The sequence below is a fragment of the Streptomyces sp. NPDC055254 genome (genome assembly GCF_053606025.1).
The window spans coordinates 1-55,455 of record NZ_JBSGQV010000039.1; the positions used below are offsets into that span (position 1 = coordinate 1).

Annotated in this window: 53 protein-coding genes; 29 read left to right on the top strand and 24 right to left on the bottom strand. The window is 72.5% G+C overall.

Going from position 1 to position 55,455, the window contains the following annotated elements; all coding sequences use genetic code 11:
• The first annotated feature begins 183 nt into the window (after positions 1-183).
• Positions 184-1,596 carry a DNA repair protein RadA gene (gene radA, locus ACWFQ8_RS27300; protein ID WP_453788931.1) on the top strand — a complete coding sequence of 471 codons (1,413 nt, stop codon included), beginning with the start codon at positions 184-186 and terminating at the stop codon, positions 1,594-1,596.
• 372 nt (positions 1,597-1,968) lie between these two features.
• Positions 1,969-3,093 (top strand): DNA integrity scanning diadenylate cyclase DisA, encoded by a 1,125-nt coding sequence (disA, locus tag ACWFQ8_RS27305; RefSeq protein ID WP_453788932.1) that lies wholly within the window; start codon positions 1,969-1,971, stop codon positions 3,091-3,093.
• A gap of 116 nt (positions 3,094-3,209) precedes the next feature.
• Here the strand turns inward: disA and ACWFQ8_RS27310 are convergent, their stop codons facing one another.
• Positions 3,210-3,953, bottom strand: coding sequence for a hypothetical protein (locus ACWFQ8_RS27310; RefSeq protein ID WP_453788933.1), 744 nt, complete (start codon positions 3,951-3,953; stop codon positions 3,210-3,212).
• A gap of 224 nt (positions 3,954-4,177) precedes the next feature.
• Here ACWFQ8_RS27310 and ACWFQ8_RS27315 point away from each other — a divergent pair, with 224 nt between their 5' ends.
• The 7 genes from ACWFQ8_RS27315 (at position 4,178) to ACWFQ8_RS27345 (ending at position 10,748) form a co-directional block, all read left to right on the top strand.
• Positions 4,178-4,786, top strand: coding sequence for a phosphatase PAP2 family protein (locus tag ACWFQ8_RS27315; RefSeq protein WP_453788934.1), 609 nt, complete (start codon positions 4,178-4,180; stop codon positions 4,784-4,786).
• Positions 4,787-4,814: 28 nt separating this feature from the next.
• On the top strand, positions 4,815-5,792 hold the full coding sequence (locus ACWFQ8_RS27320; protein WP_453788935.1) for an A/G-specific adenine glycosylase: 978 nt from the start codon (positions 4,815-4,817) through the stop codon (positions 5,790-5,792).
• A gap of 227 nt (positions 5,793-6,019) precedes the next feature.
• Complete coding sequence (locus tag ACWFQ8_RS27325; protein WP_069920779.1) at positions 6,020-6,580, top strand: SigE family RNA polymerase sigma factor; 561 nt, start codon at positions 6,020-6,022, stop codon at positions 6,578-6,580.
• A gap of 65 nt (positions 6,581-6,645) precedes the next feature.
• Positions 6,646-7,323 (top strand): hypothetical protein, encoded by a 678-nt coding sequence (locus ACWFQ8_RS27330; protein ID WP_453788936.1) that lies wholly within the window; start codon positions 6,646-6,648, stop codon positions 7,321-7,323.
• A gap of 31 nt (positions 7,324-7,354) precedes the next feature.
• A complete protein-coding gene (gene cseB, locus ACWFQ8_RS27335; protein ID WP_453788937.1) occupies positions 7,355-8,062 on the top strand; it encodes a two-component system response regulator CseB in 708 nt (235 codons plus the stop codon).
• Positions 8,059-9,369 carry a two-component system sensor histidine kinase CseC gene (cseC, locus tag ACWFQ8_RS27340; protein WP_453788938.1) on the top strand — a complete coding sequence of 437 codons (1,311 nt, stop codon included), beginning with the start codon at positions 8,059-8,061 and terminating at the stop codon, positions 9,367-9,369. Before cseB ends, cseC begins: the two co-directional genes overlap by 4 nt.
• A 161-nt stretch (positions 9,370-9,530) precedes the next feature.
• Positions 9,531-10,748, top strand: a complete 1,218-nt coding sequence (locus ACWFQ8_RS27345; protein ID WP_453788939.1) for a LamG-like jellyroll fold domain-containing protein — start codon at positions 9,531-9,533, stop codon at positions 10,746-10,748.
• A 74-nt stretch (positions 10,749-10,822) separates the two neighbouring features.
• Here the strand turns inward: ACWFQ8_RS27345 and ACWFQ8_RS27350 are convergent, their stop codons facing one another.
• A complete protein-coding gene (locus tag ACWFQ8_RS27350) occupies positions 10,823-11,431 on the bottom strand; it encodes a M23 family metallopeptidase (RefSeq protein WP_453788940.1) in 609 nt (202 codons plus the stop codon).
• 426 nt (positions 11,432-11,857) lie between these two features.
• Positions 11,858-14,383, bottom strand: coding sequence for an ATP-dependent Clp protease ATP-binding subunit (locus tag ACWFQ8_RS27355; protein ID WP_453788941.1), 2,526 nt, complete (start codon positions 14,381-14,383; stop codon positions 11,858-11,860).
• Between the two features lie 464 nt (positions 14,384-14,847).
• Between ACWFQ8_RS27355 and ACWFQ8_RS27360 the strand changes: the two genes are divergently transcribed.
• The gene (locus tag ACWFQ8_RS27360) at positions 14,848-15,423 is read left to right on the top strand and encodes an SCO3374 family protein (protein ID WP_453788942.1); all 576 of its coding nucleotides are present in this window, start codon (positions 14,848-14,850) and stop codon (positions 15,421-15,423) included.
• On the opposite strand, the gene ACWFQ8_RS27365 is transcribed toward ACWFQ8_RS27360, so the two are convergent.
• From ACWFQ8_RS27365 to ACWFQ8_RS27395, 7 genes are all read right to left on the bottom strand, one after another.
• The gene (locus ACWFQ8_RS27365; RefSeq protein WP_384544650.1) at positions 15,402-15,743 is read right to left on the bottom strand and encodes a histone-like nucleoid-structuring protein Lsr2; all 342 of its coding nucleotides are present in this window, start codon (positions 15,741-15,743) and stop codon (positions 15,402-15,404) included. The two genes, ACWFQ8_RS27360 and ACWFQ8_RS27365, sit on opposite strands and share 22 nt — an antisense overlap.
• Positions 15,744-15,907: 164 nt before the next feature.
• On the bottom strand, positions 15,908-16,438 hold the full coding sequence (locus tag ACWFQ8_RS27370; RefSeq protein ID WP_453788943.1) for an amino-acid N-acetyltransferase: 531 nt from the start codon (positions 16,436-16,438) through the stop codon (positions 15,908-15,910).
• Positions 16,439-16,449: 11 nt separating this feature from the next.
• A complete protein-coding gene (locus tag ACWFQ8_RS27375) occupies positions 16,450-16,902 on the bottom strand; it encodes a BlaI/MecI/CopY family transcriptional regulator (protein WP_453788944.1) in 453 nt (150 codons plus the stop codon).
• Between the two features lie 120 nt (positions 16,903-17,022).
• Positions 17,023-17,187, bottom strand: a complete 165-nt coding sequence (locus tag ACWFQ8_RS27380; RefSeq protein WP_453788945.1) for a hypothetical protein — start codon at positions 17,185-17,187, stop codon at positions 17,023-17,025.
• A 13-nt stretch (positions 17,188-17,200) separates the two neighbouring features.
• A complete protein-coding gene (locus tag ACWFQ8_RS27385) occupies positions 17,201-17,866 on the bottom strand; it encodes a hypothetical protein (RefSeq protein ID WP_453788946.1) in 666 nt (221 codons plus the stop codon).
• Between the two features lie 66 nt (positions 17,867-17,932).
• Complete coding sequence (locus ACWFQ8_RS27390) at positions 17,933-18,121, bottom strand: DUF397 domain-containing protein (protein WP_453788947.1); 189 nt, start codon at positions 18,119-18,121, stop codon at positions 17,933-17,935.
• 166 nt (positions 18,122-18,287) lie between these two features.
• Positions 18,288-19,409, bottom strand: coding sequence for a threonine aldolase family protein (locus tag ACWFQ8_RS27395; protein ID WP_453788948.1), 1,122 nt, complete (start codon positions 19,407-19,409; stop codon positions 18,288-18,290).
• 98 nt (positions 19,410-19,507) lie between these two features.
• Between ACWFQ8_RS27395 and ACWFQ8_RS27400 the strand changes: the two genes are divergently transcribed.
• The 6 genes from ACWFQ8_RS27400 to ACWFQ8_RS27425 all read left to right on the top strand — a co-directional run bounded on the left by ACWFQ8_RS27400 (position 19,508) and on the right by ACWFQ8_RS27425 (position 27,391).
• Entirely contained in the window at positions 19,508-20,437 is a 930-nt protein-coding gene (locus ACWFQ8_RS27400; protein ID WP_453788949.1) for a Rossmann-like and DUF2520 domain-containing protein, read from the top strand.
• Positions 20,434-21,426, top strand: coding sequence for a pantoate--beta-alanine ligase (gene panC, locus ACWFQ8_RS27405; protein WP_453788950.1), 993 nt, complete (start codon positions 20,434-20,436; stop codon positions 21,424-21,426). Before ACWFQ8_RS27400 ends, panC begins: the two co-directional genes overlap by 4 nt.
• Entirely contained in the window at positions 21,423-23,174 is a 1,752-nt protein-coding gene (locus ACWFQ8_RS27410; RefSeq protein WP_453788951.1) for an L-aspartate oxidase, read from the top strand. The genes panC and ACWFQ8_RS27410 overlap by 4 nt, the downstream gene beginning before the upstream one ends.
• A 2-nt stretch (positions 23,175-23,176) precedes the next feature.
• A complete protein-coding gene (nadC, locus tag ACWFQ8_RS27415) occupies positions 23,177-24,145 on the top strand; it encodes a carboxylating nicotinate-nucleotide diphosphorylase (RefSeq protein WP_453788952.1) in 969 nt (322 codons plus the stop codon).
• A gap of 3 nt (positions 24,146-24,148) precedes the next feature.
• Positions 24,149-24,958, top strand: coding sequence for a type III pantothenate kinase (locus ACWFQ8_RS27420; protein WP_453788953.1), 810 nt, complete (start codon positions 24,149-24,151; stop codon positions 24,956-24,958).
• 876 nt (positions 24,959-25,834) lie between these two features.
• Positions 25,835-27,391 carry a M28 family metallopeptidase gene (locus tag ACWFQ8_RS27425; protein WP_453788954.1) on the top strand — a complete coding sequence of 519 codons (1,557 nt, stop codon included), beginning with the start codon at positions 25,835-25,837 and terminating at the stop codon, positions 27,389-27,391.
• 146 nt (positions 27,392-27,537) lie between these two features.
• Here ACWFQ8_RS27425 and ACWFQ8_RS27430 read toward each other — a convergent pair whose 3' ends face one another.
• A complete protein-coding gene (locus ACWFQ8_RS27430; RefSeq protein WP_453788986.1) occupies positions 27,538-28,467 on the bottom strand; it encodes an SAM-dependent methyltransferase in 930 nt (309 codons plus the stop codon).
• 209 nt (positions 28,468-28,676) lie between these two features.
• On the opposite strand from ACWFQ8_RS27430, the gene ACWFQ8_RS27435 reads away from it, so the two are divergent.
• Both ACWFQ8_RS27435 and ACWFQ8_RS27440 read left to right on the top strand, forming a co-directional pair.
• Positions 28,677-29,879, top strand: coding sequence for a sensor histidine kinase (locus ACWFQ8_RS27435; RefSeq protein ID WP_453788955.1), 1,203 nt, complete (start codon positions 28,677-28,679; stop codon positions 29,877-29,879).
• A gap of 17 nt (positions 29,880-29,896) precedes the next feature.
• A complete protein-coding gene (locus tag ACWFQ8_RS27440) occupies positions 29,897-30,571 on the top strand; it encodes a response regulator (protein ID WP_453788956.1) in 675 nt (224 codons plus the stop codon).
• Between the two features lie 79 nt (positions 30,572-30,650).
• Here the strand turns inward: ACWFQ8_RS27440 and ACWFQ8_RS27445 are convergent, their stop codons facing one another.
• Positions 30,651-32,021 carry a PH domain-containing protein gene (locus tag ACWFQ8_RS27445; RefSeq protein WP_453788957.1) on the bottom strand — a complete coding sequence of 457 codons (1,371 nt, stop codon included), beginning with the start codon at positions 32,019-32,021 and terminating at the stop codon, positions 30,651-30,653.
• Positions 32,018-32,509 (bottom strand): PH domain-containing protein, encoded by a 492-nt coding sequence (locus ACWFQ8_RS27450; RefSeq protein WP_453788958.1) that lies wholly within the window; start codon positions 32,507-32,509, stop codon positions 32,018-32,020. The genes ACWFQ8_RS27445 and ACWFQ8_RS27450 overlap by 4 nt, the downstream gene beginning before the upstream one ends.
• A gap of 107 nt (positions 32,510-32,616) precedes the next feature.
• Here ACWFQ8_RS27450 and ACWFQ8_RS27455 point away from each other — a divergent pair, with 107 nt between their 5' ends.
• Positions 32,617-33,759 (top strand): NADH-quinone oxidoreductase subunit D, encoded by a 1,143-nt coding sequence (locus ACWFQ8_RS27455; RefSeq protein WP_453788959.1) that lies wholly within the window; start codon positions 32,617-32,619, stop codon positions 33,757-33,759.
• 86 nt (positions 33,760-33,845) lie between these two features.
• Complete coding sequence (locus tag ACWFQ8_RS27460; RefSeq protein ID WP_453788960.1) at positions 33,846-34,061, top strand: hypothetical protein; 216 nt, start codon at positions 33,846-33,848, stop codon at positions 34,059-34,061.
• Between the two features lie 167 nt (positions 34,062-34,228).
• Here the strand turns inward: ACWFQ8_RS27460 and ACWFQ8_RS27465 are convergent, their stop codons facing one another.
• The 4 genes from ACWFQ8_RS27465 to ACWFQ8_RS27480 form a co-directional block, all read right to left on the bottom strand.
• Positions 34,229-35,281 (bottom strand): hypothetical protein, encoded by a 1,053-nt coding sequence (locus tag ACWFQ8_RS27465; RefSeq protein ID WP_453788961.1) that lies wholly within the window; start codon positions 35,279-35,281, stop codon positions 34,229-34,231.
• A gap of 97 nt (positions 35,282-35,378) precedes the next feature.
• On the bottom strand, positions 35,379-36,365 hold the full coding sequence (locus ACWFQ8_RS27470) for a glycine betaine ABC transporter substrate-binding protein (RefSeq protein ID WP_453788962.1): 987 nt from the start codon (positions 36,363-36,365) through the stop codon (positions 35,379-35,381).
• A gap of 46 nt (positions 36,366-36,411) precedes the next feature.
• On the bottom strand, positions 36,412-37,083 hold the full coding sequence (locus ACWFQ8_RS27475; RefSeq protein WP_453788987.1) for an ABC transporter permease: 672 nt from the start codon (positions 37,081-37,083) through the stop codon (positions 36,412-36,414).
• A 2-nt stretch (positions 37,084-37,085) separates the two neighbouring features.
• Entirely contained in the window at positions 37,086-37,775 is a 690-nt protein-coding gene (locus tag ACWFQ8_RS27480) for an ABC transporter permease (protein ID WP_453788963.1), read from the bottom strand.
• Positions 37,776-37,937: 162 nt separating this feature from the next.
• Here ACWFQ8_RS27480 and ACWFQ8_RS27485 point away from each other — a divergent pair, with 162 nt between their 5' ends.
• On the top strand, positions 37,938-38,990 hold the full coding sequence (locus ACWFQ8_RS27485; protein ID WP_453788964.1) for an ABC transporter ATP-binding protein: 1,053 nt from the start codon (positions 37,938-37,940) through the stop codon (positions 38,988-38,990).
• A gap of 56 nt (positions 38,991-39,046) precedes the next feature.
• Here ACWFQ8_RS27485 and ACWFQ8_RS27490 read toward each other — a convergent pair whose 3' ends face one another.
• A complete protein-coding gene (locus ACWFQ8_RS27490) occupies positions 39,047-40,156 on the bottom strand; it encodes an alpha/beta hydrolase (protein ID WP_453788965.1) in 1,110 nt (369 codons plus the stop codon).
• Positions 40,157-40,308: 152 nt separating this feature from the next.
• On the opposite strand from ACWFQ8_RS27490, the gene ACWFQ8_RS27495 reads away from it, so the two are divergent.
• The 6 genes from ACWFQ8_RS27495 to ACWFQ8_RS27520 all read left to right on the top strand — a co-directional run bounded on the left by ACWFQ8_RS27495 (position 40,309) and on the right by ACWFQ8_RS27520 (position 45,261).
• On the top strand, positions 40,309-42,159 hold the full coding sequence (locus ACWFQ8_RS27495; RefSeq protein WP_453788966.1) for a phosphatidylglycerol lysyltransferase domain-containing protein: 1,851 nt from the start codon (positions 40,309-40,311) through the stop codon (positions 42,157-42,159).
• A 114-nt stretch (positions 42,160-42,273) separates the two neighbouring features.
• The gene (gene folP / locus ACWFQ8_RS27500) at positions 42,274-43,146 is read left to right on the top strand and encodes a dihydropteroate synthase (RefSeq protein WP_453788967.1); all 873 of its coding nucleotides are present in this window, start codon (positions 42,274-42,276) and stop codon (positions 43,144-43,146) included.
• 91 nt (positions 43,147-43,237) lie between these two features.
• Positions 43,238-43,624, top strand: coding sequence for a nuclear transport factor 2 family protein (locus tag ACWFQ8_RS27505; protein WP_453788988.1), 387 nt, complete (start codon positions 43,238-43,240; stop codon positions 43,622-43,624).
• A gap of 130 nt (positions 43,625-43,754) precedes the next feature.
• On the top strand, positions 43,755-44,114 hold the full coding sequence (folB, locus tag ACWFQ8_RS27510; RefSeq protein WP_030010912.1) for a dihydroneopterin aldolase: 360 nt from the start codon (positions 43,755-43,757) through the stop codon (positions 44,112-44,114).
• The gene (folK, locus tag ACWFQ8_RS27515; RefSeq protein ID WP_453788968.1) at positions 44,111-44,719 is read left to right on the top strand and encodes a 2-amino-4-hydroxy-6-hydroxymethyldihydropteridine diphosphokinase; all 609 of its coding nucleotides are present in this window, start codon (positions 44,111-44,113) and stop codon (positions 44,717-44,719) included. The genes folB and folK overlap by 4 nt, the downstream gene beginning before the upstream one ends.
• 53 nt (positions 44,720-44,772) lie before the next feature.
• Complete coding sequence (locus ACWFQ8_RS27520) at positions 44,773-45,261, top strand: DUF3180 domain-containing protein (protein WP_453788969.1); 489 nt, start codon at positions 44,773-44,775, stop codon at positions 45,259-45,261.
• Between the two features lie 83 nt (positions 45,262-45,344).
• On the opposite strand, the gene folE is transcribed toward ACWFQ8_RS27520, so the two are convergent.
• The 6 genes from folE to dacB all read right to left on the bottom strand — a co-directional run bounded on the left by folE (position 45,345) and on the right by dacB (position 52,926).
• On the bottom strand, positions 45,345-45,953 hold the full coding sequence (gene folE, locus ACWFQ8_RS27525; protein ID WP_453788970.1) for a GTP cyclohydrolase I FolE: 609 nt from the start codon (positions 45,951-45,953) through the stop codon (positions 45,345-45,347).
• 106 nt (positions 45,954-46,059) lie between these two features.
• Entirely contained in the window at positions 46,060-48,090 is a 2,031-nt protein-coding gene (ftsH, locus tag ACWFQ8_RS27530) for an ATP-dependent zinc metalloprotease FtsH (protein WP_453788971.1), read from the bottom strand.
• 220 nt (positions 48,091-48,310) lie between these two features.
• Positions 48,311-48,871 carry a hypoxanthine phosphoribosyltransferase gene (gene hpt, locus ACWFQ8_RS27535; RefSeq protein WP_037794157.1) on the bottom strand — a complete coding sequence of 187 codons (561 nt, stop codon included), beginning with the start codon at positions 48,869-48,871 and terminating at the stop codon, positions 48,311-48,313.
• 65 nt (positions 48,872-48,936) lie between these two features.
• Entirely contained in the window at positions 48,937-49,962 is a 1,026-nt protein-coding gene (tilS, locus tag ACWFQ8_RS27540) for a tRNA lysidine(34) synthetase TilS (protein ID WP_453788972.1), read from the bottom strand.
• A gap of 289 nt (positions 49,963-50,251) precedes the next feature.
• Positions 50,252-51,394 carry a zinc-dependent metalloprotease gene (locus tag ACWFQ8_RS27545; RefSeq protein WP_453788973.1) on the bottom strand — a complete coding sequence of 381 codons (1,143 nt, stop codon included), beginning with the start codon at positions 51,392-51,394 and terminating at the stop codon, positions 50,252-50,254.
• A gap of 80 nt (positions 51,395-51,474) precedes the next feature.
• Positions 51,475-52,926 carry a D-alanyl-D-alanine carboxypeptidase/D-alanyl-D-alanine endopeptidase gene (gene dacB, locus ACWFQ8_RS27550; protein ID WP_453788974.1) on the bottom strand — a complete coding sequence of 484 codons (1,452 nt, stop codon included), beginning with the start codon at positions 52,924-52,926 and terminating at the stop codon, positions 51,475-51,477.
• A 163-nt stretch (positions 52,927-53,089) separates the two neighbouring features.
• Between dacB and ACWFQ8_RS27555 the strand changes: the two genes are divergently transcribed.
• Both ACWFQ8_RS27555 and ACWFQ8_RS27560 read left to right on the top strand, forming a co-directional pair.
• Positions 53,090-53,584 (top strand): inorganic diphosphatase, encoded by a 495-nt coding sequence (locus tag ACWFQ8_RS27555; RefSeq protein ID WP_008742522.1) that lies wholly within the window; start codon positions 53,090-53,092, stop codon positions 53,582-53,584.
• Positions 53,585-53,750: 166 nt separating this feature from the next.
• Complete coding sequence (locus tag ACWFQ8_RS27560) at positions 53,751-55,391, top strand: threonine/serine ThrE exporter family protein (protein WP_453788975.1); 1,641 nt, start codon at positions 53,751-53,753, stop codon at positions 55,389-55,391.
• The last annotated feature ends 64 nt before the right edge of the window (positions 55,392-55,455 follow it).

Consider the following 55,455-nt stretch of genomic DNA (forward strand, 5'->3'; position numbering starts at 1 on the left):
GGCCGGCGCCGCCCGTCGTTGCCCCCGGCGCGCTCGGCCCGGCGCGGCCCGCGCGGCCAAGCGCGGCCAGGTCGGCGCGGTCGGCGCGGCGGGCCGTCTTACGGGCGGCGGGGCCGCGCCCGTACTCGCGCGCGGGTCGGGGCTGTGGGCGGGTTGTCAGTGGGGGCGGTTACCGTGGGCGGCATGGCTGCCCGTACTGCTCGTTCATCCGCCAAGGACCGGCCGTCCTACCGCTGTACCGAGTGCGGCTGGACGACCGCGAAGTGGCTCGGGCGCTGTCCCGAGTGCCAGGCGTGGGGCACCGTCGAGGAGATGGGCGCGCCCGCCGTACGGACCACCGCGGCCGGCCGGGTCTCGACCGCCGCCGTGCCGATCGCCCAGGTCGACGGGCGGACGGCGACCGCCCGCAGCACCGGCGTCGACGAGCTGGACCGGGTGCTCGGCGGCGGGCTCGTGCCCGGCGCCGTGGTGCTGCTCGCCGGAGAGCCCGGCGTCGGGAAGTCGACGCTGCTGCTGGACGTCGCGGCAAAGGCGGCCAGCGACGAACACCGCACCCTGTACGTGACGGGCGAGGAGTCCGCGAGCCAGGTGCGGTTGCGGGCCGACCGGATCAACGCCCTCAGCGACCACCTGTACCTCGCGGCCGAGACCGACCTCTCGGCGGTGCTGGGCCACCTGGACGCCGTGAAACCCTCCCTCCTCGTCCTGGACTCCGTACAGACGGTGGCCTCCCCCGAGATCGACGGCGCGCCCGGCGGCATGGCGCAGGTGCGCGAGGTGGCCGGGGCCCTGATCCGGGCCTCGAAGGAGCGGGGGATGTCCACCCTGCTGGTGGGCCACGTGACCAAGGACGGGGCCATCGCCGGCCCCCGGCTGTTGGAGCACCTCGTCGACGTGGTGCTGAGCTTCGAGGGCGACCGGCACGCCCGGCTGCGGCTGGTGCGCGGCGTCAAGAACCGGTACGGGGCCACCGACGAGGTGGGCTGCTTCGAACTGCACGACGAGGGGATCACGGGTCTGGCCGACCCGAGCGGGCTGTTCCTGACGCGGCGCGCCGAGGCCGTGCCCGGCACCTGCCTGACGGTGACCCTGGAGGGCAAGCGCCCCCTGGTCGCGGAGGTGCAGGCGCTGACCGTGGACTCCCAGATCCCCTCCCCCCGGCGGACCACGTCGGGGCTGGAGACCTCCCGGGTCTCGATGATGCTGGCGGTGCTGGAACAGCGCGGGCGGATCACCGCGCTCGGCAAGCGGGACATCTACAGCGCCACCGTGGGCGGGGTGAAGCTCACCGAGCCGGCCGCCGACCTGGCGATCGCGCTCGCGCTGGCCTCCGCCGCCAGTGACGTGCCGCTGCCGAAGAACCTCGTCGCGATCGGGGAGGTCGGCCTGGCCGGGGAGGTGCGGCGGGTGACCGGCGTACAGCGGCGGCTCGCCGAGGCGCACCGGCTCGGCTTCACGCACGCGCTGGTGCCGTCGGATCCGGGCAAGGTGCCGGCGGGCATGAAGGTGATCGAGGTGGCGGACATGGGCGACGCGCTCCGGGTGCTGCCGCGCGGGCGGTCGCGGACGCCGGCGAAGGAGCGGGCCGCCGAGTAGGTTTCCGGGTCCGCCCGCGCGTGACCCGGCAGGCCCGCCCGGCCGCGGTCCCGCACATCGCGGTCCCGCACATCCGCCCGGGGTCCCGGTCCCGCACATCCGCCCGGGGTCCCGGTCCCGCACGCCCGAGGTCCCGGTCCCGCCGCCACTGCCACTGCCGCCGTCCCAAGATCACCCGCCCACGCCGCAGTGACGTATCGGCAGGACGCGCCGCTGGTCAGGCGCCCGTAAGGCCCTCCGCGCGGGCGTACCTGGCCAAGCCACGGCGGGGCCGCAGCGCGCGCCGGTAGACTTCTGGATGGTCCGCCCGGCCCTTCGCACGTCCTCGTGCCCGTGGCGCGGGGCGGCGCAACCCGCGACCGGAGGAGTGCAGTGGCAGCCAAGGACGGGGCAGCGGCATCCGGCAAGTCGGGTGCCGCCTCCAAGCAGGAGGCCATGATGCGCGCCTCGCTGAGCGCGGTCGCGCCTGGTCAGCCGCTGCGTGACGGCCTGGAGCGGATCGTCCGGGGCAACACCGGCGGGCTCATCGTCCTCGGTATGGACAAGTCCGTCGACGCCATGTGCACCGGCGGTTTCGTCCTGGACGTGGAGTTCACCGCGACCCGGCTGCGCGAGCTGTGCAAGCTCGACGGCGCGCTCATCCTCGACAAGGACATCACGAAGATCCTGCGGGCCGGCGTGCAGCTCGTGCCGGACGCGTCGATCCCCACGGAGGAGACCGGTACGCGGCACCGCACCGCCGACCGCGTCTCGAAGCAGTGCGGATTCCCGGTCGTGTCGGTGTCCCAGTCGATGCGGCTGATCGCCCTGTACGTGGACGGGGAGCGGCGGGTCCTGGAGGAGTCCGGGGCGATCCTGTCGCGGGCGAACCAGGCGCTGGCCACGCTGGAGCGGTACAAGCTGCGCCTCGACGAGGTCGCGGGCACCCTGTCGGCGCTGGAGATCGAGGACCTGGTGACGGTCCGCGACGTGACGGCGGTCGCGCAGCGGCTGGAAATGGTTCGCCGGATCGCGACCGAGATCGCGGAGTACGTGATCGAACTGGGCACGGACGGGCGGCTGCTGTCGCTGCAGCTGGACGAGCTGACGGTGGGGATCGAGCAGGAGCGCGAGCTGGTCATCCGGGACTACGTGCCGGAGCCGACGGCGAAGCGTTCCCGCACGGTGGACGAGGCCCTGTCCGAGCTGGACGCGCTGACGCACCCGGAGCTGCTGGAACTGGCGATCGTGGCGAAGGCGCTCGGGTACACCGGCTCGCCGGAGACCCTCGACTCGGCCGTGTCGCCGCGGGGTTACCGCCTGCTGGCGAAGGTGCCGAGGCTGCCCGGGGCCATCATCGAGCGGCTCGTGGAGCACTTCGGCGGCCTGCAGAAGCTGCTCGCCGCCGGCGTGGACGACCTGCAGACCGTGGACGGCGTGGGCGAGGCGCGTGCGCGCAGCGTCCGTGAGGGCCTGTCCCGCCTGGCGGAGTCCTCCATCCTGGAGCGGTACGTCTAGCCCGCGGCGGCGCCCGCCGGTTCTCCGACCTGCGCGCTGGTTCTCCGATGTGCCCGCCGGTTCTCCGACCTGCGCGCCGCCGGCGGAGGCAGGGCCCCCGGCAGCGGCGCCGCACGCTAGTCCTGCTTGAGGACGAACGAGGTGCGTGCCACCGGCATGCCCGGGGACTTGACCTCGACCACGTACGTGTCCGGGCCCGCCGAGCCGGCCGGGGGCGTCTGGCACTGGTCGGGCGCGCTGAACCTGCGGTCCCACTCCAGGGACTGCTTCGTCTCGCTCTGCGCCCCGACGCGGAAGAAGGCGTTGCCCGCGCCCGCGGGGCAGTCCGCCGAGGACCACACGGCCTTGGTGCCGGCCGCCTGAAGGATGGTCAGGACCGCCTGCTTCGGGCCGAGATCGACCTTGCAGGTGGTGCCGGAGATATTGCGGGCGATCAGTTCGAGCCGGGGCTTCTCGTTCGCCTCGTACTCGTTCTTCACGCTCTTGACCTCCCACTGCAGCGCACTCGGCGCGCACGTGGGAAGGGCCGAGTCCGCCGGGACCTGGGCCGGACCCCCACCGCCGGAACCGCCCGCGCCCGCGCCGCCCGCGCCGGAACCGGAACCCGCGCCGGGCTCGCCGTTCTTGCCCGTACCGGCCGAGCCGCCGCCCTCGGACCCGGTGGATCCGCCGCCGCCCGACTCCGGACGCCCGCCCGGGGCCTGACTGATCGCCGGACCGGTGCCCGGCGGTCCGGGGGTGATCGCGGTGACGGGGTCGGGTCCACCCTGGCCCTTGCCGTTCGTACTCGACTTCCCCCCGCCGGAACTGACGGTCCATACGGCGAGGAGCGCGAGGAGCGCGACAACGGACGCCAGCACAGCCCTCCGTCGCCAGTAGATGGAGGAGGGGAGCGGCCCGACCGGATTGCGCAGAGATCCCACGAACGGAACTTTACGAGAGTTCGCGGCCCGATCCGCGCCCCACATGCCGCACAGCGGGCTCGATTTGCCGATGATCATCCTGCTGCCGTGGACGAAGGCGTCCAGAATCGGCCAAGCCCCGGGCCACAGAGGCTAATCATCCTTAAGTACTGTCGGTGACCATGAACAGCTCGGACCTCTATCGCGACGTCACCTCCTACGCCCACTCCGCACCCTCCTGGGTGCAGTCCGCGTCCGAGGTGTGGACGGAGTACGGGCTCCTCGTCTTCGGCGCGCTCTTCCTCGCGGTCTGGTGGCGCTCGCGCAGCCGCCGCGATCCGCGCACCGTCGCCCTCGCCGTCCTCGCGCCGCTGGTCACGGCCCTCGCCTACGTCGTGTCCGAGGCCGTGAAGTCCACCGTGGACCAGGACCGGCCCTGCCGCGCCGTCGCAGGCGCGGCCGTCTCCCTGATCGAGTGCCCCGCCTACGGCGACTGGTCGTTCCCCAGCAACCACTCGGCCATAGCCGGCGCCGCCGCCGTCGCGCTGGCCCTGGCCGTGCGGCGCCTCGCGCTGCTCACCGTGCCGCTCGCGCTGCTGATGGCCTCCTCCCGGGTCTTCGTCGGCGTGCACTACCCGCACGACGTGGCGACGGGCCTGCTGCTGGGCGTTTCGGTGGCCGCCCTCCTCGTCCTCCTCCTCACCGGTCCGACGACCGGGATCGTCTCCGCCGTCCGGTCGAGCGGGGCCCGCGCCGCTGTCTGGTTCACCGGTCCGGGCCCGGCGCGCTAGGGGCGAAACGTGCCAGGATGCGTCTGCCATGACTGCATCCCCCTTCACCTCCCCCGCCACCTCCCACACCACCTCCGCCGAAGCGTCGGCAGACGGTTCGGCAGAGACCCCGCCCGGCGCCCGCCACGCGCTGCACTCCCCCGTCATCGAGTGGTTCGACGAGCACGCCCGCGACCTGCCCTGGCGCCGCCCCGAGGCCGGCCCCTGGGGGGTCATGGTCAGCGAGTTCATGCTCCAGCAGACCCCGGTCAGCCGGGTCCTGCCGGTCTACGAGCAGTGGCTGGCCCGGTGGCCCCGCCCCGCCGACCTGGCCGCCGAGGCCCCGGGCGAGGCCGTACGGGCCTGGGGCCGGCTCGGCTACCCCCGCCGCGCCCTGCGCCTGCACGGCGCGGCCGTGGCGATAACGGAGCGGCACGGGGGCGACGTACCGCGCGACCACACGCACCTGCTGGCCCTGCCCGGGATCGGCGAGTACACCGCCGCGGCCGTGGCCTCCTTCGCGTACGGACAGCGGCACGCCGTGCTCGACACCAACGTGCGCCGGGTCTTCGCCCGCACCGCCACCGGGGTCGAGTACCCGCCGAACGCCACCACCGCGGCCGAGCGGCGGCTCGCCCGGGCGCTGCTGCCCGAGGACGAGCGCACCGCGGCGCGCTGGGCGGCCGCCTCGATGGAGCTCGGCGCGCTCGTGTGCACCGCCAAGAGCCCGGACTGCGCGCGCTGCCCGGTGGCCGGGCTGTGCGCCTGGCGCCTGGCCGGCAAGCCGGCGCACGAGGGGCCGCCGCGGCGCGGGCAGACGTACGCGGGAACGGACCGGCAGGTGCGCGGCCGGCTGCTGGCCGTGCTCCGGGAGTCGATGGGCTCCGTTCCCCGCGCGGTGCTGGACACGGTCTGGGACGAACCGGTGCAGCGGGCCCGGGCGCTGGACGGGCTGGTCTCCGACGGCCTGGTCGAACCGCTGGCCGGGGGTTTCTACCGGCTGCCGCAGGGGCTGCCGGAGTCCTGAGGGACGTGCCGGGCGGACCGGCCCGGCACCTCCTCGGTCCCGACCCGAAGCTGACTCGCTCATTCCGCTTTTGGCCGGGAAACCGCAGCTCACGGCACTGTTACACAACCTATGGGTGTCCGTGCTCCCACCGAAGGCTGGCCCGCACAGGCCCGTGACAACCCCTCCGTACCTTCGGATCCGTAAGTCGGCGGTTACGGGGTTGGACGGAACGGGGGCGGTCTGAGATGGCGCACGGCGAGGTACTCGAATTCGAGGAGTACGTACGCACTCGGCAGGACGCGCTGCTGCGCAGCGCCCGGCGCCTGGTCCCGGACCCCACCGACGCGCAGGACCTCCTGCAGACCGCCCTCGTCCGCACCTACGGGCGCTGGGACGGCATCGCCGACAAGTCCCTGGCCGACGCCTACCTCCGTCGCGTCATGATCAACACCCGTACCGAGTGGTGGCGCGCCCGCAAGCTCGAAGAGGTCCCCACCGAACAGCTCCCCGACGCCTCCGTCGAGGACGGCTCCGACCAGCGGGCCGACCGCGCCCTGCTGATGGACATCCTCAAGGTGCTCGCGCCCAAACAGCGCAGTGTGGTCGTGCTGCGACACTGGGAGCAGATGAGCACCGAGGAGACGGCCGCGGCGCTCGGAATGTCGGCGGGAACCGTGAAGAGCACCCTGCACCGCGCCCTGGCCCGGCTCCGCCAGGAGCTGGAGAGCCGGGACCTGGACATGCGCGCGCTGGAACGCGGTGACCACACCATCCGGTACGAGGGGCGTGAGCGGTGCGCGGCCTGAATGGCCACAGCCTGACGGAAAGGGGCTCGCCCCCGGCCAAGGCCGGGAAGGGCCCACTGGTTCTGATGTCGGCGGGGACGGTCGTCCTCGTCGGCACCGCCGTGTTCATGGTCGGCTGCGCCACCGGCGGCACGGGCCTGCGCGACGGCGGTCCCGCGCGCAGCGACGCCGTGGCGAAGACGGGCCCCGCGACGGGCCCCACCACCCCCTCCCCCGAGGGTTCCGCGTCCGGCGACCCCTCCGCCGACGCGGACCCGTCCGTGACCGCGCCCGGGATGCCCCGGACGAAGGTCGACCCGGTGCGGCTGCTGATGGCGGACCCCAAGGTCAGCACCGCGGTCAAGCGGGACCTCAAGCCCTGTACGGGCAAGGAGTACCCGATCGATGTGAGCTACGGGAAGATCACCGGCAGCCCCGTCGTCGACATCGTCGTGAACGTCCTGTCGTGCGCGGACGCCCTGGGCCGCGGCTCCTACGTGTACCGCGCGGACGGCGGCACGTACGAGAATGTGTTCTCGGACGAGCAGCCGCCCGTCTACGCGGAGATCGACCGGGGCGACCTGGTGGTCACCAAGCAGGTGTACGCCAAGAGCGACCCGTTGTCGTATCCGTCCGGCGAGGACGTGATCACGTACCACTGGGACGGGGCCGGGTTCGCCGAGCAGGACCGGGTGCACTCCGAGTACAGCAACGTGGTCGACGGCGGAGGCCAGCCCGCGCCGGCCGCTCCCCAGAAGAACTGACAGTCCAGAAGAACCGAGGCGAGGCTTCCGCATGGCCGAGACCCATGTCCTGTTCGTGGAGGACGACGACGTCATCCGCGAGGCCACGACCCTGGCGCTGGAGCGCGACGGGTTCGTGGTCACCGCCATGCCCGACGGGCTGTCGGGCCTGGAGTCCTTCCGGGCCCACCGCCCCGACATCGCGCTGCTGGACGTGATGGTCCCGGGCATGGACGGCGTGAGTCTGTGCCGCCGCATCCGCGACGAGTCCACCGTCCCGGTGATCATGCTGTCGGCGCGGGCCGACTCCATCGACGTGGTCCTCGGTCTGGAGGCCGGCGCCGACGACTACGTCACCAAGCCCTTCGACGGCTCCGTACTGGTCGCGCGGATCCGCGCCGTGCTGCGCCGCTTCGGCCACGCCGGCGGCCCGCGAAACGGCGGGGCGGGCTCCGACGACCCGGCGGGTGAGCGCGGCGTGCTGTCCTTCGGGGACCTGGAGGTCGACACCGAGGGCATGGAGGTGCGCAGGGCGGGCGCCGCGGTGGCCCTGACACCGACCGAGATGCGGCTGCTGCTGGAGTTCTCCTCCGCGCCGGGCACCGTGCTGTCCCGCGACCGGCTGCTGGAGCGCGTATGGGACTACGACTGGGGCGGCGACACCCGGGTCGTGGACGTCCACGTCCAACGGCTGCGCACCAAGATCGGTCAGGACCGGATCGAGACGGTCCGGGGCTTCGGATACAAGCTCAAAGGATGAGCGGCTTCACCCTCCGGACCGGAATCCGCTGGAAGATCACTCTGGCCATCGCCGCCGTCGGCGCACTCACCGCGGTCGCGCTGAGCCTCGTGGTGCACAGCGCCGCCCGCGTGTCGATGCTGGAGAGCGCCCGCGAGTCGAAGCTGGAGCAGGTCCAGTACATCGCCCGCAACGCCGAGGCCGGGCGCAAGCCGATCATGGGCGCCAAGCTCAACGACCCCGACCTGCCCGCCCAACTGCGTGAGAAGGCGCGGTCGGGTCGGCGCGGGACGTACATCCAGGAGCGGCCCGGCGGAGTGCACGAGGTGTGGGCGGCCGTGCCGCTCGGCAACGGGCAGGTGCTCTCGCTCCACCACCCCTTCCGGGAGAGCGCCAACATGGTGCGCGACCTGGACCGGGCGCTGGTCGTGGGCTCCCTCGCCGTGGTGATCGGCGGCTCGGCGCTCGGCGTGCTCATCGGCGGGCAGATCTCGCGCCGGCTGCGCAAGGCGGCCGCGGCCGCGCAGCGGGTGGCGCACGGTGATCCGGAGGTGCGGGTACGCGACGCCGTGGGCGGGGTCGTCCGGGACGAGACCGACGACCTCGCGCGCGCGGTGGACGCCATGGCGGACGCCCTGCAGCAGCGGCTGGAGGCCGAGCGGCGGGTGACCGCGGACATCGCGCACGAGCTGCGGACCCCGGTGACCGGCCTGCTGACGGCGGCGGAGCTGCTGCCGCCGGGCCGCCCGACCGAGCTGGTGCGGGACCGGGCCCAGGCGCTGCGGGCACTGGTGGAGGACGTACTTGAGGTGGCCCGGCTGGACAGTGCGTCCGAACGGGCCGAGCTGCAGGACGTGGCGCTGGGCGAGTTCGTGCGCCGTCGGGTGCGGGCCCTGATGCCCGAGGCGTCCGTCCGGGTCGTCGCGGACGAGATCGTCAGTACCGATCCGCGCCGGCTGGAGCGGATTCTGGGGAACCTGCTGGCCAACGCCGTCCGGTACGGGCAGCCGCCGGTGCAGGTCGATGTCGAGGGCCGGGTCGTACGGGTCCGGGACCACGGTCCGGGTTTTCCGGAGGCACTGCTGCGCGAGGGGCCGAGCCGCTTCCGGACCGGGTCGACGGACCGGGCGGGCGTGGGGCACGGACTGGGGCTGACCATCGCGGAGGGGCAGGCGCGGGTGCTCGGCGCCCGGCTGACCTTCCGCAACGTGGCCGCGCCCGGCGGCGCGGACCGCGAGGGCGCGGCGGCGGGCGCGGTGGCGGTGCTGTGGCTGCCGGAGCACGCGCCGACGGCGACGGGAAGCTTCCCGGTCGTCAAGCTCCCGTGACCGCGCCGGCGTGACGGCGCTGCCGCGGGCGCGGGCGCGGGGCGGCCCGTGCGGGCGCGAGCGCGGATGCGGGGCGGCTCGTGCGGGGCGCGGGCGGCGCCGGCCGGCGGATCGGTACCGGGCCGTACACCCCGGCAGGTCCGTGACTTAGCATCCGAGGCATGACCGACGGTACGAATCCCCCGAGCAACCCGCAGCCCGAGCCCGCCCCGGGGGGCGGCGGTTACGGGTTCCCGCCCGGCCCGCCGGCGTCCGGCGGCTACGGCTACCCGCCCGGCCCGCCCGCGTCCGGCGGCTACGGCTACCCGCCCGGCCCCCCCATATCCGGCGGCTTCGGGCCCGCCCCGACCGGATCCGACGGCTACGGCTACCCGCAGGGCGGCGCGGCCGGCCCGTACCAGCAGGGGCCGGACCTCCCCGGGGCGACGCAGCCCATCCCGCACCTGGGGCAGCAGCCGGGCCCGCCCGAGCCGGCGGCCTTCACCCCCACCGCCCAACCGGACTGGCAGGCCCTGGCCGACCGCACCGAGGCCCAGCGCTCCCGCCGCAAGCTGCTGGCGATCTGCGTATCCGCGGTCCTGGTGGTCGCCGCCGCGGGCGGGGCCTACTTCTTCTTCATGGGCAGCGGCCCGGACGAGCCCGACAAGCCGCCCGTGGCCACCTCGGACGCGCCCGAGCCCCCCGCCTCGGCGGACGAGGACGGGCCGACGGTTCCGGGCGAACCCACGCTGCTGCGCGACCGTGCGAACAGCGGGCCGTCGGTGCAGCTGGCGATGTCCTCGGGCCTGGAGCTGGCCAAGATGGACAACCGCAACGAGGTCCGGCTCAAGGGGGGTCCCGAGTCCTACGCCCAGGGCTCCGAGCAGGCCGTCGACGTCACCAAGAGCTTCACCGTAACCACGCGCGCCTACACCGTGGTCGACAGCGGGTCCCGCATGGCGATAAGCCAGGGCGACGGGGTCTCGTACTCCTTCGAGCTGGGCTTCGAGAAGGTCAACGGCAAGCCGTCGTGGGTCTTCCGCGTGCAGACCGGTGACAAGGGCGCGGCCGCCACCGCCCAGCAGGTCGTGGCGGACGCCCCGGACCCGCTGAAGAAGTGGACCCAGCTGACGGGCACGTACGACGCCGAGAAGAAGGTGATCGCGCTCTACGTCAACGACAAGGCGGCCGGCGAGGTAAAGGTCACGGGCATCTGGGCGGGTCCCGGCCCGGTGCAGCTCGGCCGGGCGCGCCACCACGGCATCTGGAGCGGTTCCTTCGTCGGTTCGCTGGACCGCATCCGCATCTGGACCAAGGCGCTGACCCCGGAGCAGGTGACGATCCTGGACTCCGGCAAGCTCGACAAGCTCGGCAAGCCCAGCCACGCCTGGCTGATCTGACACCGGGACGGCACCGTGTCGGTGCCGTCCCGGATGTGCCCGTGCGTGCGCGTGCGCCCGTACCTCGCCTGGTACTAGAGGGCGACGCCGCGGGTGCGCAGGAAGGTCATCGGGTTGATGCCCGAGCCGTAGTTCGGCGTGGTGCGGATCTCGAAGTGCAGGTGCGGGCCGCTGGAGTTCCCGGTGTTGCCGGAGAGCGCGATCCGCTGGTCGGTGGCGACCTTCTGGCCGATCCGGACCTGGATCTTCGAGAGGTGCGCGTACTGCGAGTACATGTTGTTCGCGTGCTTGATCACGACGGCGTTGCCGTAGGCCGGGCCGTCGCCGCCGCCGTTGGGGCCGGCCTTGACGACCACGCCGGCGCCCACGGACTTGACCGGGGTGCCGACCGGGACGGCGAAGTCCTGGCCGGAGTGCTTGCGCGACCACATGCTGCCGCCCTTGCCGAAGGTCGCGGACAGCGTGTACTTCTCGACCGGCTTGTCCCAGAGGCCGGCCTTGGCGGCTCCGGCGGCCTGGGCGGCGGCCTGCCGGCCCACGAGCCCGGAGGTGCCGGTGGGGGCGGTCTGCGGCGTGTCGGCGAAGGCGGCGGTCGTCCCGGCTCCGAGGGCCAGGACGGCACCGAGAGCGGTGGCGCCGACGGCGGTACGGGTACGGCGGGTGCTGATGCGCTTCGCGGACATGAAGAAGACCTCCGGGGCCGGGGACAGGGCGGTTCACGCCCGTCTCGGGCATGAAGTGACCCGGCACCGTTGAGCGGGTGCCGGGTGGGCTCATCTTTGGTAACCCGAGGGCCCGTACTTCCCCAAACCTCCCGATTACTACCCAAGCTCGTAGCGGAGCCGGGGCAGTCCGTCCTGTTGACGGCCTCACGCCGGGCCGAAAGTCCCCTTTCGAGCCCCTTTGGATCTACGAAACCGCCTAGTACGTCCGATTTGTTCTGTGCGGCTTGTCACCGGGGCGGGACCTTCGGACCTCCCCTTCCGGACCATCGGCACGCAACCGCACGGCCCGTCCGAGCGTCCCCGCGCGCGGAAAAAGGGGCGGCCCCGGAACCTTTCGGTTCCGGGGCCGCCCCTTTTTCGCGTTCGGCTACCCGCGGGCGGCGCTCACGCGCCCTTCGACAGGTCCGGGCCGGAGCCCGTGGCCTCGATCGGCGGGAGGTCCGGCAGCGCCGACTTCTCCTCGCCGCGGAAGGTGAACTTGGCTTCCGCGCCCTCACCCTCCTTGCCGACGACCACGATCTGACCGGGGCGCAGCTCACCGAAGAGGATCTTCTCCGAGAGCATGTCCTCGATCTCGCGCTGGATGGTCCGGCGCAGCGGGCGGGCGCCCATGATCGGGTCGTACCCGCGCTTGGCGAGCAGGAGCTTCGCGTCACCGCTCAGCTCGATGCCCATGTCGCGGTCCTTGAGGCGCTCGTCGACCTTCGCGATCATGAGGTCGACGATCTGGATGATGTCTTCCTCGGTGAGCTGGTGGAAGACGACCGTGTCGTCGACACGGTTGAGGAACTCCGGCCGGAAGTGCTGCTTGAGCTCTTCGTTGACCTTCGCCTTCATCCGGTCGTAGCCGGTCTTGGTGTCGCCCTGGGCCGCGAAGCCCAAGTTGAAGCCCTTCGAGATGTCCCGCGTACCCAGGTTGGTCGTCATGATGATGACCGTGTTCTTGAAGTCCACGACCCGGCCCTGGGAGTCGGTCAGACGACCGTCCTCCAGGATCTGGAGAAGGGAATTGAAGATATCCGGGTGGGCCTTCTCGACCTCGTCGAAGAGGACGACGGAGAACGGCTTCCGGCGCACCTTCTCGGTGAGCTGGCCGCCCTCTTCGTAGCCCACGTAGCCGGGGGGCGAACCGAAGAGACGGGAAACCGTGTGCTTCTCGCTGAACTCCGACATGTCGAGGGAGATCAGCGCGTCCTCGTCGCCGAAGAGGAATTCGGCGAGCGTCTTGGAGAGCTCCGTCTTACCGACACCGGACGGGCCGGCGAAGATGAACGAGCCACCCGGGCGCTTCGGGTCCTTGAGACCCGCACGGGTACGGCGGATCGCCTGGGAGAGCGCCTTGATGGCGTCCTTCTGGCCGATGACCCGACGGTGGAGCTCGTCCTCCATGCGGAGCAGCCGCGAGGACTCCTCCTCGGTGAGCTTGAAGACGGGAATGCCGGTCGCCGTGGCGAGGACCTCGGCGATCAGCTCCTCGTCCACCTCGGCGACGACGTCCATGTCGCCGGACTTCCATTCCTTCTCGCGCTTGGCCTTCGCCGTCAGCAGCTGCTTCTCCGTGTCACGGAGCGAAGCCGCCTTCTCGAAGTCCTGGGAGTCGATCGCCGACTCCTTGTCGCGGCGCACGTTCGCGATCTTCTCGTCGAACTCGCGGAGGTCCGGCGGCGCGGTCATCCGGCGGATGCGCATCCGGGAGCCGGCCTCGTCGATCAGGTCGATCGCCTTGTCCGGGAGGAAGCGGTCCGAGATGTACCGGTCGGCCAGGGTCGCGGCGGCCACGAGGGCCGAGTCCGTGATGGAGACGCGGTGGTGGGCCTCGTAGCGGTCGCGCAGGCCCTTGAGGATCTCGATCGTGTGGGGGAGGGAAGGCTCCGCCACCTGGATCGGCTGGAACCGGCGCTCCAGCGCCGCGTCCTTCTCAAGGTGCTTGCGGTACTCGTCGAGCGTCGTGGCACCGATGGTCTGGAGCTCACCACGGGCCAGCATGGGCTTGAGGATGCTGGCGGCGTCGATCGCGCCCTCGGCGGCGCCCGCACCCACGAGGGTGTGGAGCTCGTCGATGAACAGGATGATGTCGCCGCGGGTGCGGATCTCCTTGAGCACCTTCTTCAGGCGCTCCTCGAAGTCACCGCGGTAGCGGGAGCCCGCGACCAGGGCACCGAGGTCCAGGGTGTAGAGGTGCTTGTCCTTGAGGGTCTCGGGCACCTCGCCCTTGACGATCGCCTGGGCCAGGCCCTCGACGACGGCGGTCTTGCCGACGCCGGGCTCGCCGATGAGGACCGGGTTGTTCTTGGTCCGGCGGGACAGGACCTGCATGACCCGCTCGATCTCCTTCTCGCGCCCGATGACCGGGTCGAGCTTGGATTCGCGGGCGGCCTGGGTGAGATTGCGGCCGAACTGGTCCAGGACGAGCGAGGTCGAGGGCGTGCCCTCGGCCGGGCCGCCGGCCGTGGCCGACTCCTTGCCGCCTCCGGTGTAACCGGAGAGCAGCTGGATGACCTGCTGCCGGACTCGGTTGAGATCGGCGCCCAGCTTCACGAGGACCTGGGCGGCGACGCCCTCGCCCTCGCGGATCAGGCCGAGCAGGATGTGCTCGGTGCCGATGTAGTTGTGGCCGAGCTGGAGGGCCTCTCGGAGCGAAAGCTCCAGGACCTTCTTCGCCCGCGGGGTGAAGGGGATGTGGCCGGACGGGGCCTGCTGCCCCTGACCGATGATCTCCTCAACCTGCTGGCGAACAGCCTCGAGCGAAATCCCGAGGCTCTCCAGGGCCTTAGCGGCGACACCCTCACCCTCGTGGATCAAGCCCAGGAGGATGTGCTCGGTGCCGATGTAGTTGTGGTTGAGCATCCGGGCTTCTTCCTGAGCCAGGACGACAACCCGCCGCGCGCGGTCGGTGAACCTCTCGAACATCGTTTATCGCTCCTCAGAGCGGTCGGGCAGTTCGGGGTCGGTCCCCGCCCTGTCCTTCCGCATGCTAGTCCCGCAGGGCGGGACAGCTCATTCCAACTGCCGACATCCGTCCACGGCTCACCCCCACGTCGGTGAGGAAAACCGGCTTGAACAGCCGACAACTGCTCCAACCCGATAGTGGGAGACGATGTTCCCGCAGGCCAGGCAGATACCCGTCACGCGTGTACGCCGATGGCGAACGGGAGCCGCCCAAATCAGCGTGTCGCCCCGATCCACTAGGAATGTCTTACCCGTGCGGACCGGCACTCCATCCCCGCGGAGCCGGTTCGCTCTCCGCTAAGGGCGAACACGCTTGCGTCCCGAATGCGGGATCCGGCGCCCCGGACTTGTACGTTCCGCACGGCTTCGGACGCGTTGTGTCACCTTGCCCGTAACCCCCCGGCGTCTGCGAAGTTGCTCCGGACATGGCCCTCAGCACCGCCGGCGTCCCTTCCCCCCGTGTCCCGCTCAAGGAGGAGGCGTGGGCCTCCTGGTACGAGCGGACGCTCGGATGGACCGTCGCGGGCGGTCCGCCCGCCCAACTGGTCACCGGGCTCCGGTTCGACGTGCTGGAGCTGCCGTCCGACGCGGGGGCGGCGGTGCTGCGCGGGCCCGTCGCCACGGGCCCGGTGGCGCTCATGGGCCGCCGGATGCGGTTCCTGGTGGCCGCGGGGAGCGCGGAGGAGCTGGCCGGGCTGCTCGACTGGCTGGAGTGGGGCGGGGTCGCCCTCGATCTCACCGCCCTGGGTGCGGGCGGGCGGATCACCGCCCCGGTCCCCCCGGACGTCCGGGGACCGCGGCAGAGCCCTCGGGAGGCCGCCGTCTGGCTGCGGCCCCCCGAGCCGGGGTGCGAGGCACTGCTTCCGTGCCTGCCCGGCCCCGGGCGGGGCGCCGGGCCCGCCGGCGGGCCCGGTCTCGTACGCCTGGTGGCGGCGGCGGCGACGGAATGCCACCGCGCCCGCCTGGAAAGGCGTACGACTCAGCCCTTGGCCTTCTCGTAGGCCTCGCGGATCTCGGCCGGGACGCGGCCGCGGTCGTTCACGTTGTAGCCGTTCTCCTTCGCCCAGGCGCGGATCTCGGCGGTGTCCGGGTTACCGGTCGTGACCGAGGCGCGGCCGCCCTTGGCGCGGGTTGCGCTCGCGCGGCCGCCGGTGCGGCGTCCGCCCTTGGTGTACGGGTCGAGCAGACCGCGGAGCTTTTCAGCGTTGGCGGTGGTGAGGTCGATCTCGTAGGTCTTGCCATCCAGAGCGAACGTCACCGTCTCGTCCGCCTCGCCGCCGTCGAGGTCGTCGACAAGAAGGACCTGAACCTTCTGTGCCACCGGGATTTCCTTTCATCGAAAAGCAGTACGCGGAAAGGAAACCGCTTTTCCCTGGAAAACACAAACCCTCCGGGAGAGGTTCAGGACCGCAAGAGGGCGGGAAACGTGCGCGATTCGGACATAGGCCACAGGTGTGGGGAGCACGGAAAAGCCGTCGCGATCGATCAGAGGTGCAGAAGCATCCGGCTGTTGCCCAAGGTGTTCGGCTTCACTCGTTCGAGACCGAGGAACTCCGCGACGCCCTCGTCATAGGAACGCAGAAGCTCCATGTACACATCGGCGTCGACCGGGGTCTCCCCGATCTCGACGAAGCCGTGCTTCGCGAAGAAGTCCACTTCGAAGGTCAGGCAGAAAACCCGGCTCACCCCGACCTCGCGGGCGGTGTGCAACAACTGCTCCAGCACCCGGTGGCCGACGCCGGCGCCCTTCAGCTCCCGGTCGACGGCGAGAGTGCGCACTTCGGCGAGGTCTTCCCACATCACGTGGAGAGCGCCGCAGCCGACCACCTGGGCGTCGCGGTCGCGTTCGGCGACCCAGAACTCCTGGATGTCCTCGTAAAGCACGACGGGGGCTTTGTCGAGGAGGATCCGCTGCTGCACGTACTGGTTGAGGAGGCGGCGCAGGGCCGCGACATCACTCGTGCGGGCACGGCGGATCGTCACTGTTTCTGCGGGTGCGGCGGAAAACTCTCCCATGCCCCCCGACGTTATCGCCCCGGCTCGGCCGGGCGCTCGGCGGAGTCCCCGTCGGCTTCGGGCGGAGCGGGGGCTTCCGCGGCCGTATCGGCGGCGGACTCGTCGTCGTGCTGGACGATCCGCACGGCGTCGCGAAGCGCTTCGCGCTGTTCCGCCGACATCATGCCGAAGAAGGCGACCAGGGCGGCCGCGGGGTTGTCGCTCGTCGACCAGGCTTCGTTCATGAGTGCGGCCGAGTAGGCGGCGCGGGTGGAGACCGCCGTATATCGATAGGCGCGGCCTTCGGCTTCCCGGCGGACCCAGCCCTTCTGATGGAGATTGTCCATAACCGTCATGACCGTGGTGTACGCGATGGACCGTTCCTGCTGGAGGTCCTCCAGTACTTCCCGAACGGTGACCGGGCGGTTCCACTGCCACACCCGCGTCATGACGGCGTCTTCGAGGTCTCCGAGGGGGCGAGGCACACCAGCACGATAGTCCGGGATGTACGGGAATGCCCGACTATCCGGCCGTCAACGCGCAAGAAATCGGGCGCACGGCGGTGGAGCCGTACGCCCGTCCTGTGCCGCGGGAGCCGCCGGGCCCTACTTCTGCTGCTGGGTGGTCTCGGCCCGGGCGATCACGGCGTCGACCACCGCGTCCTCCTTGGCCTTGTTCGCCCCACCCTGGGTCTTCACGATCGTCACGACGAGAGCGATGAAGAACGCGGCCATGGCGAAGGGGGGCACGAGCGCGGAAACGTAGTCCATGCCCTCAGCCTAGCTACCCGGCGACCCGGCCGTCCGCCGGGGGCGGGGTCGGCTTGCGGCGCGGCGGGAACACCTCGCCGGGGGTGGGGACCGGCCTCGGAGGCTGTTCGGGACGCGGCTCCTCCCCGGGCCGCGACGCCGGACGGGGTGCCGGCCGGGGCGCCGGCCCGGCGGGTTCGTCCTGCCCGCCCTGCCCGCCCTGCCCGTCCGGCCCCGCGGGCCCGCCCGGCCCGCCGGCCAGGGCGAGCAGCCGGGTCCGGGGCGCGGGGGCGGCGACCCGCAGCCGCCGCCGTACGGAGCGCTCCGCGACGGCCCGGGCCCGCTCCAGCAGCGCGGCCGCGACCGGGTTGGCGCGCAGGGCGCGCAGGGCGGCGAGGTCGTCCGGCACCGGCTCGTATCCGCGGGCCAGCGCGTCCTGGAGGAGCTCCAGGTAGCCCGAGAGGCTGCCCGGCAGGGCGCCCCGGTAGCGGGCGAGGTCGTCCAGGAGGAACGCTCTGAGCCGGCCCGCCTCCTGGACCACGTCGTCCACCGACCGCGCGAGGCGCAGGCAGTCCTGGACCTCCGCGGCCGACAGGGGGGCCGGGGAGGGCTTGAGGGCGTGGGCGAGCGAACGCTTGAGCACGTGCAGCTCAGCAGCGCTGAACGCCATGCCGCCGCAAGATCCGTAGGGCGTGGGCATGGGTCGAAGATACGGGCTAATCGGACAAAATCCCCTGAGGAAGCGGGATGGCGCGCGGCGGGTCCCTCAGCCGGACGCCTTGACCGCGCGGAGGAAGTCGGCCCAGGCGGCCTGGGTCGTGGCGAGCACGAGGTGCGCGGGGTCGGCGCGGTCGGCGACGCGGACGAGGGAGCCGGGGGTCGCGGCGACGTAGACGCAGGCGTCCGCCTCACCGCAGAACGAGGACTTCTGCCACACGGGGGGCTGAGCGGTCATGTTTCTCTTCTCCTCCGGTCACGGTCGCCGGTAATTCTCGTGGGGAACCGTATCGCCGCGGCGCGGGTGGTCCGGCGTCTTTCCCGCAATTCGGCGTTTCCTCCCGGTGCGCCCCGGCGGGCGCACCGGCGGAAACCGCGACGGGGCCCGCGGGCCCCGGATGCGGCTACAGCCGGGCCAGGAAGTCCGACACCGCTTCCGTCACGTCCGACGCCGTCCACGACAGGCCCGGTTCCGTCACCTCCAGTTCCGTCACCGACAGTCCCGGCGCTCCGTCGGGAGACCATCGGCGGAAGAGGACCCGGCCCGTCTCCCGCGCCTGCCGCAGCCCGGCCTCCGTCAGGCGCTCCGCGTCGTACGGCAGCCACACCTGGAACTGGTGCGTGTGCGGCTCCTGGGGGTGGACCCGGTACCACGGCACCCCCTCGGCCTCCAGCGCCGCGCCGAGCGCGGCCGCCACCACGCGCGCCGCCTCCACGTACCGCGGGAGCCTCGGCAGCTCCCGCTCCAGGCCGGTCAGCGCGGCCAGCGCCTGCGGGAACTGGCGGAAGATCTGGCCCCCGTAGCGGTGCCGCCACACCCGCGCCTCCGCCACGAACCCGCTCGGCCCGGCCAGGGCCGCCCCGCTGAGGCCGCCGAGGGACTTGTAGAAGGAGACGTACACCGAGTCCGCGAGCCCCGCGATCTCCGGCAGCGGGCGCCCGAAGTGGACGGTGGACTCCCACAGCCGGGCGCCGTCGAAGTGGACCACCGCGTCCCGCTCCCGGGCCGCCTCCACCAGCGCCTCCAGCTCCTCCCAGGAGGGCAGCAGGAAGCCGGCCTCGCGCAGGGGCAGCTCCAGCATCAGCGTCCCGAAGGGTTCCGCGACCTCCCGGACCTCCTCCGCCGTCGGCTGGCGGGCCTCGGTCGTCGGGTGCGTGACCCGCAGCCCGGACACCACCGACAGCGCGTCCCCCTCCCACCGCTCCGGATGGCTCATCGGGTGCAGGGCCACCAGCGGGTTCCCGGTCCGCCCCGCCCAGCACCGCAGCGCGACCTGCTGAGCCATCGTGCCGCTCGGGAAGAACGCCGCGTCCTGGGCGCCCAGCAGCTCCGCGACCCGCCGCTCCAGCTCGGCGACGACGCCGCTGCCGTACACGTCGGCCGGCTGGTCCAGGTCGTACGGGGCTTCGGCGAGCGACGCCAGCAGCTCCCCCACCGACGGCTCCAGCAGGCTGCGGGACAGCGTCCGCCCGGCCCCGCGCCACGCCGCCACCAGCCGCTTCGTACGTTCCGTGTCCTCGCTCATACCCCCGATCATCGCCGACCCCCCTCGGAGCCCAGGGGCTAGCATGGCGACGTATCGTCCGGTACCCCCCGCGGACTGGAACGGAAGGCACTCCCCGCGTGAACTCATCACCGCAGCCGCGCCCTGCCCGGCTCGCCGTAGGCGTCGTCGGAGCCGGCCGGGTCGGCCCCGCGCTGGCCCGCGCCCTCCAGCAGGCCGGGCACCGGCCCGTCGCCGTGTCCGGCGTGTCCGACGCCTCCGTGCGCCGGGCCGCCCGCATGCTGCCCGACGTGCCGCTGGTACCGCCCGCGCAGGTGCTGGAGCGGGCCGACCTGGTCCTGCTCACGGTCCCCGACGACGCGCTGCCGTCCCTCGTCGAGGGCCTCGCCGAGACCGGCGCGGTCCGGCCCGGCCAGCTCCTGGTGCACACCTCCGGGCGGTACGGGACCGGCGTGCTCGACCCGGCGCGCCGCGCGGGTGCGCTGCCGCTGGCCCTGCACCCCGCGATGACCTTCACGGGTACCGAGGTGGACGTGGAGCGGCTGGCGGGCTGCTCCTTCGGCGTCACGGCCCCCGACGAGCTGCGGCTCGCCGCGGAGGCCCTGGTCATCGAGATGGGCGGGGAGCCCGAGTGGATCGCGGAGGCGAACCGGCCGCTGTACCACGCGGCCCTGGCGCTCGGCGCTAACCACCTGGTCACGCTGGTCGCCCAGTCGATGGAGCTGCTGCTCAAGGCGGGCGTCGAGCACCCCGACCGGATGCTCGGCCCGCTGCTCGGCGCGGCCCTCGACAACGCCCTGCGCTCCGGGGACGCGGCCCTGACCGGCCCGGTGGCCCGGGGTGACGCCGGTACGGTCGCCGCGCACGTCTCGGAGCTGCGCAAGCACGCCCCCGGCACGGTCGCCGGCTACCTGGCCATGGCCCGCACCACCGCGGACCGGGCCCTCGCACACGGCCTGCTCAAGCCCGAGCTCGCCGAGGACCTGCTCGGCGTACTCGCGGACGACGCCGGCGGGAACGGAAACGGAAACGGAAGTGGTGACCGGTGACCGGGCTCCTGCTGCACACGGCCGAGGAGCTGTACGCCCTCCCGCGCACCGGCCGCCGGGCCGTCGTGATGACCATGGGCGCCCTGCACGAGGGCCACGCCACGCTGGTCCGCACCGCCCGTGAACTGGCCGGCCCCCAGGGGCAGGTCGTCGTCACGGTCTTCGTGAACCCGCTGCAGTTCGGGGCGGGCGAGGACCTCGACCGCTATCCGCGCACCCTCGACGCCGACCTCCGCATCGCCGGGGAGGCGGGCGCCGACGCGGTGTTCGCCCCGGCCGTGGACGAGGTGTACCCGGGCGGCGACCCCCAGGTGCGGATCGCGGCCGGGCCCATGGGCGAGCGACTCGAAGGGGCCACCCGCCCCGGCCACTTCGACGGGATGCTGACCGTCGTCGCCAAACTGCTCCACCTCACCCGCCCCGACCTCGCGCTCTTCGGCCAGAAGGACGCGCAGCAACTGGCCCTGATCCGGCGGATGGTGACGGACCTGAACTTCCCCGTGGAGGTGGTCGGCGTCCCGACCGTCCGCGAGGAGGACGGGCTGGCGCTGTCCAGCCGCAACCGGTACCTGTCCGCCCCCGAGCGCCGCACCGCGCTCGCGCTGTCGCGGGCGCTGTTCGCCGGGCGCGACCGACTCGCCGCGCAGGCCGCGCTGCGGGCGCGCGCCGAGGCCGCGCCGGCGAGCGACGAGCGGGCCGGCGCGCTGGCCCGGCTCGGCGAGATCCGCGCCTCCGCCGACGCGCACGCCGTCTCGGCGGCCGGCGCCGGGCTGCCGGACGCCGTCCGGGCGGCAGCGCGGCACGTGCTGGAGGAGGCGGGCCGCCAGGAACCGCCGCTGGTGCTGGACTACCTGGCGCTGGTGGACCCGCGGGACTTCACCGAGACCCGGCCCGACTTCACGGGGCGGGCCGTCCTGGCCGTCGCCGCGAAGGTGGGCACGACCCGGCTGATCGACAACATTCCATTGGAATTCGGAGCACACGCGTGAGCACCACAGGCAGAGGCCCGGCAGGCAGCGGCGGCGGCGGCACCGGCATACGGCTGCACGCCCCCGCCCCCGGCTGGGCCGTCGACGCCGACGTCGTGGTCGTCGGTTCCGGTGTGGCCGGCCTGACGGCCGCGCTGCGCTGCGCCGCCGCGGGCCGCCGTACCGTCGTGGTCACCAAGGCCCGGCTCGACGACGGCTCCACCCGCTGGGCCCAGGGCGGCATCGCCGCCGCCCTCGGCGAGGGCGACACCCCCGAGCAGCACCTGGACGACACCCTCGTCGCGGGCGCGGGCCTGTGCGACGAGGAGGCCGTACGGCTGCTCGTCACGGAGGGCCCGGACGCGGTACGGCGGCTGATGGCCACCGGCGCGGTCTTCGACACCTCCGCCGAGACCGGTGAGATAGAGCTGACCCGTGAGGGCGGCCACCACCGGCGCCGGATCGCGCACGCGGGCGGTGACGCCACCGGTGCCGAGATCTCCCGCGCGCTCGTCGAGGCGGTCCACGCCGCGGGCATCGAGACCGTCGAGAACGCGCTCGTACTGGACCTGCTCCAGGACGCGGAGGGCCGTACGGCCGGGGTCACCCTGCACGTGATGGGCGAGGGCCAGCACGACGGGGTGGGCGCCGTCCACGCGCCCGACGTGATCCTCGCGACCGGCGGCATGGGCCAGGTCTTCTCCGCCACCACCAACCCGGCGGTGTCCACCGGCGACGGGGTGGCGCTCGCGCTGCGCGCCGGCGCGGAGGTCTCGGACCTCGAATTCGTGCAGTTCCACCCGACGGTGCTGTTCCTCGGCCCGGACGCCGAGGGGCAGCAGCCGCTCGTGTCGGAGGCGGTCCGGGGCGAGGGCGCGCACCTCGTGGACGCGGACGGGGTCCGCTTCATGGTGGGCCAGCACGAGCTCGCCGAGCTCGCCCCGCGGGACATCGTCGCCAAGGGGATCATGCGCCGCATGCAGGAGCAGGGCGCCCGGCACATGTACCTGGACGCCCGGCACTTCGGCGCCGAGATGTGGGAGCAGCGCTTCCCGACCATCCTGGCCGCCTGCCGCGCCCACGGCATCGACCCGGTGACCGAGCCGATCCCGGTCGCCCCCGCCGCGCACTACGCGTCCGGCGGCGTGCGGACCGACCTGCACGGGCGGACGACCGTCCCCGGGCTGTACGCGTGCGGCGAGGTCGCCTGCACGGGTGTGCACGGCGCGAACCGGCTGGCGTCCAACTCCCTGCTGGAGGGCCTGGTCTTCGCCGAACGGATCGCCGACGACATCGCCGGCCGGGCGGCCGTGGGCAGCGGCCCGGGCATCCCGGTCCCCGCGAGCGGTCCGCTGCAGCCCGCCGGGGCCCGGTACGAGGTCCAGCGGATCATGACGGACGGCGCGGGCGTGCTGCGCTCGGCCGAGTCGCTGCGCACGGCGGCCGAGGACCTCGAAGCGCTGTACGCCACCGCCCTGAACGAGCTGGAGGCGCACGGCAAGACGGCCGAGCCGGGCGTGGACACCTGGGAGGCCACGAACCTGCTGTGCGTGGCCCGGGTCCTGGTCGCCGCCGCCCGGCAGCGGGTGGAGACCCGCGGCTGCCACTGGCGCGAGGACCATCCGGACCGGGACGATGCCGACTGGCGCCGCCATCTCGTCGTACGCCTCTCGGCGACCGAGAAGCGGGCCCTGGTGGTCGTCCCCACCGACTCCGCGGACTTCCCGTCCGTGCACATCCCCCTGAGCACCCCGAGCCTGGAGCAGTGACCGTGAGCACCCCCGAACTTCCCCTGATCGACCAGAACGACGGCGGCTGCGGCGAGGACTGCGCCTGCGGTGACGGCGAGGAGACCGGCCTGGACCCGGCGCTGGCCCAGCTGCTGGAGGACGCGGGCCTGGACCCGATCGAGGTCGAGGACATCGCCCACATGGCGCTCTCCGAGGACCTGGACGGCGGCGTGGACGTCACGACCGTCGCCACCGTGCCCGAGGAGGCAGAGGCCGTCGCGGACTTCATCGCGCGGGAGGACGGTGTCGTGGCGGGCCTGCGCATCGCCGAGGCCGTCTTCTCGGTGGTGTGCACCGAGGCCTTCGAGGTGGAGCGGCACGCGGAGGACGGCGACGCCGTCAAGGCCGGCCAGGTGCTGCTCTCCGTGCGGTCCCGCACCCGCGACCTGCTCACGGCGGAGCGCAGCGCCCTGAACATCCTGTGCCGCCTGTCGGGCATCGCGACCGCCACGCGCCGCTGGGCGGACGTGCTGGAGGGCACCGGCGCGAAGGTGCGCGACACCCGCAAGACGACCCCGGGGCTGCGCGCGCTGGAGAAGTACGCGGTGCGCTGCGGCGGCGGCGTCAACCACCGCATGTCGCTGTCGGACGCGGCGCTGGTCAAGGACAACCACGTGGTCGCGGCGGGCGGGGTCGCACAGGCCTTCCGGGCCGTGCGGGAGACCTTCCCGGAGGTCCCGATCGAGGTCGAGGTCGACACGCTGGAGCAGATCGGCGAGGTGCTGGAGGCCGGTGCGGACCTGATCCTGCTGGACAACTTCACGGTGGAGCGGACGGCGGAGGCCGTGGCCCTGGTCGCCGGCCGCGCGGTGCTGGAGTCCTCGGGCCGCCTCACGCTGGACACGGCGCGGGCGTACGCGGAGACCGGCGTGGACTTCCTGGCCGTCGGCGGGCTGACGCACTCCTCGCCGATCCTGGACATCGGCCTCGATCTGCGCGAGGCGGTGTAAGCCGTGCTCCTCACCATCGACGTGGGCAACACCCAGACGGTCCTGGGGCTGTTCGACGGTGACGAGATCGTCGAGCACTGGCGCATCTCCACGGACCCCCGGCGCACGGCCGACGAGATGGCCGTCCTCATGCAGGGCCTGATGGGGGCGCACCCGATGCTGGGCAGCGAGCTGGGCGACGGCATCCACGGCATCGCGATCTGCTCGACGGTGCCGTCGGTCCTGCACGAGCTGCGCGAGGTGACCCGCCGCTACTACGGCGACGTGCCGGCGGTGCTGGTGGAGCCCGGGATCAAGACCGGCGTGCCGATCCTCATGGACAACCCGAAGGAGGTCGGCGCGGACCGCATCATCAACGCGGTCGCGGCGGTCGAGCTCTACGGGGGCCCGGCGATCGTGGTCGACTTCGGTACGGCGACCACCTTCGACGCGGTGTCCGCGAAGGGCGAGTACGTGGGCGGGGTGATCTCCCCCGGCATCGAGATCTCGATGGAGGCGCTCGGGGTGCGCGGCGCCCAGCTGCGCAAGATCGAGCTGGCCCGGCCGCGCAACGTGATCGGCAAGTCCACGGTCGAGGCGATGCAGTCGGGCGTGGTCTACGGCTTCGCGGGCCAGGTCGACGGGGTCGTCGCCCGCATGGCGAAGGAGCTGGCGGGCCCGGCGGGCGACCCGGACGACGTACGGGTCATCGCCACCGGCGGGCTGGCCCCGATGGTCCTCGGCGAGTCCTCGGCGATCGACGACCACGAGCCGTGGCTGACGCTGATCGGCCTGCGACTGGTCTACGAGCGCAACGCGCCGAACTTCGACTAGCCGGGCCGGCCGCGGGCCCGCCGCGGGTGCGCGCCCGCCGCGGGTGCGGGCCCGCCGCCTGTGCGCGCCCGCCGCGGGTGCGGGCCCGCCGTTACGGGTCGGGCGGCATACGTCCACCCTCACCCCGTCGGCGGCACCCCGCACGACGATCGGCGTCCGAGGCCGCCCGACCTCCGCCCGACCCCCGTCCGGGCCCCGGCGGGCTCGCCGCGGCCGCCCCCGGCCGCCCGCACGATCACTCGTCCGGCCGCCGCGACGCGCCCGGCCCGGCCACCCGGACGGAGCCACCGGCCCGCGCACCCGCGCCGCCCGCCCGAGGGCGCCCGGACAGAATGGCCCGATGAGCGTCACCATCGACATCGCCGGGCTCGCCGCCGAGCGGATCTCCTTCGCGCCCTCCCCGCTCGCCGTCCGCCCGGCCCTCCCGAACGGGCCTTCGGGGACGGCGTCGCGGTGGAGCTGCTCCGACGGCGGACGGAGGCGCCGGGGCACCCGATGCGGATGCGGCTGTGCGGCACCCGGCCGTCCCGAAAAGTGCCGGTCCGATGCTTACACGGCGCCAGGGACGGTATGTCCGGCATCAGTTGGATCCGACCGCTGTCGCGCGGATCGGCGCGGACTTCGTCGAAGGCATCCTCCGGTAGCGCGAAACAGCAGGCAGACGGCCGGTTCTCGACGGTACAGAATCACCGATATACGGAATTCATAAACCGGAATCAGTGAAAACTCTGGTCAGAGTGGCCACTTGCTGTCTAACGTGCGTCCACCCGTTCCCCCCGTGCACGCGCACCACATCCGCACGTCCCGCACAGCACGACGTGCTCCACACGTCCCGCTCTGCCCTGCCCTGCTCGTCTTTGTCGTGGAAGGACCTCCATGCCCTCACGCCGTATAGCCGCAGCGACCGCCGCCCTCGCCGCGGCGGCCCTTGTCTCCCCGCTGCTCCTCGCCGGCCCGGCCGGCGCCACCGGGAGCCCGCAGAGCGATGCCGCCCGGGGTGACGCGCTGGCCAGGAAGCTGGTCAAGGACGCGACCGGCAAGGGTGCCAACAACCACCTCAAGGTGTTCCAGTCGATCGCCGACTACAACAAGGGCAACCGCGTGGCCGGCTCCAAGGGCCACGTGCAGTCCGCCCAGTACGTCGAGGCCGTGATGCGCGCGGCCGGCTACAAGGTCAGCAAGAACGAGTTCGACTTCGTCTACGTCGAGGCGATCGCCGAGAAGCTCTCGGTCAACGGTGCCAACGGGCGCGACGTCCCGATCCACCTGATGACGTACACCAAGTCCGGCCCGGAGGGCGGCATCACCGCCCCCCTCGCCGTCGCCCCCGTGGACGCGGACGGCACCAACGGCTGCGAGCCCGGCGACTTCGCCGCCGGCACCTTCACCGGCAAGATCGCGCTGGTCAAGCGCGGTGGCTGCACCTTCGCGACGAAGCAGGAGAACGCGGCCGCGGCCGGCGCCGTCGGCGCGATCATCTTCAACAACACCGCGGGCGCCCTGAACGGCACCCTGGGCGACCCGGCCGCCGGCAAGGTCCCGACCGGCGGTGTGTCGCAGGAGGAGGGCGAGAAGCTCGCCGCCGAGGCCGCGACCGGGCCGGTCGAGGTCACCCTCGACATCCGCGAGCTGCGCGAGAACCGCAAGACGTACAACGTCATCGCCGAGACGCGCGGCGGCGACGAGAACAACACCGTCTTCCTCGGCGCCCACCTCGACTCCGTCGCCGCGGGTCCGGGCATCAACGACAACGGCTCCGGCTCGGCCGGCATCCTCCAGGTCGCCCAGCGCCTCGCGAGCAGCCAGACGAAGATCAAGAACAAGGTCAAGTTCGCCTGGTGGTCGGCCGAGGAGTTCGGCCTGCTGGGCTCCGAGGCCTACGTCGCCGGGCTGACCGAGGACCAGAAGAAGAAGATCAAGCTCTACCTGAACTTCGACATGATCGCCTCGCCGAACGCCGCCTACTTCGTCTACGACGGTGACGACTCGGACGCCACCGGCGCCGGCGCCGGCCCCGAGGGCTCCGCCCAGATCGAGCGCGGCATCACCGACTTCCTCGACTCGAAGAAGATCCCGCACGAGGGCACGGACTTCTCCGGCCGCTCGGACTACGGCCCGTTCATCGAGGTGGGCATCCCGTCCGGCGGTACCTTCACCGGCGCCGAGGGCATCAAGACGGAGGCCCAGGCCGCGAAGTTCGGCGGTCAGGCCGGGGTCGCCTACGACGTGAACTACCACGGCGCGGGCGACGACATCACGAACATCGACCAGAAGGCGCTCGACGTCAACGTCGACGTCATCGCGGACGCGGTCGGCCACTACGCCCACGACCTGGCCCCGCTGACGAAGCCGGTCGTCTCGCAGCCGACCACCCCGGGCACGGGCAGTGGCGGCGGTCTGCACGAGGGCCACGGCCACGAGGTCACCGAGTAAACGCACGACCGACCGCGGTGGGGCCGGCTTCCGTCACGGGAGGCCGGCCCCGCCGGCGTTCGGACCGGACCGGGTCGGCGTTCGGACCGCACCCGGTCGGCGAGCGGACCGCACCCGGTCGGACGGGCGCTCCGGCCGGGGGGGGTTCAGGTGTGCTCCGGCCAGGCCCCGATGCCGACCGGCTGCACCAGCCAGCCGAAGTCGCCCAGGCCGCCGCGAGCCGTCAGCTCCGCCGCCTCCCCCGCCGCCGACAGGGCCCGTACGTAGCCCACCGGATCCGTCGAGGCCAGGGCGAGCGGGGGCCGGGCCCCCGAGACGCCGAGGGCGGTCAGCGCCTCCCGCTGGGTGAGCAGGACCGCGCCCGGCCCCGCGCAGGAGTCCAGCGCCACGTGCGCGGTGACGTCGCGGCTCCCGTCCGGGACCGGCGGGACCTCGCGGCCGCCCAGGAAGCCCGTGAGCGTCCCGTACGGGGGCCTCGCGTCCCGGGTGTGCGCGTAGTCCACCGCCACCGCCAGGCCCCGTTCCACGGTGGCCGCGGCCGCCGCCCACGCCTCGTCGCGCGCCCGGCCGATCTCCGCCCGCCCGCCCCCGGGCCACCAGCGCTCCAGCCAGGCCCGGTCCGCGTCGTCCAGCGGACCGCCCGGGCCCTCCGTCCCGTCCGGGGCGACCAGGACGTAGCGGCCGTCCTCCGCGATCTCCAGCGGGACGTTGTCCAGCCACTCGTTGGCGAAGAGGAGCCCCGTCGTGCGCTCGGGCGGCCCGGCCGCCCAGTGGATGCGCGGGTCCAGCCCGGCCGGCCGCGGCGCCCGCTCCACCGCGTACGGGCGCACCCGCGCGAGCAGCTCCGGCTCCAGCGCGCCGAGCACCCCGGTCAGCAGCTCGCCCCGGCCGGCTCCCATGTCGACGAGGTCCAGCCGCTCGGGCCGGCCGAGCCGGCCGTCGACCCACCGCAGCAGCCGGGCCACCGCGCCCGCGTACAGCGCCGAGGCGTGCACCGACGTACGGAAGTGCCCGGCGGGACCCGGCCCGCCGGGGCGGACGTAGAAGCCGCCCGGTCCGTACAGCGCGGCCTCCATGGCACCGCGCCACCGGACCGGGACGGAGGCCGGGGCCGGTGTCGGGGCGGGGGTCGGGGCGGGGATCGGGGCCGGGGGCTCGGGTGCGTTCTGGGTGCTCACCCCACGAAGGCTAGGCTCACTGTCCACCTTGGGGAGTACACGCCCGGTGCGAGGTTCGCACCTGTGGTTGACTCCAGCACCTTTCTTCTTTCCCTACTCTGGGTTACGTGCAGCGCCTCTACGACTTCCTCCGCAGACACCCGACGGGCGTCGACAGCTTCTGGGCTGTCCTCTTCTTCGGGTTCTCGATGGTGATCGTGGTGTCCGCCGACGACAGTGCCGCCACGCGCCTGGCCGTCGTCCCGGCCGTTCTCGCGCTGAGCGCCGCCGTGGCACTGCGGCGCAAGTGGACCCAGGCGATGTTCTGGGTCACCGTCGGCGCGGGCGTCTACCAGCTGCTCATCGCCTTCGAGGCGCAGTTCTTCGACCTCGCCATGCTGGTGGTCCTCTACACCGTCGCCGCCGGCGACGTCCCCCGCTGGCTCTCGCGCGGCGCCCTCGGTGCGGGACTGCTGGCCTCGCCGCTCTACGCGCTGCGCTTCGGCATCGACAAGGGCAGCACCAGCGGCATCGAGAACGTCCTCATCACCGTCTTCATGATGGTCCCCTTCGCCCTCGCCTGGGTGCTCGGCGACTCCCTGCGCACCCGCCGGGCCTACTACGCCCAGCTCGTCGAGCGGAACCAGCGGCTTGAGAACCAGCGCGAGGCCCAGGCCAAGGTCGCGGTCGCGGCCGAACGCGCCCGGATCGCCCGCGAGCTCCACGACGTCGTCGCGCACAACGTCTCGGTGATGGTGGTCCAGGCGGACGGGGCCGCGTACGTCATGGACGTGGCCCCCGAGCAGGCCAAGGAGGCCCTCCAGACCATCTCCGGCACCGGCCGCCAGGCCCTCGCCGAGATGCGCCGGCTGCTGGGCGTCCTGCGCACCGGCGAACCGCAGGAGTCGGAGGACTACGTACCCCAGCCCGACGTCGAACAGATCGAGGTGCTGGTCGAGCAGGTACGGGAGGCCGGGCTCGCGGTGGACTTCGAGGTCGAGGGGGCGCCCCGGCGGCTGCCCAGCGGCGTCGAACTCACCGCTTACCGCATCGTGCAGGAGGCACTGACGAACACCCGCAAGCACGGCGGCCCGGACGCGAAGGCGAGCGTCCGGCTGGTCTACTTCGACGACGGGCTGGGCCTGCTGGTCGAGGACGACGGGCGGGGCTCCGCGCACGAGTTGTACCAGGACGGCGGCGCGGACGGCGCCGGGCACGGGCTGATCGGCATGCGGGAGCGGATCGGTATGGTCGGCGGCACCCTGGACACGGGGCCGAGGCCCGGCGGCGGCTTCCGGATCAGCGCGCTGCTTCCCCTGAAGAAGAAATGACGAGGACGAGGTAACTGATGTCCATCCGAGTGATGCTGGTCGACGACCAGGTGCTGCTGCGCACCGGCTTCCGGATGGTGCTCGCCGCCCAGCCGGACATGGAGGTCGTCGCCGAGGCCGGCGACGGCCTGGAGGCGCTGGAGGTGCTGCGGGCCACGAAGGTCGACGTGGTGCTGATGGACGTCCGCATGCCCCGGCTCGACGGGGTCGAGGCGACCCGGCGGATCTGCGCCCCGGAGGAGCACCCGAAGGTGATCATCCTGACCACCTTCGACCTGGACGAGTACGCGTTCTCCGGTCTCAAGGCGGGGGCGAGCGGCTTCATGCTCAAGGACGTCCCGCCGGCCGACCTGCTCGGGGCCATCCGCTCCGTGCACAGCGGCGACGCGGTGGTGGCCCCGTCGACGACGCGGCGGCTGCTGGACCGGTTCGCCCCGATGCTGCCGACGAGCACGCAGGAGCCCCGGAACAAGGAGGTCGACCGGCTGACGGAGCGCGAGCGCGAGGTCATGCTGCTGGTGGCGCAGGGCCTGTCGAACGGGGAGATCGCGGCCCGGCTGGTGCTCTCGGAGGCGACGGTGAAGACGCACGTGGGCCGCATCCTGACCAAGCTGAACCTGCGCGACCGGGTGCAGGTCGTCGTACTGGCCTACGAGACGGGCCTGGTGCGCGCGGGCGGCGGCCCGGCATAGCGGGACGGCGGGACGGCGGGGCCGGACGGCGGGGCCACGGGGTCCCGCCGGGGCGCCGCCGGGTCGGGCCCGCCCCGCCCTACGGCCGGGTCATCCAGCGGTCCGGGCAGGCCGAAGCGCGGGAGGTGCGGGAGCGCGCCGCCTGGGCGTGCAGCAGTGCGACGGCTCCGCCCGTCGGCCGCAGCCGGGCCGTGACCGTCCGGTTCGCCCCCGTGTCCACGTGGACGTCGGCCACGCCCCGGGCCCGCTGCCAGGGCCCCTGGGTGAACCGGACGCTCTGCACCTTGGCGTGCGGAACGATTTCCGTGCGCCGGCACAGGCGCCCGTGCCGGGCGGCGAACACGTCCGGGGAGACCGCGAGCGCGTAGCCCTTCCACCACACCGGGACCACCCACCGGGCTCCGGCGCGCGGCGAGGGGTCGAAGGCCAGGGCCGCCAGGTCCACCCCCGGCAGGACCCGGGAGATCACGGCGTGGGCGGCGTCCCGCGAGGCCACCGGGACCAGCACGTCGTTCTTCGAGCCGGCGACGGCCAGCTCCACCCGGACCCGGTCGCGGCGCCGCCACAGCAGCGGCTCCACGATCCGTACGGTCTGCACGCGGCCGGGCGGCACCGTCTCGTGGGCCCGGTCCAGCAGGCCGTGGTCGATCCGGAGCCCGTCCGGGGACTCGGCGACCGTCCAGTCGTACTCGGTGAGGAACCGGCCCGCCGTGCCGGCCCAGAGCGCGCCGATCATCGGGAGCAGGGTGCCGACGGCCACCCACACGTTCTCGCTGAGCCGCCACACGAGGGCCGGGCCGATGATCCCGCCGGCCACCGCCGCCCACACACCGAGGCTCAGCAGCAGCGACACGGCGAGGTCGTGCGGGCGGACCCGCAGCAGTTCCCGTTCCGGGGCCTCGCCGAGCCGTACCGCCTCCTCGGGTGCGAAGCCGGCCGCCCGCGCGAGCAGCTCGGCGCGCAGGGCGACCGCCTCGTCCTCGTCGAGGAAGGCCAGCCGGTCCTTCTCCTCGGTGCCGATGACATCGAGCCGCAGACTGGCCACCCCGGTCAGCCGGGCCAGCAGCGGCCGGGTGACGTCCACCGCTTGGAGCCGGTCCAGGCGGATGTGCGCGGTGCGGCGGAAGAGCAGCCCGCTGCGGATGCGCAGCTCGGTGTCGGTCACGGCGTAGTGCGTGAACCACCAGCTCAGGAAGCCGTAGAGGCCGAAGACACCGACCAGGGCCACCAGCGCCGCCACCCGCAGGAGGGTGGACAGGTCGCCGATCCACTCCTGTGCGCGGTCGCCCTGCTGGGCCGCCAGGCCGACGGTCGCGGCGATCGGCACCCAGGCGCGCCGCAACGGGGTGAAGGGGTGCAGCCGGCGCTCACCGGTGGCCGGCGGGCCGACCGCCGGCGCCGGCCCGGCGCCCGCCACGGGCTCGGAACCCGCCACCGGTTCGGGGCTCACAGGCCCGCCGACCTTGCCTCGCCGAGCGCGGTGAGCCGGTCGCGCAGCCGCTCCGCCTCGGCCGGCACCAGCCCGGGGATCCTGGCGTCCGTCGCGGCGGCCGCCGTGTGCAGCTGTACGGAGGCCAGCCCGAAGCGACGCTCCAACGGCCCCGAGGTCACCTCGACGAGCTGCATGCGCCCGTACGGGACCACCGTCTGCTCCCGCCACAGGACGCCCCGGCTGATCAGCAGGTCGTCCGCGCGCTCGGCGTACCGCCAGGACCGCCAGTTCCGCCCGAGCAGCACCCAGCCCCAGGCCAGTACGCCCAGCCAGAACGCCCCGAGGGCCGCCCACGCCGGTCCCCCGAGCAGGCCCGCGACCGCCGCGGTCGCCGCCGTCAGCGTGACCGTCCACCCCACCAGCAGCAGCCGCCTCATGCTGAGCAGCCCACCCGGCAGCCCCACCCACTCGGGCGTGCCCGTACCGCCCGTCGTCCCGGTTTCCATGGCTCCACCCTAGGGGGGTGGCCTGTCGACCGGGCCGGGTCCGCGACGCCCGGACCCCGGTCCGGCCTGCTCGACACGCCACCCCCGGCGGCTGAGACAATGCCCGCATGACGGAGACGACGGTCGGCATCGGCGGAGCGGCGGAGAGCACCGACATGGTGCTCAACATCGGCCCCCAGCACCCTTCCACGCACGGTGTGCTGCGCCTGCGCCTCGTCCTGGACGGCGAGCGGATCGTCAGCGCCGAGCCGGTGGTCGGCTACATGCACCGGGGCGCCGAGAAGCTCTTCGAGGCCCGCGACTACCGCCAGATCGTGATGCTCGCCAACCGCCACGACTGGCTGTCCGCGTTCTCCAACGAGCTCGGCGTGGTCATGGCCGTCGAGCGGATGCTCGGCATGGAGGTCCCCGAGCGCGCCGTGTGGATGCGGACGCTGCTCGCCGAGCTGAACCGGGTGCTGAACCACCTGATGTTCCTCGGGTCGTACCCGCTCGAACTGGGCGGGATCACCCCGATCTTCCACGCGTTCCGCGAGCGCGAGGAGCTCCAGGCGGTCATGGAGGAGATCTCCGGCGGTCGCATGCACTACATGTTCAACCGCGTCGGCGGCCTCAAGGAGGACCTGCCGGCCGGCTGGCTCGGCCGGGCCGGCGCCGCCGTCGCGGACGTCCGCACCCGGATGGACGTCTACGACAAGCTGGTCCGCGGGAACGAGATCTTCCGCGCCCGCACCCGGGGCGTCGGCGTGCTGTCCGCCGAGGCCGTGCACGCGTACGGGGTCTCCGGGCCGATCGCCCGCGCCTCGGGCGTCGACTTCGACCTGCGCCGCGACGAGCCGTACCTGGCCTACGGCGAGCTCCAGGACGTCCTGGAGGTGGTCACCCGCACCGAGGGCGACTGCCTGGCCCGTTTCGAGGTGCTGCTCGACCAGACCCACAACGCCCTCGACCTCGCCGCGGCCTGCCTGGACCGGATGGCCGAGCTCGCGCCGGGCCCCGTCAACCAGCGCCTGCCCAAGGTGGTGAAGGCGCCCGAGGGCCACACCTACGCGTGGACCGAGAACCCGCTCGGCATCAACGGCTACTACCTCGTCTCCAAGGGCGAGAAGACTCCGTACCGGCTCAAGCTGCGCAGCGCCTCGTACAACAACATCCAGGCCCTCGCCGTGCTCCTGCCCGGGCAGCTGGTCGCGGACATGGTGTCGATCCTGGGCTCGCTGTTCTTCGTCGTCGGCGACATCGACAAGTGACGGTCCCCACCCCGGGGATGCCGCGGGTGTCCGGGCCGCCCGTCCGGCGGGCCACCCATGTCGGTGCCGCAGGGCAGACTGGGGGCATGTCTCACTCCCCCCGCCGCGCCTGCCCCAGCTGCGGCCGCGACTGCGCCGTCACCGCCGGCCGGATCGCCCGCCACGACCCTCCCGCCGGGCGCGGGCGGGGCGAGCTGGTGTCCTGCCCCGGCTCCCGGGCCCGTGTGGTGCTCGGGGCCTCGGCGCCCACCCTGGACGGCTTCGTGCTGTCCGAACACCCCGGCCAGCTCCCGCTGTTCTGAGGAGAGCCGCCCTCGCGCACGGGGGTCGGCCCCCTCGACCGGCGGGGGCGCCCGGATGTCGGGCGCCCGTACGGCTGTGCGCTCGGCGCCGCGGGGTGGTCCGCTGGTTCGACGGGCTCCGCCAGTGCTGCGGTCACCGCACCGGGGGTGTCCCGCCGCGCGGGGTGCTACGAGATCGCGGTGCGCAGGTGGACCACGTCGATCGACTCGGTCTCGTCGTGGGCCGTGAGGTCGATGACCTGGCCCACGGCGCGGGTCTCGGGGGTGGCCGGCTTGAACTCGGGCCCGGTGGGCCGCAGCGCGGACTCCGCCTTGTGGACGGCGAGGGCCTCGGCGCCGACCACGTCGGCCAGGTCCTCGTTCTGGACCGACTCGATCACCGCGCGGGCCTGAGCCGCGTTCTTGGTGCCGAAGAAGTCGAAGCCGCCCTCGACGCGGGAGGCGGGGCGGCGGCGGGCCGCGTACGGGGCCACGGCGGTCGCCGGCCGGCGCGCCGGCACCGCCGCGGCCGGGCCGGTCACGGCCGGCCGGTCGTGACTCCCTTTGGCAGCGGGGCCGGGGAGCGGCGCGGACGCCGCGGGGGCGGGCCCCAGGACCGGGGCGGAGGGCGCGGCGGGCAGCGCCCGCTTCCCCTCCCGCGCCGAACGGGCCAGTGCCGAGAGCGCCGCATGGGCCCGGGCGTAGCCGACCGGGGTGGGCGCGCCGGCCGCGGTGCGCTCCTGCGAGACCGCCGGGAGCTCCTTGGGCGCGGCGGCAGAGCCCGCGGACGCCTCGATGGCGAGCAGCCGGCGGCCCTCCAGGGCGCTGGCGCGCTCGGTCTCGGCCGTCGCGTACCGGCGCAGCAGGGCCGCGTGCTCGCCGCGCAGGCCCGCGAGTTCGACCCGCTTGGCACGCAGTTTGGCGTCGAGCCGGGCGCGCAGCACGCGGGCCTCTTCGAGATCGGATTCGAGCTCGGCGATCCGCTCGTCGGTCTTCCACTCGTCCTTGACCCGCTCGCGCGCGAGTTCCGCGACGCGGCGGCCCGCCGAGCGGTCCCAGGCGCGCATCACGACGGCGCCGGCGACGCCGGCCACGGCCGTGAGCGCCACGAGCAGGCGCAGCGTCACGGGCTCCGCGAGCAGCCAGGCCGCTCCGGCGCAGGTGACGGACACTCCTGCGACGGTCGTCGGCGTGAGCAGCCGGTGCAGGGGTTCGGGATTGCGGTGGCGTCCACGGGGCATGGCCTGAAATTTACAGGGCGCGGACGGGCCGTGGGGAACCCCCTCGACAATCTGTTCCCGAGCAGTTACCCCGCATTTCCCGACAACCCGGCACCCGTTACTTCTTCAACAGGCCCTTGGACTCCAGATAGGCCTTCGCGACGTCCGCCGGCTTGGCCCGCTCCGTGTCCACCTTGCGGTTCAGATCGACCAGATCGGCCGTCGTCAGCACCTTGGTCAGCTTGTCCAGCGCGGCCGCGACCTCGGGGCCGCCCGCGTCCTTGGCGTTGACCACCGGCAGCACGTTGTCGGCGTTCTGGAGCTTCTTGTCGTCCTCCAGCAGGACCAGTCCGAAGCTGTCGAGCGTGGCGTCCGTGGTCGTGGTCAGCACGACCTGGTCCGCGCCGTCCTTGACCGCCTGCTTGGCCTGCGGGGTCCCCACGCCCTTCGGGTCGATACCGGACACCTGGATTCCGTACGTCTTGGTCAGCCCCGGCGCGCAGAAGGGCCGTACGGCGCATTCGTCGCCCGCCGCGATCTTCACCTTCAGTCCCGAGGCGCCGAGATCGGAAAGCGTCTTCAGATTGTTCTTCCGGGCGAACTCCCCGCTCACCGCGAAGGCGTTCTGGTCCACCGCGGAACCGGCCGGCAGCGCCTTCAGGCCGAGCGGGGCGGCGAGCTTCTCCAGGGCCGCCACCGTCGCCGCGACATCGCCGGAGGCGACCGGCTTCTCCTCCGGTGCCTTGGGGCCGTTCACCTTGGCGTTGAGGAACTCCGCGAGCGTCGCCGCGTACTCCGGGACGACATCGATCTCGCCCTTCTCCAGCGACGGCTCGTACAGCTCGCGGTTGCTGACCGTCTTGACGGTCGTGCTGTAGCCGGCGTCCCCGAGGACCTGCGCGTACAGCTCCGCGAGCACGTTGGACTCGGTGAAGCCGGCGGCGCCGATCACCAGGCTGCCCTTGCCGCCCCCCGGCGCGGAGGTGCCGGAGGGCGCGCCCGCTTCCTTGCTCTTCTCCAGGCTGTCGCCGCCGCACGCGGTCAGGGACGCCGTCAGCGCCAGGGCGCCCAGGGACGCGCCGAGGACGCGCTTGCTCTTGCTCATGGGGGTACTCCGTTCGAGGCGATGGACAGGAGGTCGGGGGAAGGGGTCAGCGGGACGCCCCCGGCCGCGGCAGCAGCAGCCGGTCGGCCGCCACCAGAGCGCCCTCCACCAGCAGGGCCAGCGCGGCCACCAGCAGGGCGCCCGCGACGACCTGCGCGGTGTTGTACGTGTTGAAGCCCGCGGTGATGATCCGGCCGAGGCCGCCCTGGCCCACCATGGCCGCGATCGTGGCCGTGGCGACGATCTGCACGGCGCCCGAGCGCAGACCGGTCATCACCAGGCCGCGGGCGAGCGGAAGTTCCACCCGGAAGAAGAGCTGCGCCCCGGACATGCCCATGCCCCGGGCGGCCTCCACCACCGAGCGGTCCACCTCGCGCATGCCCACGTACGCGTTCGTCAGCAGCGGGGGGACGGCGAACAGCACGAGCGCGGCGACGGTCGGCAGATAGCCCGCATTGCGCAGCGGGGAGACCATGAACAGCGCCAGTACCGCGAAGACGGGCACGGCCCGGCCGATGTTGGACACGTTCACCGCGAGCGTGCCGCCCTTGCCGAGGTGGCCCAGGTACAGCCCGAGCGGCAGCGCCACCGCGCAGGCGAGGGCGAGGGCGATCCCGCTGACGTACACGTGCTCGCCGAGCCGGTGCCGGATTCCGCTCTCGCCGGCCCAGTTGGCTCCGTCGGCCAGCCAGTTCCAGGCCTCGCCCAGGATGCCCACGGTCACACCCCCTTCGCCGGGCGCGCAGCCGCCCGGGTCCACGGGGTGAACAGCCGCTGCACGCCGAGCAGCAGCAGGTCCGCCACCAGTGCGAGCAGTACGCACAGCACGGAGGCGGTGAGCACCTGCGCCTTGAAGGAGCTGGTCACGGCGGGGGCGATGAGGTTGCCGAGGCCGCCCTTGCCCACGATGGAGCCGACGGTGGTCAGCGCGACCGTGGAGACGGTCGCGATCCGCACCCCGGCCAGCAGCGCGGGGAGGGCCAGCGGCAGTTCGACCTGCCACAGCAGCCGGCCCGGCCCGTACCCCATGCCGCGGGCGGCCTCCACCACCTCCGCGGGGACCGCGGCCAGCCCGGCCATCGCGTTGCGGACGAGGATGGTCAGCGAATACAGCACCAGGCCGGTCACCACCAGGGCCGCCGACAGCCCGAAGACCGGCAGCAGCAGGGAGAACATGGCGAGCGAGGGGATCGTGTACAGCAGGGTGGTGAGGCCGAGCACCGGCGCCGCCCAGCGCCGGCCGCGGCGGGCCAGCAGGGCGAGCGGGAGGGACACGATGAGCCCGATCAGGACGGACACCGCGGTGATCCAGACGTGTTCGAGGGTGGCGTCGGTGAGCTCCTGGGAGCGGGAGGTGACGTACTCCCAGCAGATCCAGTCGTTCGCCACCAGGCAGTTCTGCCCGGCCATAGCCCTCACCCCCCGTCCCGGACGCGCGTTCTCCTGATGCCCGCGGCCCCCAGCGACCATAACCCCCGCCACCGTCAATGGCCGGAACCGTTCGCACGCACGCAACACTCCCCTCACAAACCCTTCGCCCGTCGCGGCGGCCCGGTAGGCAAGGATGGTGATGTGATCCGATTCGAGCACGTGACCAAGCGGTACCCCGACGGGACGACAGCCGTCGAGGACCTGTCCTTCGAGGTGGCGGAGGGCGAGCTGGTCACGCTCGTGGGTCCGTCCGGCTGCGGCAAGACGACGACGATGAAGATGGTCAACCGGCTGATCGAGCCCACCTCCGGCCGGATCCTGCTCGGCGGCGAGGACATATCCGCCGCCGACCCGGTCGAGCTGCGCCGCCGCATCGGGTACGTCATCCAGCAGGTCGGCCTGTTCCCGCACAAGACGGTGCTGGAGAACACGGCGACCGTGCCCCAGCTGATCGGCACCCCCAGGGCCAAGGCCCGAGCGCGGGCCGCCGAGCTGCTCGAACTGGTCGGCCTGGACCCGGCCGTGTACGGGAACCGCTACCCGGAGCAGCTGTCGGGCGGGCAGCGCCAGCGCGTCGGCGTCGCCCGCGCACTTGCCGCCGATCCGCCGGTACTGCTGATGGACGAGCCGTTCGGGGCGGTGGACCCGGTGGTGCGCGAGCGGCTCCAGAACGAGTTCCTGACGCTGCAGAAGACGGTGCGCAAAACGATCCTGCTGGTCACGCACGACCTGGAGGAGGCCATCCGGCTCGGCGACCGGATGGCGGTCTACGGAACGGGCACCATCGAGCAGTTCGCCCGCCCGGCGGCGGTGCTCGGCTCGCCGGCCACGGACTACGTGGCCTCCTTCGTCGGCGCGGACCGGGGGCTCAAGCGGCTCGCGGTCACCCCGGTCGGGACGGCGGACCTGGAGGCCCTCACCGGCCCGGCCGCACCCGCCACGGCCGCATCCGCCCCGCCGGCCCCGGCCGACGCGGCTGCCGCGCCCGCCACGGCCCCCGCCGGGCACCACCCGGCCACAACCGCCGTGACGGTGGTGCTGGGCGCGTCGCTGCGCGAGGCGCTGGCGGCCCTGCTCCAGGAGGACTCGGGCCGGATCGGGGTCACGGACCCGCACTCCGGCGCGCTGATCGGCGTACTCACCCCGCAGGGAGTGCACCGGGCGCTGCGCCGGGCTCAGCTCCAGGAGGCCTGACGGACAAGGGCCCGACCGGAGTCGGGCCCTGCACCACCGCGTTCCCCGCACCGGCCTCAGGCCTGGATGCGGCCGCTCATCCACGACAGCATCGGCGGGATCTCGCGCCGCCACGTGTTGAAGTTGTGGCCGCCGCTGTCGAGGATGATCGACGACACCCGGTCGGGGCTCTTCACCAGCTTGATGAACTTCTTGGTGCCGTCGAGGTTCGGCTCGCCGACCTCGCTGCTGGTGACGAGGAAGGACGTACCCGTCGGCTTCTTGTTGCCGATGCTGTGCAGCACGTCCGCCCGCTGCCTCAGCTTGGCGTCCCCGTGGAACAGGTCACCGGTCGTCGGGTCGTCGGGGGCCTCGTAGTACGCGGACAGGCCCGCGGCGGCGCCGAAGGTCTGCGGGTAGTGCGCGGCGATCTTCAACGCGCAGTAACCGCCCGTGGAGTTGCCGATGAAGCCCATGTTCTCCGCCTTCTTGCCGACCCGGAAGGTGTCGGTGACGGCCTGCGGGAGGTCCACGGCGAAGAAGGTCTCGGTCTGCGGTCCACCGGGTATGTCCACGCACTCGGTGTCACGCGGCGGCGCGACCGTCGGGCGCAGCATGACCAGGATCATCGGCTTCATCTTGCCGGCCTTGGACAGGCTGAAGGCCTTCATCGGGTAGTCGAGCCCTTTGATCAGGTTCTCGGCCGTACCCGGGTAACCCGTAAGGACGATGGACGCGGGGAAGTTCTCGTCCTTGTGCTGCGGCTGGAAGTACTCCGGCGGGAGCCACACGTAGCCGGGACTCGTTATCTTCGACTTCTGCCCGGTTATGGCGACCTTGAGGATCTGACCGCCGACCTGGGGCTTGCCACCGCCGGGCACGTCCAGCTCCTGCTTGTCGACGACCTTGATGTCCTTGCTGCTCATCGAGTGGTCGACGACCTTGCCGATCGAGGTCTCCCGGCCCAGCAGGTCGGCCCAGGAACCGTAGAACAGGAAGGACTTGTTGGCCGCGAGCCCCACGGCCGAGAACAGCGCCAGCTGCGTCGCCAGCAGGAGGCCGATCCGGCCGCAGACGGCACGCCAGTTGCGGCCCGAAAGCTTCGGCCAGAACCAGATGGTGGCGGCGAACAGCAGCACACCGGCGATGATGGCCAACGCCAGAACCGTATTACTGGTGAGACCCATGAGCAGTCAGTCGACTTTCTGATGGCAGGACTAGTTTTTTCCGACGGAAGAGTGAACCCGCTCCTCCTCGCTGTCGTCCTACTGGACGCACCACACACCGGAGGCTGTCGCAGCCTCGGGCCACATGATCTCTCGCGGAGCAACGGGAAGCGATGTCTAGCAGGATAGATGGCGATAAGTCGGGACAGGTTCCGAGCAGGGTCCGCCGAATCCTCAGCGGTCCACGGCCGGAGTCGGTGCCCGGCCTGGTAGGTACGGCCGTCATGATCGTCGGCCTTCTGGACATCGCGGCAGGGGTGTTCCCGCGGTTCCGTCACAGCCGGATCCACGCGGTCACCGAGGTGCTGCCCGGCTCCCTGGGCCCGTTCGCGGCAGCCCTGTCCATCAGCGCGGGCGTCCTCCTGCTGCTGCTCGCCCACGGCCTCAAGCGGCACAAGCGGCGCGCCTGGCGGGCCGCCGTGGTGCTGCTGCCGGCCGGCGCCGCGGCGCAGTTCACGTACCGGCACTCGATCATCGGCGTGATCATCGCCGCGGTCCTGCTGGCACTGCTGCTGCGCCATCAGAGTGAATTCAAGGCGCTGCCCGACCCGCGCAGCCGCTGGAAGGCGCTCGCGAACTTCGTCCTGATGAGCGCCGGTTCCATCGGACTCGGCCTCGTCATCGTCAACGTCCACCCCGGCAAGGTCGTCGGCGACCCGAGCCTGTACGAGCAGGTCACGCACGTGGTCTACGGGCTCTTCGGCTTCGAGGGCCCCGTCGACTACGCCGGCCGGGTGTCCTGGACCGTCGGCTACTCCCTGGGCGCCCTCGGCATGCTGACCGCTCTCACCACCATCTACCTGGCCTTCCGCCCCGAGCACCCGGCCGCCCGGCTCACCGCCGACGACGAGTCCAGGCTGCGCGAGCTCCTCGCCAAGCACGGCGGCCGCGACTCGCTCGGCCACTTCGCGCTCCGCCGCGACAAGGCCGTCGTCTTCTCCCCCAGTGGCAAGGCCGCCGTCACCTACCGCGTGGTCTCCGGCGTGATGCTCGCCTCCGGCGACCCCATCGGCGACGTCGAGGCCTGGCCCGGCGCCATCGAACGCTTCATGGAGGAGGCCAAGGCCCACTCCTGGACCCCCGCCGTCATGGGGTGCAGCGAGACCGGCGGCGAGGTCTGGACCCGGGAGACCGGCCTCGACGCCCTCGAACTCGGTGACGAGGCGATCGTCGACGTCAAAGACTTCTCCCTCTCCGGCCGGGCCATGCGCAACGTCCGCCAGATGGTGAAGCGCATCGAGCGCAACGGCTACACCACCAAGGTCCGCCGGGTCAGCGAGCTCACCGAGACGGAGCTGGAGCAGGTCCGCGGCGCAGCCGAGGCCTGGCGCGGCACCGACACCGAGCGCGGCTTCTCCATGGCGCTGGGCCGGGTCGGCGACCCGGGCGACGGCGACTGCTTCATCGCCACCGCCCACCGCGTGGAGGAGGGCGACACCAGCCCCTTCGGCGACCTCAAGGCCGTCCTGCACTTCGTCCCGTGGGGCGCCGACGGCATGTCGCTGGAGCTCATGCGCCGCGACCGCGCCGCCGACCCGGGTATGAACGAGCTGCTGATCGTGGCCTCCCTGGAGGCCGCCCCCGGGCTGAAGATCGAGAAGGTCTCCCTCAACTTCGCGATGTTCCGCTCCGCCCTCGCCCGCGGCGAGAAGATCGGCGCCGGTCCGGTCCTGCGGATGTGGCGGGGCCTGCTCGTCTTCCTCTCCCGCTGGTTCCAGATCGAGTCGCTGTACAAGTTCAACGCGAAGTTCCGCCCCCGCTGGGAGCCCCGCTTCGTCGTCTTCCGCACCACCCGCGACCTGCCCCGCATCGGCTTCGCCGCCATGCAGGCCGAGGGTTTCGTCACGCTGGCCCTGCCCCGGCTGTTCGCCGGCCGGCGCCGGCCCAAGCCGGTCCGCACCTGCGCCCACCACCACGTGAGCGCCGTACCCCAGCAGACCGAGCGCGAGGTCCAGGCGGCGTAGCCCGCTTTGGTACGCACCCGTACCGGAGCACCGCGGCGCCGTGCGCGGCCCGGGCCCCGGCAGCCGAAGGGCGCCGGGGCCCTGCCGTATCCAGGTCAGCCCTACCCTGGACCTATGAACACGGAGCGCGGAGCCGCCGGCAGGGGCCGGGTCGCAGGTCTGCCGGACTGGGACCGCTGCGCGGTCATGGGCGTCGTCAACGTCACCCCGGACTCGTTCTCCGACGGAGGACGCTGGTTCGACACCACCGCGGCGGTCAAGCGCGGCCTCGACCTCGTGGCCCAGGGCGCCGACCTCGTCGACGTCGGGGGCGAGTCCACCCGCCCCGGCGCCTCCCGCGTCGACGAGGAGGAGGAGCTGCGCCGGGTCGTCCCCGTCGTGCGCGGACTGGCCTCCGAGGGCGTCATCGTCTCCGTCGACACCATGCGCGCGACCGTCGCCGCCCGCGCCGTCGCCGCCGGCGCGACCCTGGTCAACGACGTCAGCGGCGGGCTCGCCGACCCCGAAATGATCCCCGCCGTCGCCGCCGCCGAGGTGCCCTTCGTGGTCATGCACTGGCGCGGTTTCAGCGCCGGCATGAACGGCCTCGCCGTCTACGAGGACGTCCTCGCCGAGGTCACCGCCGAGCTCCGGGCACGCATCGACGCGGTCGTGGCCGGCGGCATCGCACCCGAACGGCTCGTCGTGGACCCGGGCCTGGGCTTCGCGAAGAACGCCGAGCACGACCTGGCGCTGGTCGCCCACCTGACGGAGCTGCGCGCCCTCGGCTTCCCGCTGCTCGTCGCCGCCTCCCGCAAGCGCTTCCTCGGCCGGGTACTGGCCGGCGGGGACGGCAGCACCCCGCCTCCCGCCCGGGAACGGGACGCCGCGACCGCCGCCGTCTCCGCCATCGCGGCCCACCAGGGCGCCTGGGCCGTCCGGGTCCACGAGGTCCGCGCGACCGCCGACGCGGTTCGGGTGGCCCGCGCGGTGGAAGGAGCGCTGTGACCCGCGAGCCGGCCCCGCACCGAGAAGGAGCCCCGTGAGCAGAACCGACATCGAAGCGGTCGAAGAGGTCAACACGGCCTTCTACGAGGCCATGGAGCGGGGGGACTTCGACGCGTTGTCGGCGCTGTGGCTGGAGGACGAGATCTCCTGCGTCCACCCCGGCTGGCCGGTGCTCTCCGGTCGCGGCGAGGTACTGCGCTCGTACGCGCTGATCATGTCCCACACCGAGTACATCCAGTTCTTCCTCACCGACACCAAGGTGGCCGTCATAGCCGACACCGCCCTGGTGACCTGCACGGAGAACATCCTCAGCGGCGGGCCCGCCGAGGACGGCGGAGGACTCGGCCCCCTCGTCGGCCAGCTCGTCGTGGCCACGAATGTGTTCCGACGCACATCCGAGGGCTGGCGGCTGTGGTCCCACCACGGTTCTCCGGTCCTCACGGACTCCGACGGGGACGACGAGGAGGACCCCTCCTGACCCCTCCGGCGGGTCGGAGAGTATTTCGCAGGTAAATTCGAAGACGGACGACGCCGACCGCACTCGGCGCACGCCCATGGCCCCGGGGAGTCCCGGGACCGGAAGACTTACGGAAGCAGGAGTGATTCGCGTGGATCGTGTCGCGCTGCGCGGCCTCAAGGCTCGCGGGCACCACGGCGTCTTCCCCCGGGAGCGCGAGGAGGGCCAGACCTTCATCGTCGACCTCGTGCTGCACCTCGACACCCGCCCCGCGGCGGCCGGAGACGACCTGGCGAAGACCGTGCACTACGGGGTCGTCGCCGAGGAGGTCGTCGACGTGGTCCAGGGAGAGCCCGTCGACCTGATCGAGACCCTCGCCGAGCGGATCGCCCAGCAGTGCCTCAAGCACGAAGCGGTGGCACAGGTGGAGGTCGTCGTCCACAAGCCGGACGCGCCCATCACCGTCCCCTTCGACGACGTGACCATCACGATCACCCGGAGCCGCGCATGAACAACGGATTGAACGCACAGAGCGACCCCACCGTCCAGCCGGTACCCGCCTCCGTCGTCGAGACGGTCGACGCGGCGGACGTCACCCTGTCCAACCCCAAATGGGCCGTCATCGCGCTCGGCGCGAACCTCGGCAACCGGCTGGAGACCCTCCAGGGCGCCATCGACGCCCTCGGCGACACCCCGGGCCTGCGGGTGAAGGCCGTCTCCGCCGTCTACGAGACCGAGCCGTGGGGCGTCGACCCCGGCACGCAGCCCGCGTACTTCAACGCGGTCGTCTCCGTGAAGACCACCCTGCCCCCCTCCTCCCTCCTGGAGCGCGGCCAGGCCATCGAGGAGGCCTTCGACCGCGTCCGCGAGGAGCGCTGGGGCCCGCGCACGATCGACGTCGACATCGTCGCGTACGCCGACGTGGTCTCCGACGACCCCGTCCTGACCCTCCCGCACCCGCGCGCCCACCAGCGCGCCTTCGTCCTGGCCCCGTGGCACGACGTCGACCCGGAAGCCCAGCTCCCGGGCCACGGCCCGGTCACCACCCTCCTCACCGCACTCGGCACAACGGGCGTCACGCCGCGCCCGGACCTGGAACTCCGCCTCCCCGAGTAGTCGTTAGCCTGTGGACTGCTGACGGATCGGCGCAGAGAGCGGGGTACGGGCAAGTGAAGCAACTGAGGCCGGCGGTCCTGGTGGGGATCTTCGTGGTCGCCGGGGTCCTGTCCTGGGCGGGCGCCCGGATGTGGGACGCGTACGGCATTCTGCCGGGGGTTCCGCTGGCCGCGCCCGTCGTCCTCGCCGTGATCGCCGCGGTGCTGCTCTCGACGGCCCTGTCGCTGCGGTCGCGCCTGAAGGCGCAGCGCGAGCGGCGGCCCGGGGCGAAGGGCGTCGAGCCGCTGATGGCCGCCCGCGCGGTGGTCTTCGCACAGGCCAGCGCCCTGGTGGCGGCGCTCGTCGCGGGGATGTACGGCGGCACGGGCGTCTTCCTGCTGACCGAGTACCTCGACGTCCCCGCCCGCCGCGACCAGGCCTGGTACGCCGGCTTCTCGGTCCTGGCGGGCGCGGCGGTCGTCGCCGCCGCGCTCTTCCTGGAGCACGTCCTCAAGCTCCCGGAGGACGACGAGGACTCCCCCGAGGCCCCGGCCCCCGCCTGACCGGGAGCGCCGCGAAACGTGGGGACGGCCGTCACGGAAGTGACGGCCGTCCCCACGTGCCGTGCGGGAAGGAGGCGGCAGGCCTAGCGCGCCATGATGAGGCTCATGGCCTCGGCCCGGGTGGCCGTGGCACGGAGCTGGCCGCGGACCGCGGAGGTGGTGGTCTTGGCGCCCGGCTTGCGGATGCCGCGGACCGACATGCACATGTGCTCGGCCTCGATCACCACGATGGCGCCGCGCGCGTCGAGGATCTGCATCAGGGAATCCGCTATCTGCGTGGTGAGGCGCTCCTGCACCTGCGGGCGGCGGGCGTAGACGTCCACGAGGCGGGCCAGCTTCGACAGGCCCGTGATCTTGCCGTTCTCCGCCGGGATGTAGCCGACGTGGGCGACGCCGTGGAACGGCAGCAGGTGGTGCTCGCACAGGGACACGATCTCGATGTCCTTCACCAGGACCATCTCGTCGTGTCCCAGGTCGAACACCGTCGTCAGCACGTCCTCGGGCTTCTGCCACAGACCGGCCAGGATCTCCCGGTACGCCCGTGCCACCCGCGCCGGGGTCTCCAGGAGTCCCTCGCGCTCCGGGTCCTCACCGACCGCGATCAGGAGTTCGCGTACGGCCGCCTCGGCACGCTTCTCGTCGAACTCGCGGATCGTGCCCTCGTCACCGGTCAGGGTCACTGGGTCGGTCATCTCATCCTCGTTCCTGTCCGCACATGCGGTCGTACAAATGTGCCGCGCCCCCCAGGCTAGAACCTGGGGGGCGCGGCTTCCATTCCGGGTGGGTCGAGGGTGCCGATTACTCGGCGTGGTCCTCCGGGGCCACCTCGATGCCCTTCTCCGTGGAGACCGGCGCGGCGGCGGTGGCCGACGTGCCGTTCGCGGAGTTCGTCAGCTGGAGCTCCTTGGGAGAGAGCACCGGCGGACGGGTGGAGGGGGTGCGGCGGGAGGAGCCGGTCCACGCGGGGCGGGCCGGGCGCTTCACGATGGTGGAGAAGATCTCGGCGATCTGCTCCTTGTTCAGCGTTTCCTTCTCCAGCAGCGCGAGGACCAGGTTGTCGAGGACGTCGCGGTTCTCGACGAGGATCTCCCAGGCCTCGTTGTGCGCGGTCTCGATGAGCTTCTTGACCTCTTCGTCGACCAGCGCCGCGACCTCTTCCGAGTAGTCCCGCGGGTGCGCCATCTCACGCCCCAGGAACGGCTCGGTGTTGTCGCCGCCGAACTTGATCGCACCGAGACGCTCGGTCATGCCGTACTGCGTGACCATGGCCCGCGCCGTGGCGGTGGCCTTCTCGATGTCGTTCGCCGCGCCCGTGGTCGGGTCGTGGAAGACCAGCTCCTCGGCCGCGCGCCCGCCCAGCATGTACGCCAGCTGGTCGAGCATCTCATTGCGCGTGGTCGAGTACTTGTCCTCGTCGGGCAGGACCATGGTGTAACCCAGGGCCCGGCCTCGGGACAGGATCGTGATCTTGTGGACCGGGTCGGAGTTCGGGGAGGCCGCCGCGACCAGGGCGTGGCCGCCCTCGTGGTACGCGGTGATCTTCTTTTCCCGGTCCGACATGATCCGGGTCCGCTTCTGCGGACCCGCCACGACACGGTCGATGGCCTCGTCCAGCGAGTGGTTGTCGATCAGCTTCTTGTCCGAGCGGGCCGTGAGCAGCGCGGCCTCGTTCAGGACGTTGGAGAGATCGGCACCGGTGAAGCCGGGCGTGCGACGGGCGACCGCGCCCAGGTCGACGTCCGGGGCGACCGGCTTGCCCTTCTGGTGGACCTTGAGGATCTCCAGACGGCCCTGCATGTCCGGCCGGTCGACCGCGATCTGCCGGTCGAAGCGGCCCGGGCGCAGCAGTGCCGGGTCGAGGATGTCCGGACGGTTCGTGGCGGCGATCAGGATGACGCCGCCCTTCACGTCGAAGCCGTCCATCTCGACCAGCAGCTGGTTGAGGGTCTGCTCGCGCTCGTCGTGACCGCCGCCGAGACCCGCACCGCGGTGCCGGCCGACGGCGTCGATCTCGTCGACGAAGACGATCGCCGGAGCGTTGGCCTTGGCCTGTTCGAACAGGTCGCGGACACGCGAGGCACCGACACCGACGAACATCTCGACGAAGTCGGAACCGGAGATCGAGTAGAAGGGGACACCGGCCTCGCCCGCGACGGCGCGCGCCAGCAGGGTCTTGCCGGTGCCGGGCGGGCCGTAGAGCAGCACGCCCTTGGGGATCTTGGCGCCGACGGCCTGGAACTTCGCCGGCTCCTGGAGGAACTCCTTGATCTCGTGGAGCTCCTCGACGGCCTCGTCCGAACCCGCGACATCGGCGAACGTCGTCTTCGGGGTGTCCTTGGTGATCAGCTTGGCCTTGGACTTCCCGAAGTTCATGACTCGGGAGCCGCCGCCCTGCATCTGGTTCATCAGGAACAGGAAGACCACGACGATGAGGACGAAGGGCAGGAGCGAGAGCAGCACGCTCAGGAACGGGCTGGTCTTGTCCGGCGCGACGGAGTAGCCGTCCGGGATCTGACCGGCTTCGTACTTGGTCTGGAGGCTCTGGGCGAGCTGAACGCCCTGATCCCCGATGTAGTTGGCCTGGAACTTGGTGCCGTCGTGCTTGCCGAGCTTCTGGTCGTCCTTCAGATCAATCTTGATCATCTGGCTGTCGCCGGTGGTCAGGCGTGCCTGCTCCACCTGGCCACTGTTGATCGCCTTGATGACCTCGCTGGTGTCCACCGACTTGTAGCCGCCGCCGGAGCCGACGACATTCATCAACACGACCACGGCGAGGACGGCCAGCACGATCCACATGACCGGCCCACGGAAGTATCGCTTCACGTCCATCCATACGGGGCGCCAGGCGCCCCGTCCCTCCTGCCCGTAGGTAAATGCTGCTGTGAGTAAAGACTGTTCTTCGGAATGTACCCCTGTATTGTCACCCGCGGCCTCGTGGGACGGCTGACAGACCCGCTTTCCCCTGGTCCAACGGCGGGGATCGCCCCCAGGTTCCCCGCCCGTTCGGCGGGGCCCCGCCCGGGGGACGCGGACGGGGCGTGCGGAAGGGTCAGCCGCCGTAGACGTGCGGGGCGAGCGTCCCGACGAACGGCAGGTTGCGGTACTTCTCCGCGTAGTCGAGGCCGTAGCCCACGACGAACTCGTTCGGGATGTCGAAGCCGACCCACTTCACGTCGATGGCGACCTTCGCGGCGTCGGGCTTGCGCAGCAGCGTCACGACCTCCAGGGAGGCCGGCTGGCGGGAGCCGAGGTTCGACAGCAGCCAGGACAGCGTCAGGCCGGAGTCGATGATGTCCTCGACGATCAGGACGTGCTTGTCCTTGATGTCGGTGTCCAGGTCCTTGAGGATCCGCACCACGCCGGAGGACTGGGTCCCGGCGCCGTACGAGGACACCGCCATCCAGTCCATGGTGAGGGGGGTGGACAAGGCACGCGCCAGGTCCGCCATCACCATCACCGCGCCCTTCAGGACGCCGACGATGAGCAGGTCCTTGCCCGCGTACTCCGCGTCGATCTTCGCGGCCAGCTCTGCCAGCTTCGCGTCGATCTCTTCCTTGGTGATGAGCACCGACTGGAGGTCGTCGCCCATGTCCTTCTCGTCCACCCGCATCACTTTCGTCGACGGCCGGGGCTCCGGGGGTGTCCCCGGAGGACTCGGCCGTGGTTCAGCACCAATCAGCCCTGCCGGATGACAAGTCTGCCACCCTGCCGCTGGGCCTCGACCCGTCCGGGCAGGTTGATGGCGCCCTGGCCTCGCCATCCGGTGATGAGGCGGTCGACTTCCTCGATGTGACGGGCGAAGAGGGAGCCCGCGGGGGAGCCCGCGGCGACGACGGCCCTGCGCAGCACACGACGCCGGACGGCGGGGGGCAGGGCGTACAGCTTCGCGCACTCCAGGCGGCCGTCGTCGTCCCGTACCCGGGTCTCCGCATCGGCGGCCCAGGAGTCGAGGGCGTCGGCGTCGTCGCGGGAGAGCTGGGCGGTGCGGGCGAGCGCCTCGACGACTCCCTTGCCCAGCGCCTTCTCCAGGGCGGGCAGTCCCTCGTGGCGGAGGCGGGAGCGGGTGTAGGCGGGGTCGATGTTGTGCGGGTCGTCCCAGACGGGGAGGGACTGGACCATGCAGGCCTTGCGGGCGGTCTGCCGGTCGATCCGGAGGAAGGGGCGGCGGTAGCGCCGGTGGCGGGCGGGACCGCCGGGGCCTCCGGAGACCTCGGGCATGCCGGACAGCGAGCGGATGCCGGAGCCGCGGGCGAGCCCCAGCAGGACGGTTTCGGCTTGATCGTCCCGGGTGTGGCCGAGCAGCACGGCGGCGGCGCCGAGCCGGTCCGCCGCCTCGTCCAGGGCGCCGTAGCGGGCGTCGCGGGCCGCGGCCTCGGGTCCGCCGTCGCGGCCGACGCACACGGCGACGGACTCCACCGGGTCGAGGCGGAGGGCGGTCATACGGGTGACGACTTCGGCGGCGCGCAGGTCCGAGCCGGCCTGGAGTCCGTGGTCGACGGTGATGCCGCCGGCCCGGATGCCGAGTTTGGGGGCCTCGAACGCGAGCGCCGAGGCGAGGGCCATGGAGTCGGCGCCGCCGGAGCAGGCGACGAGGACCAGTGGCGCGGTGGCGGCGGGACGGTCGGTGAGGTCGGTGAGGACGTCGTGGAGTACGCGGCGGACCGCCAGGCGTATCGCCGCGACCGCAGGATGGGGACCCATGTCCGGTGCCCTTCGGTGGTGTTCGGATGCCTCGAAGGCGTTGGGGTGTCTCGTGCCGGTGGTGCTGGGGGTGCTGCCCGGAAGCCCCCGCGGGGCGGGGGCTGTCACTCAGAGTGCGTCGATGGTGACAGAACCGAGCCGTTCCCCGAGCATCGCACGCCCTTCCACGGCCCACGGTCCCTCGGACGGGTGACGCTGCTTCCCCCAGTGAGACATGTTTAGGCCTGCCTGGCATATGTGGCGCGGGTGAAGGAGCGGGTGGAGGAGCGGACCGGCCGGAGCCCCCGGCTCAGCCTCGTTCGTTCTCTTCGCTCCCCTTGCGGTGGACGCGTGCCACCCAGTCCGCGGGCTCGGCGATCTCGGCCTTGGTCGGAAGGGTGTTCGGAGAGGTCCACACGCGGTTGAAGCCGTCCATGCCGACCTGGTCGACGACGGCGCGCACGAAGCGCTCGCCGTCGCGGTACTGGCGCAGTTTGGCGTCGAGGCCGAGCAGCTTGCGCAGCGCCGCGTCGAGGCGGCCCGCGCCACTGGCCCTGCGCTGCTGGAACTTCTCCCGGATCTCCGCGACGGAGGGCACCACCTGGGGGCCGACGCCGTCCATGACGTAGTCGGCGTGTCCCTCCAGCAGGGACATGACGGCGGTGAGCCGGGCCAGCACCTCGCGCTGCTCGGGGGTCTGCACGAGCTCGACGAGGGAGCGGCCCTCGTCGCCGTGTTCGGCGTCGGGGCGGGCGCCGACGAAGGACTGGGCGGCTTCGCGGATGCGCTCCAGGACGGTCGTCGGGTCCACGTCGGTGGCTCCGAGGAACGTCTGGATTTCGCCCTCCAGGTGGTCGCGGAGCCACGGGACGGCCGTGAACTGGGTACGGTGCGTCTCCTCGTGCAGGCAGACCCACAGCCGGAAGTCGTGCGGGTCCACCTCCAGCTCGCGCTCGACGTGGACGATGTTCGGGGCCACGAGCAGCAGCCGGCCCCCGCCGCTGGAGCCGGGCAGGTCCCGGGAGACCGGCGCGAAGGTCTCGTACTGGCCGAGCACGCGGGAGGCCAGGAAGCTCAGGAGCATGCCGACCTCGACGCCGGTGACCTTGCCGCCGACCGCGCCGAGGACGGCGCCGGCGGGCGCGCCGGCGCGGCGGTCCTGCATCTTGCCCAGGAGCGGGGCGAGGAGCTCGCGGAAGCCGGCCACGTTGGCCTTGATCCAGCCGGCCCGGTCGACGACGAGGACCGGGGTGTCGTGGACGTCCGCGCCTTCGGCGATCATCCGGGTGAACTCGCGCACGTGCCGTTCCGAGGTCCTGGCGTGCCGGCGCAGCTCCGCGACGACGGCCCGGGCCTCGTCCCGACCGACCTCCGGGCCGGGCCGCACCAGTCGGGTCGCGGTCGCCACCGCGAGGTTCCAGTCGACCATCTCCGCACCACTGATGCTCGTCATGCGTCAACCGTACGTGGGACGGCTCCCGGGCGGACCCCCCGCGCCGCTGTCAGGCGCGCGCCCCGGTCACGGGGCGGCCGTCACGGGGCGGTCGGCGCGGGCGCGGTGGCAACGGCGGCGGCGAGCTTGTCGAGGGCCTTCTCGGCACCTTCCGGTCCGGGGGTGTCCGCGGTGAGGAAGGCGAAGGCCAGGAGCCGGCCGGAAGGGTCGACGACGGTCCCGGCGAGGGAGTTCACGCCGCTCAGGGTCCCCGTCTTGGCCCGGAGCAGGCCGGCCGCCGGCGAGCTGCCGGCGTTGCGGGCGCGCAGGGTGCCGCTGAAACCCGCGACGGGCAGTCCGGTGAGGACGGGCCGCAGCTGCGGGTGCTCGGGGTCGGCGGCCTTGGCGAGGATGCCGGTGAGCAGGCCGGCGCTGACGCGGTCGGCGCGGCCGAGGCCGCTGCCGTCGGCGAAGCGGGAGCCGCCGACGTCGACGCCGAGCGCGGTGAGCCGGTCGGCGACGGCCTGCTCGGCGCCCGCGAAGCTCGCGGGCCTGCCGGAGGCGAGGGCGGTCTGCCGGGCGAGGGCTTCGGCGATGTCGTTGTCGCTGTTGGTCAGCATCCGTTCGACGAGCCCGGCCAGCGGGGTGGAGAGGGTGGTGGCGAGCGGCTGGGCGCCGGCGGGCGCCTTGCCGCGGGCGGGTGCGCCGGTGACCTGGACACCGCGGTCGGCGAGCAGGGCGGCGAAGGCGCGGGCCGCGTCCCCGGCCGGGTCCTGCGTGCGCTCCACGGGGCCGGAGGTGGAGTCGTCGGGGCGGCCCTGATCGGCCGCGAGCGAGGTCACGAGGGCGATGTTGGGGTTGACGCCGATCGGGTGGCGGGCCGGGCCGGTGTACAGGCTGTCGTCGTAGGCCAGGGTCACCCTGTCGGTCCCGGCGGCCTTGAGGGCCCGGGCGGTGTCGGCGGCGAGGGCGACGAGGCTGCCGCCGGAGCCGGCGGGGCTCTTCTTCTTGGCGGTGAGGGAGGGGTCGCCGCCGCCGACCAGGACGATCTCACCGGGGCCGGACCCGGCGGTCACGGTGGTGCGGATCCGGTGCTCGGGTCCGAGGGCGGCCAGCGCCGCGGCGGCTGTGGCGATCTTGATGGTGGAGGCGGGGGTCATCGCCTCCCGCGGCCCGGACGCGTAGAGCACCCGGCCGGTGGCCGTGTCGACGACGGATGCGGTACGGGCGGTGCCGAGCGCGGGGTCGGCGAGCAGCGGCCGCAGGACGGCCGCCAGCTGCTCGTCCGCGCCCTCGGAGCCGGTGGCGGCCTGGGGGCGAGGCGCTCCCGGGCCGATCGCGCCGAGTACTCCCGGGGCGCTGGGCGCGGCCCGCGGCAGGGGTTCGGCGCCGTGATCTGCGCCACCCGTACGGCCCCAGGAGGCGGCCCTGTCCCGCTCGGCCTTACGCTGGCCGGAGTCCCATGGGCCGGAGGCGGTCACCGCTGTCACCGACAGGGCGAGGCCGGCGACGGCCGAGCCCGTGATGAGCTGCCACGTCTTGACCAATGGCACCTCGGACCAGCCCCTTTCGCGATCACACATATGCGTGAGGGACACTTAACCACTGCGTCTTGCCGCGAGCATGGCACCCCACCCCGTAGGGCTGGGCCGGACGCGTACGTATTCGGTTCGACGCAGGCTCGAAGCGATGAAGCTGATCATGGAGGAGCAGGACGTGGAGTTCGACGTCACCATCGAGATCCCCAAGGGTTCGCGGAACAAGTACGAGGTGGACCACGAGACCGGCCGGATCCGTCTGGACCGTCGCCTCTTCACCTCGACCAGCTACCCGGCCGACTACGGCTTCGTCGAGAACACCCTCGGCGAGGACGGCGACCCGCTGGACGCGCTGGTCATCCTCGACGAGCCGACCTTCCCGGGCTGCCTGATCAAGTGCCGCGCCATCGGCATGTTCCGCATGACGGACGAGGCGGGCGGCGACGACAAGCTGCTGTGCGTGCCGGCCTCGGACCCGCGTGTCGAGCACCTGCGCGACATCCACCACGTCTCCGAGTTCGACCGCCTGGAGATCCAGCACTTCTTCGAGGTCTACAAGGACCTGGAGCCGGGCAAGTCGGTCGAGGGCGCGAACTGGGTCGGCCGCACCGAGGCCGAGGCCGAGATCGAGGCCTCCTACAAGCGCCTTGAGGCGCAGGGCGGCCACCACTAGGCTCCGCCGCGGCAGTGGGCAGCGGGCGGTACCCCTCGGGGGTGCCGCCCGCTGCCGCGTGGTGGGGCCGATCCGCGACGCCGCCCGCCCCGGGGCGGCCTGCTTTCGCCGTGGATGAAACCATTCCGCATACTGGTACGGCAGGTGATCAAGGACTGGAGGGCGCGTGGCGGAAGCCGACGGGGCGGAGGACAGGAAGCCCACGTCCGACGAGGCGCGCAGCGCCTTCACGCCGCCGCCCGGGATGGAACCGGAGATCCCCGAGGAGGACCATCCCACCTCGGAGTTCGCCCGCCCGCCGGGCGCCGGTCCGCCCGCCCCCGCTCCCGAGGGCTCCGCCTTCGCCACCCCGGCCACCTACAGCGCGCAGCACTCCCCGCCCGCCTACACCCCGGGCCAGGGCTTCCCCGTGGCCCGGATGAAGGAATCCCCCTGGCAGGACCGCATGCGCACGATGCTGCGCATGCCGGTGGACGTACGGCCCGTCCCGGACCTCGTGCAGAAGCAGAGCGAGACCGGGCCCGCCGTGGGCCGCGTGCTCGACCTGACCCTGCGCATCGGCGAGCTGCTGCTGGCGGGCGGCGAGGGCGCCGAGGACGTGGAGGCCGCGATGTTCGCGGTGGCCCACTCCTACGGGCTGGACCGCTGCGAGCCGACCGTCACCTTCACGATGCTGTCGATCACGCACCAGCCCTCGCTGGTCGGCGACCCGGTCTCGGCGAACCGCACCGTGCGCCGGCGGGGCACCGACTACAACCGCCTCGCCGCCGTGTTCCGCCTGGTGGACGACATCAGCGCCGCGGAGATCGACATCTCGTTGGAGGAGGCCTACCGGCGCCTCGCCGAGATCCGGCGCAACCGGCACCCGTACCCCGGCTGGATGCTCACGGCCGCCGCCGGCCTGCTCGCCGGAGCCGCCTCCACGCTCGTGGGCGGCGGCGTCCTCGTCTTCTTCGCGGCAGCGATGGGCGCCGTCCTCGGCGACCGGCTCGCATGGCTGTGCGCCGGGCGCGGGCTGCCCGAGTTCTACCAGTTCGTGGTCGCCGCGATGCCGCCGGCCGCGCTCGGCGTGGCGCTCAACATGACGGGGATCGACGTCAAGGCCTCGGCCGTGATCACCGGCGGGCTCTTCGCGCTGCTGCCGGGGCGGGCCCTGGTCGCGGCCGTGCAGGACGGGCTGACCGGCTTCTACATCACCGCCTCGGCCCGCCTGCTGGAGGTCATGTACCTCTTCATCGGCATCATCATGGGCGTGCTGATCGTGCTGTACATCGGCCTGCAGTTCGACGCCTCCCCGCGGCCGGAGGAGGTCCTGGAGATCCAGCAGCGGCCGCTGATCCAGATCGCGGCCTCGATGGTGCTGGTGTTCACCTTCGCGATCCTGCTCCAGCAGGAGCGCTCCACCGTGTGGATCGTCACGCTGAACGGCGGGGTCGCCTGGGTGACCTACGGGGCCCTGCACTACGCGGGGGAGATCCCGGCCGTGCCGTCCACGGCGATCGCCGCCGGGCTGGTCGGCCTGTTCGGTCAGCTCTTCTCCCGCTACCGCTTCGCCTCGGCCCTGCCGTACGTGACGGCCGCGATCGGCCCGCTGCTGCCCGGCTCGGCCACGTACTACGGGCTGCTGCTGATCGCCGAGAACCGGCTCAACGAGGGGCTGGGCTCCCTGACGAACGCGGCGGCCATCGCGCTCGCCATCGCGATCGGGGTCAACCTCGGGTCGGAGACCTCGCGGCTGTTCATGCGGATCCCCGGGGCCGCGAGCGCCGCCAAGCGCCGCGCGGCGAAGCGGACCCGCGGCTTCTAGCGGGGGCGGGTCGGGGGCCCGGCGCGCCCCGTGCCCGCCCGTACGCCCCCTGACCGCCCCCTGA

Excerpts from the sequence above, each read along its gene's own strand:
- radA (WP_453788931.1), top strand. The coding sequence starts at position 184 with ATGGCTGCCCGTACTGCTCGTTCATCCGCCAAGGACCGGCCGTCCTAC.
- ACWFQ8_RS27315 (WP_453788934.1), top strand. The coding sequence starts at position 4,178 with ATGAACAGCTCGGACCTCTATCGCGACGTCACCTCCTACGCCCACTCC.
- ACWFQ8_RS27320 (WP_453788935.1), top strand. The coding sequence starts at position 4,815 with ATGACTGCATCCCCCTTCACCTCCCCCGCCACCTCCCACACCACCTCC.
- ACWFQ8_RS27325 (WP_069920779.1), top strand. The coding sequence starts at position 6,020 with ATGGCGCACGGCGAGGTACTCGAATTCGAGGAGTACGTACGCACTCGG.
- ACWFQ8_RS27330 (WP_453788936.1), top strand. The coding sequence starts at position 6,646 with ATGTCGGCGGGGACGGTCGTCCTCGTCGGCACCGCCGTGTTCATGGTC.
- cseB (WP_453788937.1), top strand. The coding sequence starts at position 7,355 with ATGGCCGAGACCCATGTCCTGTTCGTGGAGGACGACGACGTCATCCGC.
- cseC (WP_453788938.1), top strand. The coding sequence starts at position 8,059 with ATGAGCGGCTTCACCCTCCGGACCGGAATCCGCTGGAAGATCACTCTG.
- ACWFQ8_RS27345 (WP_453788939.1), top strand. The coding sequence starts at position 9,531 with ATGACCGACGGTACGAATCCCCCGAGCAACCCGCAGCCCGAGCCCGCC.
- ACWFQ8_RS27350 (WP_453788940.1), bottom strand. The coding sequence starts at position 11,431 with ATGTCCGCGAAGCGCATCAGCACCCGCCGTACCCGTACCGCCGTCGGC.
- ACWFQ8_RS27355 (WP_453788941.1), bottom strand. The coding sequence starts at position 14,383 with ATGTTCGAGAGGTTCACCGACCGCGCGCGGCGGGTTGTCGTCCTGGCT.
- ACWFQ8_RS27360 (WP_453788942.1), top strand. The coding sequence starts at position 14,848 with ATGGCCCTCAGCACCGCCGGCGTCCCTTCCCCCCGTGTCCCGCTCAAG.
- ACWFQ8_RS27370 (WP_453788943.1), bottom strand. The coding sequence starts at position 16,438 with ATGGGAGAGTTTTCCGCCGCACCCGCAGAAACAGTGACGATCCGCCGT.
- ACWFQ8_RS27380 (WP_453788945.1), bottom strand. The coding sequence starts at position 17,187 with ATGGACTACGTTTCCGCGCTCGTGCCCCCCTTCGCCATGGCCGCGTTC.
- ACWFQ8_RS27385 (WP_453788946.1), bottom strand. The coding sequence starts at position 17,866 with ATGCCCACGCCCTACGGATCTTGCGGCGGCATGGCGTTCAGCGCTGCT.
- ACWFQ8_RS27390 (WP_453788947.1), bottom strand. The coding sequence starts at position 18,121 with ATGACCGCTCAGCCCCCCGTGTGGCAGAAGTCCTCGTTCTGCGGTGAG.
- ACWFQ8_RS27395 (WP_453788948.1), bottom strand. The coding sequence starts at position 19,409 with ATGAGCGAGGACACGGAACGTACGAAGCGGCTGGTGGCGGCGTGGCGC.
- ACWFQ8_RS27425 (WP_453788954.1), top strand. The coding sequence starts at position 25,835 with ATGCCCTCACGCCGTATAGCCGCAGCGACCGCCGCCCTCGCCGCGGCG.
- ACWFQ8_RS27430 (WP_453788986.1), bottom strand. The coding sequence starts at position 28,467 with ATGGAGGCCGCGCTGTACGGACCGGGCGGCTTCTACGTCCGCCCCGGC.
- ACWFQ8_RS27440 (WP_453788956.1), top strand. The coding sequence starts at position 29,897 with ATGTCCATCCGAGTGATGCTGGTCGACGACCAGGTGCTGCTGCGCACC.
- ACWFQ8_RS27450 (WP_453788958.1), bottom strand. The coding sequence starts at position 32,509 with ATGGAAACCGGGACGACGGGCGGTACGGGCACGCCCGAGTGGGTGGGG.
- ACWFQ8_RS27455 (WP_453788959.1), top strand. The coding sequence starts at position 32,617 with ATGACGGAGACGACGGTCGGCATCGGCGGAGCGGCGGAGAGCACCGAC.
- ACWFQ8_RS27460 (WP_453788960.1), top strand. The coding sequence starts at position 33,846 with ATGTCTCACTCCCCCCGCCGCGCCTGCCCCAGCTGCGGCCGCGACTGC.
- ACWFQ8_RS27465 (WP_453788961.1), bottom strand. The coding sequence starts at position 35,281 with ATGCCCCGTGGACGCCACCGCAATCCCGAACCCCTGCACCGGCTGCTC.
- ACWFQ8_RS27470 (WP_453788962.1), bottom strand. The coding sequence starts at position 36,365 with ATGAGCAAGAGCAAGCGCGTCCTCGGCGCGTCCCTGGGCGCCCTGGCG.
- ACWFQ8_RS27480 (WP_453788963.1), bottom strand. The coding sequence starts at position 37,775 with ATGGCCGGGCAGAACTGCCTGGTGGCGAACGACTGGATCTGCTGGGAG.
- ACWFQ8_RS27490 (WP_453788965.1), bottom strand. The coding sequence starts at position 40,156 with ATGGGTCTCACCAGTAATACGGTTCTGGCGTTGGCCATCATCGCCGGT.
- ACWFQ8_RS27495 (WP_453788966.1), top strand. The coding sequence starts at position 40,309 with ATGTCTAGCAGGATAGATGGCGATAAGTCGGGACAGGTTCCGAGCAGG.
- folP (WP_453788967.1), top strand. The coding sequence starts at position 42,274 with ATGAACACGGAGCGCGGAGCCGCCGGCAGGGGCCGGGTCGCAGGTCTG.
- ACWFQ8_RS27505 (WP_453788988.1), top strand. The coding sequence starts at position 43,238 with ATGGAGCGGGGGGACTTCGACGCGTTGTCGGCGCTGTGGCTGGAGGAC.
- folK (WP_453788968.1), top strand. The coding sequence starts at position 44,111 with ATGAACAACGGATTGAACGCACAGAGCGACCCCACCGTCCAGCCGGTA.
- folE (WP_453788970.1), bottom strand. The coding sequence starts at position 45,953 with ATGACCGACCCAGTGACCCTGACCGGTGACGAGGGCACGATCCGCGAG.
- ftsH (WP_453788971.1), bottom strand. The coding sequence starts at position 48,090 with ATGGACGTGAAGCGATACTTCCGTGGGCCGGTCATGTGGATCGTGCTG.
- hpt (WP_037794157.1), bottom strand. The coding sequence starts at position 48,871 with ATGCGGGTGGACGAGAAGGACATGGGCGACGACCTCCAGTCGGTGCTC.
- tilS (WP_453788972.1), bottom strand. The coding sequence starts at position 49,962 with ATGGGTCCCCATCCTGCGGTCGCGGCGATACGCCTGGCGGTCCGCCGC.
- ACWFQ8_RS27545 (WP_453788973.1), bottom strand. The coding sequence starts at position 51,394 with ATGACGAGCATCAGTGGTGCGGAGATGGTCGACTGGAACCTCGCGGTG.